General features: G+C 39.6%; 52 protein-coding genes, 1 tRNA gene and 3 pseudogenes (2 of these 56 only partly in view). 22 read left to right on the forward strand and 34 right to left on the reverse strand.

The features are described 5' to 3' along the window. From HGO23_RS17265 to HGO23_RS19815, 3 genes and pseudogenes are all read left to right on the forward strand, one after another. Window positions 1–289, forward strand: the final stretch of a protein-coding gene (locus HGO23_RS17265; RefSeq protein WP_099135129.1) for a TRAP transporter substrate-binding protein. 704 nt of this gene lie to the left of the window's left edge; the window shows 289 of its 993 coding nt (coding positions 705–993); its start codon lies beyond the left edge, outside the window; the stop codon is at window positions 287–289. Between the two features lie 119 nt (window positions 290–408). Next, window positions 409–1158: an FCD domain-containing protein gene (locus HGO23_RS17270; RefSeq protein ID WP_099135130.1), complete on the forward strand. Its 750-nt coding sequence runs from the start codon at window positions 409–411 to the stop codon at window positions 1156–1158. Between the two features lie 89 nt (window positions 1159–1247). Further along, window positions 1248–1396: pseudogene (locus HGO23_RS19815) on the forward strand (IS256 family transposase); the annotation flags it as partial. A gap of 381 nt (window positions 1397–1777) precedes the next feature. Here the strand turns inward: HGO23_RS19815 and cuyB are convergent. Together cuyB and HGO23_RS17280 are read right to left on the reverse strand one after the other, a co-directional pair. Continuing rightward, the gene (gene cuyB, locus HGO23_RS17275) at window positions 1778–2455 is read right to left on the reverse strand and encodes a cysteate racemase (protein ID WP_099135131.1); all 678 of its coding nucleotides are present in this window, start codon (window positions 2453–2455) and stop codon (window positions 1778–1780) included. Window positions 2456–2756: 301 nt separating this feature from the next. Continuing rightward, window positions 2757–4010, reverse strand: coding sequence for a dicarboxylate/amino acid:cation symporter (locus HGO23_RS17280; protein WP_209027353.1), 1254 nt, complete (start codon window positions 4008–4010; stop codon window positions 2757–2759). Window positions 4011–4551: 541 nt separating this feature from the next. Between HGO23_RS17280 and HGO23_RS17285 the strand changes: the two genes are divergently transcribed. Beyond that, window positions 4552–4824 (forward strand): nucleoside phosphorylase-I family protein, encoded by a 273-nt coding sequence (locus HGO23_RS17285; RefSeq protein WP_244589857.1) that lies wholly within the window; start codon window positions 4552–4554, stop codon window positions 4822–4824. On the opposite strand, the gene HGO23_RS17290 is transcribed toward HGO23_RS17285, so the two are convergent. The 5 genes and pseudogenes from HGO23_RS17290 to HGO23_RS17310 form a co-directional block, all read right to left on the reverse strand. After that, on the reverse strand, window positions 4812–5420 hold the full coding sequence (locus tag HGO23_RS17290; protein WP_099135133.1) for a hypothetical protein: 609 nt from the start codon (window positions 5418–5420) through the stop codon (window positions 4812–4814). The two genes, HGO23_RS17285 and HGO23_RS17290, sit on opposite strands and share 13 nt — an antisense overlap. 897 nt (window positions 5421–6317) lie before the next feature. Beyond that, window positions 6318–7127 (reverse strand): annotated as a pseudogene (locus tag HGO23_RS17295) (DNA primase family protein); the annotation flags it as partial. A gap of 304 nt (window positions 7128–7431) precedes the next feature. Further along, window positions 7432–8457 carry an RES family NAD+ phosphorylase gene (locus HGO23_RS17300; protein ID WP_209027354.1) on the reverse strand — a complete coding sequence of 342 codons (1026 nt, stop codon included), beginning with the start codon at window positions 8455–8457 and terminating at the stop codon, window positions 7432–7434. A gap of 1 nt (window position 8458) precedes the next feature. After that, window positions 8459–9391 carry a sce7725 family protein gene (locus HGO23_RS17305; RefSeq protein ID WP_099135136.1) on the reverse strand — a complete coding sequence of 311 codons (933 nt, stop codon included), beginning with the start codon at window positions 9389–9391 and terminating at the stop codon, window positions 8459–8461. 6 nt (window positions 9392–9397) lie between these two features. Continuing rightward, a complete protein-coding gene (locus HGO23_RS17310; protein ID WP_244967837.1) occupies window positions 9398–10198 on the reverse strand; it encodes a sce7726 family protein in 801 nt (266 codons plus the stop codon). A gap of 560 nt (window positions 10199–10758) precedes the next feature. On the opposite strand from HGO23_RS17310, the gene HGO23_RS17315 reads away from it, so the two are divergent. The 6 genes and pseudogenes from HGO23_RS17315 to HGO23_RS17340 all read left to right on the forward strand — a co-directional run bounded on the left by HGO23_RS17315 (window position 10759) and on the right by HGO23_RS17340 (window position 15785). Then, window positions 10759–11085, forward strand: coding sequence for a DUF3223 domain-containing protein (locus HGO23_RS17315; RefSeq protein ID WP_145956607.1), 327 nt, complete (start codon window positions 10759–10761; stop codon window positions 11083–11085). 209 nt (window positions 11086–11294) lie between these two features. After that, window positions 11295–11957: an SIR2 family protein gene (locus HGO23_RS17320; protein ID WP_209027356.1), complete on the forward strand. Its 663-nt coding sequence runs from the start codon at window positions 11295–11297 to the stop codon at window positions 11955–11957. Window positions 11958–11989: 32 nt separating this feature from the next. Then, window positions 11990–12958 (forward strand): IS30 family transposase, encoded by a 969-nt coding sequence (locus HGO23_RS17325; protein ID WP_209027116.1) that lies wholly within the window; start codon window positions 11990–11992, stop codon window positions 12956–12958. Between the two features lie 22 nt (window positions 12959–12980). Beyond that, entirely contained in the window at window positions 12981–13880 is a 900-nt protein-coding gene (locus HGO23_RS17330) for an SIR2 family protein (protein ID WP_209027357.1), read from the forward strand. 661 nt (window positions 13881–14541) lie between these two features. Then, window positions 14542–14886, forward strand: a pseudogene (locus HGO23_RS17335) (relaxase/mobilization nuclease domain-containing protein); the annotation flags it as partial. A 308-nt stretch (window positions 14887–15194) separates the two neighbouring features. Continuing rightward, window positions 15195–15785, forward strand: a complete 591-nt coding sequence (locus HGO23_RS17340; RefSeq protein ID WP_099134359.1) for a hypothetical protein — start codon at window positions 15195–15197, stop codon at window positions 15783–15785. Window positions 15786–15892: 107 nt separating this feature from the next. Here HGO23_RS17340 and HGO23_RS17345 read toward each other — a convergent pair whose 3' ends face one another. From HGO23_RS17345 to HGO23_RS17365, 5 genes are all read right to left on the reverse strand, one after another. Then, complete coding sequence (locus HGO23_RS17345; RefSeq protein ID WP_099134358.1) at window positions 15893–16201, reverse strand: hypothetical protein; 309 nt, start codon at window positions 16199–16201, stop codon at window positions 15893–15895. 14 nt (window positions 16202–16215) lie between these two features. Then, window positions 16216–16419, reverse strand: a complete 204-nt coding sequence (locus HGO23_RS17350) for a helix-turn-helix transcriptional regulator (protein ID WP_099134604.1) — start codon at window positions 16417–16419, stop codon at window positions 16216–16218. Between the two features lie 120 nt (window positions 16420–16539). After that, a complete protein-coding gene (locus HGO23_RS17355; RefSeq protein WP_209027358.1) occupies window positions 16540–17409 on the reverse strand; it encodes a DUF6387 family protein in 870 nt (289 codons plus the stop codon). A 111-nt stretch (window positions 17410–17520) separates the two neighbouring features. Next, the gene (locus HGO23_RS17360; RefSeq protein WP_099134356.1) at window positions 17521–18768 is read right to left on the reverse strand and encodes a tyrosine-type recombinase/integrase; all 1248 of its coding nucleotides are present in this window, start codon (window positions 18766–18768) and stop codon (window positions 17521–17523) included. 189 nt (window positions 18769–18957) lie between these two features. After that, window positions 18958–19042: transfer RNA gene (locus HGO23_RS17365), tRNA-Leu, on the reverse strand. 386 nt (window positions 19043–19428) lie between these two features. On the opposite strand from HGO23_RS17365, the gene ampH reads away from it, so the two are divergent. Further along, window positions 19429–20679, forward strand: a complete 1251-nt coding sequence (gene ampH / locus HGO23_RS17370) for a D-alanyl-D-alanine-carboxypeptidase/endopeptidase AmpH (protein ID WP_209027359.1) — start codon at window positions 19429–19431, stop codon at window positions 20677–20679. A gap of 63 nt (window positions 20680–20742) precedes the next feature. Here the strand turns inward: ampH and HGO23_RS17375 are convergent, their stop codons facing one another. The 3 genes from HGO23_RS17375 to lptF form a co-directional block, all read right to left on the reverse strand. Beyond that, window positions 20743–21414: a hypothetical protein gene (locus HGO23_RS17375; RefSeq protein WP_099134354.1), complete on the reverse strand. Its 672-nt coding sequence runs from the start codon at window positions 21412–21414 to the stop codon at window positions 20743–20745. Window positions 21415–21759: 345 nt separating this feature from the next. Further along, on the reverse strand, window positions 21760–22836 hold the full coding sequence (gene lptG / locus HGO23_RS17380; RefSeq protein WP_099134353.1) for an LPS export ABC transporter permease LptG: 1077 nt from the start codon (window positions 22834–22836) through the stop codon (window positions 21760–21762). Next, complete coding sequence (gene lptF / locus HGO23_RS17385) at window positions 22836–23936, reverse strand: LPS export ABC transporter permease LptF (RefSeq protein ID WP_099134352.1); 1101 nt, start codon at window positions 23934–23936, stop codon at window positions 22836–22838. The genes lptG and lptF overlap by 1 nt, the downstream gene beginning before the upstream one ends. A 280-nt stretch (window positions 23937–24216) precedes the next feature. Here lptF and pepA point away from each other — a divergent pair, with 280 nt between their 5' ends. The 8 genes from pepA (at window position 24217) to HGO23_RS17425 (ending at window position 34816) form a co-directional block, all read left to right on the forward strand. Beyond that, window positions 24217–25725 (forward strand): leucyl aminopeptidase, encoded by a 1509-nt coding sequence (pepA, locus tag HGO23_RS17390; protein ID WP_099134351.1) that lies wholly within the window; start codon window positions 24217–24219, stop codon window positions 25723–25725. Window positions 25726–25890: 165 nt separating this feature from the next. Beyond that, window positions 25891–26370 (forward strand): DNA polymerase III subunit chi, encoded by a 480-nt coding sequence (locus HGO23_RS17395; RefSeq protein ID WP_099134350.1) that lies wholly within the window; start codon window positions 25891–25893, stop codon window positions 26368–26370. A gap of 13 nt (window positions 26371–26383) precedes the next feature. After that, window positions 26384–29281 (forward strand): valine--tRNA ligase, encoded by a 2898-nt coding sequence (locus tag HGO23_RS17400; protein WP_209027360.1) that lies wholly within the window; start codon window positions 26384–26386, stop codon window positions 29279–29281. A gap of 420 nt (window positions 29282–29701) precedes the next feature. Further along, a complete protein-coding gene (locus HGO23_RS17405; protein WP_209027361.1) occupies window positions 29702–30475 on the forward strand; it encodes an amino acid ABC transporter substrate-binding protein in 774 nt (257 codons plus the stop codon). Between the two features lie 1042 nt (window positions 30476–31517). Further along, the gene (locus HGO23_RS17410) at window positions 31518–32225 is read left to right on the forward strand and encodes an amino acid ABC transporter permease (RefSeq protein ID WP_099134346.1); all 708 of its coding nucleotides are present in this window, start codon (window positions 31518–31520) and stop codon (window positions 32223–32225) included. Then, a complete protein-coding gene (locus HGO23_RS17415; RefSeq protein WP_209027362.1) occupies window positions 32209–32973 on the forward strand; it encodes an amino acid ABC transporter ATP-binding protein in 765 nt (254 codons plus the stop codon). The genes HGO23_RS17410 and HGO23_RS17415 overlap by 17 nt, the downstream gene beginning before the upstream one ends. Before the next feature lie 79 nt (window positions 32974–33052). After that, window positions 33053–33826, forward strand: a complete 774-nt coding sequence (locus HGO23_RS17420) for an amino acid ABC transporter substrate-binding protein (protein ID WP_209027363.1) — start codon at window positions 33053–33055, stop codon at window positions 33824–33826. Between the two features lie 486 nt (window positions 33827–34312). Continuing rightward, window positions 34313–34816 carry a GNAT family N-acetyltransferase gene (locus HGO23_RS17425; RefSeq protein WP_209027364.1) on the forward strand — a complete coding sequence of 168 codons (504 nt, stop codon included), beginning with the start codon at window positions 34313–34315 and terminating at the stop codon, window positions 34814–34816. Window positions 34817–34900: 84 nt separating this feature from the next. Here the strand turns inward: HGO23_RS17425 and rraB are convergent, their stop codons facing one another. Further along, window positions 34901–35323, reverse strand: a complete 423-nt coding sequence (gene rraB, locus HGO23_RS17430; RefSeq protein ID WP_209027365.1) for a ribonuclease E inhibitor RraB — start codon at window positions 35321–35323, stop codon at window positions 34901–34903. 231 nt (window positions 35324–35554) lie between these two features. On the opposite strand from rraB, the gene argF reads away from it, so the two are divergent. Next, window positions 35555–36574, forward strand: a complete 1020-nt coding sequence (gene argF, locus HGO23_RS17435; protein WP_209027366.1) for an ornithine carbamoyltransferase — start codon at window positions 35555–35557, stop codon at window positions 36572–36574. Between the two features lie 281 nt (window positions 36575–36855). On the opposite strand, the gene HGO23_RS17440 is transcribed toward argF, so the two are convergent. The 3 genes from HGO23_RS17440 to HGO23_RS17450 form a co-directional block, all read right to left on the reverse strand. Further along, entirely contained in the window at window positions 36856–37476 is a 621-nt protein-coding gene (locus HGO23_RS17440) for a LysE family translocator (RefSeq protein ID WP_099134340.1), read from the reverse strand. 506 nt (window positions 37477–37982) lie between these two features. Beyond that, window positions 37983–38741 (reverse strand): nucleotidyltransferase domain-containing protein, encoded by a 759-nt coding sequence (locus HGO23_RS17445; RefSeq protein ID WP_099134339.1) that lies wholly within the window; start codon window positions 38739–38741, stop codon window positions 37983–37985. 71 nt (window positions 38742–38812) lie between these two features. Next, a complete protein-coding gene (locus HGO23_RS17450) occupies window positions 38813–39373 on the reverse strand; it encodes an RtcB family protein (protein ID WP_425330524.1) in 561 nt (186 codons plus the stop codon). A gap of 415 nt (window positions 39374–39788) precedes the next feature. Between HGO23_RS17450 and rnz the strand changes: the two genes are divergently transcribed. Continuing rightward, window positions 39789–40706, forward strand: a complete 918-nt coding sequence (rnz, locus tag HGO23_RS17455) for a ribonuclease Z (RefSeq protein ID WP_209027368.1) — start codon at window positions 39789–39791, stop codon at window positions 40704–40706. Here the strand turns inward: rnz and HGO23_RS17460 are convergent. Both HGO23_RS17460 and HGO23_RS17465 read right to left on the reverse strand, forming a co-directional pair. Next, window positions 40686–41441 (reverse strand): hypothetical protein, encoded by a 756-nt coding sequence (locus tag HGO23_RS17460; RefSeq protein WP_209027369.1) that lies wholly within the window; start codon window positions 41439–41441, stop codon window positions 40686–40688. The genes rnz and HGO23_RS17460 overlap by 21 nt on opposite strands. A 299-nt stretch (window positions 41442–41740) precedes the next feature. Next, on the reverse strand, window positions 41741–41980 hold the full coding sequence (locus HGO23_RS17465; RefSeq protein WP_169923006.1) for a hypothetical protein: 240 nt from the start codon (window positions 41978–41980) through the stop codon (window positions 41741–41743). 78 nt (window positions 41981–42058) lie between these two features. On the opposite strand from HGO23_RS17465, the gene pyrB reads away from it, so the two are divergent. Continuing rightward, window positions 42059–42997 (forward strand): aspartate carbamoyltransferase, encoded by a 939-nt coding sequence (gene pyrB, locus HGO23_RS17470; RefSeq protein WP_209027370.1) that lies wholly within the window; start codon window positions 42059–42061, stop codon window positions 42995–42997. Window positions 42998–43214: 217 nt separating this feature from the next. Here the strand turns inward: pyrB and HGO23_RS17475 are convergent, their stop codons facing one another. The 13 genes from HGO23_RS17475 to HGO23_RS17535 all read right to left on the reverse strand — a co-directional run. Beyond that, entirely contained in the window at window positions 43215–43664 is a 450-nt protein-coding gene (locus tag HGO23_RS17475; RefSeq protein ID WP_209027371.1) for a DUF4354 family protein, read from the reverse strand. A 192-nt stretch (window positions 43665–43856) separates the two neighbouring features. After that, complete coding sequence (locus tag HGO23_RS17480) at window positions 43857–44351, reverse strand: IS630 family transposase (protein ID WP_244967959.1); 495 nt, start codon at window positions 44349–44351, stop codon at window positions 43857–43859. 22 nt (window positions 44352–44373) lie between these two features. Next, the gene (locus HGO23_RS17485; RefSeq protein WP_099137150.1) at window positions 44374–44697 is read right to left on the reverse strand and encodes an IS630 transposase-related protein; all 324 of its coding nucleotides are present in this window, start codon (window positions 44695–44697) and stop codon (window positions 44374–44376) included. 563 nt (window positions 44698–45260) lie between these two features. Next, window positions 45261–45581, reverse strand: coding sequence for a hypothetical protein (locus HGO23_RS17490; protein ID WP_209027372.1), 321 nt, complete (start codon window positions 45579–45581; stop codon window positions 45261–45263). 159 nt (window positions 45582–45740) lie between these two features. Then, window positions 45741–46589 (reverse strand): YwqJ-related putative deaminase, encoded by an 849-nt coding sequence (locus tag HGO23_RS17495; RefSeq protein ID WP_209027373.1) that lies wholly within the window; start codon window positions 46587–46589, stop codon window positions 45741–45743. A gap of 196 nt (window positions 46590–46785) precedes the next feature. Beyond that, complete coding sequence (locus tag HGO23_RS17500) at window positions 46786–47094, reverse strand: helix-turn-helix domain-containing protein (protein WP_209027374.1); 309 nt, start codon at window positions 47092–47094, stop codon at window positions 46786–46788. A gap of 357 nt (window positions 47095–47451) precedes the next feature. Next, the gene (locus tag HGO23_RS17505) at window positions 47452–48309 is read right to left on the reverse strand and encodes a hypothetical protein (protein WP_209027375.1); all 858 of its coding nucleotides are present in this window, start codon (window positions 48307–48309) and stop codon (window positions 47452–47454) included. An 80-nt stretch (window positions 48310–48389) separates the two neighbouring features. Next, window positions 48390–48995: a Pvc16 family protein gene (locus tag HGO23_RS17510; RefSeq protein ID WP_342355492.1), complete on the reverse strand. Its 606-nt coding sequence runs from the start codon at window positions 48993–48995 to the stop codon at window positions 48390–48392. A gap of 75 nt (window positions 48996–49070) precedes the next feature. Then, window positions 49071–51167 (reverse strand): ATP-binding protein, encoded by a 2097-nt coding sequence (locus HGO23_RS17515; protein ID WP_209027376.1) that lies wholly within the window; start codon window positions 51165–51167, stop codon window positions 49071–49073. Between the two features lie 36 nt (window positions 51168–51203). Then, complete coding sequence (locus HGO23_RS17520; RefSeq protein ID WP_209027377.1) at window positions 51204–52793, reverse strand: contractile injection system tape measure protein; 1590 nt, start codon at window positions 52791–52793, stop codon at window positions 51204–51206. A 99-nt stretch (window positions 52794–52892) separates the two neighbouring features. After that, complete coding sequence (locus HGO23_RS17525) at window positions 52893–54116, reverse strand: tail fiber protein (RefSeq protein WP_099134326.1); 1224 nt, start codon at window positions 54114–54116, stop codon at window positions 52893–52895. Window positions 54117–54172: 56 nt separating this feature from the next. Next, entirely contained in the window at window positions 54173–57043 is a 2871-nt protein-coding gene (locus HGO23_RS17530) for a hypothetical protein (protein ID WP_209027378.1), read from the reverse strand. Between the two features lie 2 nt (window positions 57044–57045). Then, a protein-coding gene (locus tag HGO23_RS17535; protein WP_209027379.1) for a baseplate J/gp47 family protein crosses the window boundary here: on the reverse strand, window positions 57046–57671 show its 3' portion. Its footprint extends 1552 nt past the window's final position; the window shows 626 of its 2178 coding nt (coding positions 1553–2178); its start codon lies off the right edge, out of view — the gene reads right to left on this strand; the stop codon is at window positions 57046–57048.

The following is a 57671-nucleotide window of genomic DNA, read 5'->3' on the forward strand; positions in this document are numbered from 1 at the left end:
TACGATGATCCCTGATGTCCTGTTAATATCAAACAAATCATTGAATAAATTAACCACTGCACAGCAAGAGATTGTGAAGAAAGCGGCACTGAACTCCTCAAAATACATGATGCAACTTTGGGAAAAATCAGAACAGGAACAGCGTACAAAAGCAGAAAAACAAGGTGTTGAGTTTATTGTCGTGGATAAGACTCTCTTTCAAAACGCGGTTAACCCTATGTATGACGATATTGCCAGAACTCAACCGGAATTATTCGAAATGGTAAATCGAGTGCGTAAAGTAGAATAATTTTCTTTCAAAACCACCTGTTGCAACAAGAATAGGTGGTTATATTTCTGGCATTGATGTCTTAGAATAACATCATTTTTAGTCGTTCCACTTAAGTATATTACCTTACGGCGGCATTAATGATGAACTTTGCAGACTCCAAACGTCCCTATCATGAAGTAGCCCAATCATTACGTCAGATGATTATAGAGATGGATTATTCTCCCGGTGATCGTCTACCTACAGAACGTGAAATTGCAGAAAAGTTCAGCGTTTCTCGTACTCTTATTCGTGAAGCGTTAATTGTATTGGAATTGGAAAACCTCATTGAAGTACGCAAAAGCTCAGGTATTTATCTCATCCAACTGCCATGCTCTTATTCAAGCGATACGACTATCAATGCCGCTGGGCCTTTTGAGTTATTACAAGCGCGTCAATTATTGGAAAGTAATATCGCTGAGTTTGCAGCGCTTCAGGTTACTCCGAACGATATTGCTAATATGCGTAACGCATTGGAAAAAGAGAAAAAAGATCTGCTTTCTGGATCAAGTGAATCCGGTGATAGGGAGTTTCATTTAGCCATCGCGCAGGCAACACATAACAGTATGTTAGTTGAATTACTTAAACAATCCTGGGCGTGGCGTGAGAATAATCCTATGTGGATGAAACTACACAGCCGAATTACCAATACTGACTATCGTAAAGCGTGGTTGAATGATCATCAGGCAATTTTGGCGGCTATGATCAAAAAAGATCCCGCAGCAGCGAAGCAAACGATGTGGCAACATTTAGAAAATGTGAAACAAAGTTTGCTTGAATTATCTGATGTGGATGACCCTAATTTTGATGGATATTTGTTTGAGTCTTATCCGGTTGGTATTGGAAAGTGAATTTGAGGTATTGAGGGAAACTAACTCTATATAATTTTATGTAATTACCTGTTTTTATGTTTGATTTATCAACTAAAGCAGGTGAAAAAATAGACGAAAAACAGTTACAACCCTTAGCGACTAAGTTGGCTCAAAATCTCAAGACCCCGGAAGTTCTGAGCCAGCTTTCTATTGTCTTAAAAAACTCACCGTTGATACCATCCTTAGGGCTGAACTAGCGGCACAACATAAATCTCATCCTACCACGATCGTTGATGGCGGATATCATGTTGAGTGACAAGCGTTTCGCACTCACATCAATAACACGCATTTTTCCATAATGCAGCGGCCATATCGAATTAAACAAACGTTAAACGATGTAAATGGCTTAAATCAACATTCTTGCTAGCCGAGTCAATAATAGTAAGTCGGTTCCTTATTCGGTTAACTAACTTTTGTTCTAATCCACTACTATCATTCTTCAAGAAGAATTCCTTCAGTACCAGTCCAGTACTTCAATTGGTAAAGATTCCCTCTAAATTAAAATAGTAAATTTAGCCACATATATTATATTTTTTCTTATTAACACAAAAAATAGTGAATATATTTAATAACAACTCTATTTCACTTCAATAAAAATCTAGCACCAAGCAATCGCCCTTCTAACCAACTCCTCGGTAGCATCAATATATTCCCCATTATTATCATTCCCTCTAAGAATAATCGGTATCTCACTACATCCCAGAATAAAATTTTCAACACCAATATCTTTAAGCTGAGAAATAATCGACTTCAATAACTGATATGCTCTTTCTCCATTTCCACTTTTATATACCAAAATACTTTCCATAATAATTACCTGTTGAATGTCATCAGGAATAACAAAATTTATATTCTCTTTTTTCAGCTTATCTTGATAAAGCCCTACCTTTATCGTCCCGGTTGTTGCCAGAATAGCAACGTTATTCATTCCTTCACTCACAATTTTATTACAAGTAATATCAATCATATTCAGGAAATGAACTTTGGTTGCTGCTTTTAACTCCTCATACCAATAATGGGCAGTATTACAGGGCATGATAATACACTGAGCACCTGCATCTTCTAATATTCTTAATGCAGCTATCATTTTTTTTAGCGGTGACTTTCCCCCAGAGAGAATATTTTCTGTCCTGTCAGGTATATCAGGAAAAGAAATGGCAATAACAGGAATATGTTCCTGATCGCAAGTTGCTGGTGTATTTTTAATTATCTTTTCCATTGTATCTACCGTTGCAGCGGGGCCCATTCCACCGAGTATTCCAATAATTTTTTTCATAGATCACCTCAGCAAATAATCATTATGATGACACAGCTATTACAGTTAGTAATTGCAATATTTCTATTCGCTATGTTGAATTTACATAAGGCTTTTCATTTATTGAAATCAACAAGAATGACTTTATAGGGCAGGTTTTATATTTAATAGTATTGAGCTGAAATGGTTATATGATGCTGTAACGCTGGAAGAGTTAAGAAGTTTGACACTTGCCACAGAAAAAAAGTATATCCCAATCATCTTTCAGCAAGGGAATACAGCAAGCCCTGATTCAAACTTCTTTCCTGACAACTTCTTTTTCTTATGCTCCCGACTTAGAACTGTTCTGTTTTTCCTCCATTTTAGCAATCACTGCTGTAGAAATACTGTTACCGACCACATTGGTTGCTGTACGCCCCATATCAAGGAGCTGATCGATGGCAAGGATCAGCAAAATACCCGCTTCAGGCAACTTGAACATGGGAAGGGTTGCAGCAACGACCACGACAGAAGCACGCGCTACACCAGCCATACCTTTACTGGTGACCATAAGCGTCAACATAATCAGGATTTGTTGTGTGATACTCAGGTCAATATTGTAAGCCTGTGCAATAAATAAAATAGCAAATGATTGATACATCATTGAGCCATCAAGGTTAAAGGAATAACCCAGAGGCAATACGAAGCTGGAGATTTTTTTCGGTACACCAAAGCTATTCAGTGCATTTATCGTTTTTGGGTAAGCGGATTCGCTGCTCGCGGTAGCAAAGGCCAGTGTCACAGGTTCCCTGATCAACCGCAGTAGTGAAAATATGTTCTTGCCGAGGAAAAGAAATCCAACAATAAATAAAACGACCCAGAGTAAAAATAACCCAAGGTAAAAGAGACCAATAAGCTTGCCATAATCATAAAGCAAACCTAATCCCTGTACTGTAATAGCCGAAGCAATAGCAGCAAAGACCGCAATCGGCGCTAATGACATAACGTAATCTGTAATGCGGAACATAACACGCGCCAAATCTTCAATCAGGGTTACAAGAGGGCTTTTTTCCTGGCTGTTCTGGCAAATATATGACAGTGCCAAGCCAAAAAAAAGAGAAAAAATCAGGATCTGCAAGATCTCATTATTCGCCATAGCCGCGGCAAAACTGCTGGGGAATATATGGCTAATAAAGTTTTTCAGGGAAAATCCGCTGGTATTGAAGCCCGTATCGATATTTGACTGTTGAGGAATAGTGATATTCAACCCAATACCCGGCTGAAACAGGTTAACTATTAGCATACCAATGCCAATCGAAACTAAGCCAGCGATAATAAACCATATCATCGCTTTGATGGTAATCCGCCCTACGGATGATGAACCGCCTATTGACATTAATCCAGTAACAATCGTAGCAAATATAAGTGGGGCAATAATCATTTTTATCAGACGAAGGAATACATCAATAATGATGTTGATATAGGAGGCAATTTCTTTTGTCTGACTGGCATCAAGGTATTGATGAAAACCCCAACCCGTTATCACTCCAAGCAGAATCGCGATAATGAGCTGCTGCATAAGTTTTTGCTTGTTCATGCTGACTCCTTATTCTCTGTAAATATTAAAGCCAGTTATTCTGTTTCTCTGCTCCCTGCTTTATCACCCCAACAAATGTTTAAGTTTTCTAACTTTTAATGAAATGCAAATGAGGGTTGAGATATGCAAGATACGCATTCATGTTGAAGATTGACATATCAATTTAAATGATTATTCAATATTTCCTTTAAACACATATTGAACAAGATTTAAATAAATTGAACAGTGGTTTCTAAAATAGTCAGATCGGGATATTAGTGTCGACCATTTTATATTTTCCGTATACGAAAAATTGGCAGGAGCTACACATATGATACACACCCTTAGATAACCATCATGACATCACATAATTTATTGAGATTACAATCCCAATTATCAATTACTCCTTTCTGTTTTCAGAATCACTCTCTTTATTAATTCAGTCCAAAACTTTATCCTTAGACATAACATTAAAATCATTTAACACAAATGAAGTCATAGAACAAAACAGCGATACCTAATATCACACCGTATTACAGGATAGTTTTCAGGAGAAAACGATATGCATAAGACAGCGGATATTTTAGAAAGTAAAAGCTATGTTGAATCAATGACAAATATAAAACCAACCATTGGCATTATTTTAGGTTCAGGTTTGGGGCCGTTCGCAGATACTCTCAGAGATGCAGTACATATCCCTTATAGCAACATTCCCCACTTTGCGAAATCAGAATCGGTTGGACATTCGAATGAACTAGTTATTGGTTCCATTGGTGGAAAAACTTATTATCACGAATGCATGTGGTGCAGTGAATACGGATTTTATCCCCGGTGATTTAATGCTTGGTCATGTATTAAATAGTTAGTTGTTGTGATATGCTTCCCGCCTTTTAAAGGTAAAGCATGACCAAAGTTGACGTCTATTGCCGTTATTGTCACTGCGAAATTAAGAGCCTTAACGGAGTGAGTTGTACAATTAACTCCAGTTACATCATAAATATCAATGATTTTCCCAAATTTTTTGGTGGACTCAGGCGCGTAAACACCGCCTATATTTTTACCTGTGTACCATAGGCCTTTAAAATACCTCATTATTGCAAAAATATCGGCGTCTCTAATGTTATAAACTTGAGCTTCCATTCTATAAAGTTCGGTTGACATATATTCAATTGCTTCATTATTCTGTAACCAAATTAAAACACCATCTCCAGTTAGCCCTAATGGCCCGGTATCAGCATAACGTCCATAAGTAAATACACTTATTCCACTTTCGGCATGAACAGAAATAAATGTATGGCCTGTACCCTTTGTTTCTACCCATAAAAAAATACCCTTAGATAGCCATCGACAAGTCGTGTCATACATATTTAATGTATGAGAGTCGAGTTTGTCTAAAATCCTTGATTGTCTGATTATATCCCTATTATTCATTTGTTTTTTATCCTTGCAAGAATATAAATAATAACCATTGATACCGAAAATGAAAATAATATCAAATGCATATCATGATTTTTAATAAATTTAAAAAAATTCGGAAAATTTAAGACGTAAATAAACGTAGATATATTATTTATTAGGGCAATTAAGAAGACAGAAAAAATCATTCTCAAACTGTACTTTAATTTATTTCGGAAAAAGAATATTGTGGCACATAAAACAAACAGAAAATTGTTAGCCAGCATTGCATAATCTGTGATCTGAATAAAAAAAGACAATTCAGATGGGGTGTATTCCTTGTTTGTCCACAGAATTATTACTTCTTTTATAGTTAAATCAATAGAAATAAATCCTACATTACTAAAAATAAATAAAATTGTTATTATCAGTATATTGAGTAATGACTTAATCCTCATTTAACGCTCCCTATCATTTTTGTCAGTTCGAAAACTAGCTCCAATTAGAAAATTTTTTATGTTACCCATAGTAATTGCACACTTGTGATACATTGCAGGACAGGATATACCAGAATTATTTATATATTCTAGTATGAGTAACAGTAAAGAGAGAAAATCGTGATTAATATTGCATATTAAACAAATAGATATAGTTACCTATGTTACATTTTGTTTAAGACAATATATTTAAAAATCACACTGACGCGCTGCGCTTGTCTTCTCCAAATTACCGGGCTAATGAATTAACCGAGTAATTTGGAGAGCTGAAAGATCACCTGCCAGAAAAACCATGTTTATCTACCCTCCCTGTTAAAGAATTAGGGATAAAACTGTTCACCCTATAATTAGTTGATATATTTAGTTTAAATTATAGGGTGAACAGTGGTGAATACTTTTTTATATTTCTTTAAAAAATTGCTGCAATAATAGAGAATTACTCTTCTGGCAGGTTATCCCTTGCCAGTTTCAGCATCCATTCGATAGCAGCGTCAAGATTCAGGCTCAGATTACTACGAATACCTTGTTTGCTTTTCTTGTGCAGGTAATGCTGACCGTACTCAGCCAGTGCGCCCGGCATATCCATGCCAAAACGAGTTACAGAAACAGGTTTATTCAGGTTATTGCCTTTCATATAAGCAAGGTAGGAGTGATAAAGGTATTTACGGGGATTGAACGGCACAATCTCCGCATTGCCGATTAACAATCCATCAGGTTCATGAGAAGCAATGAGATAACCGCAGAAATCAACCATTGAATCTGTACCACGTTTAATATCCAGAGCTTCTGCTGATTTCTGTTGCTCTGCTAGTAAACGCCTTGCAGATTGTGGATCAGCAAACCTATGAAGCAGATGCCGGATAATAACAGGCAATTCTGCTGCGATTTTATCTCGCAGGAGTGGATCACGTTCATTTTCCAGCACAACTTCGGAAAAATTAAAAATTACCCGACGCCGCAATACCCCACCACTGCGATCACTGAAACTCATGGCGTTATTGTTCACCGCCAATACCACAGCAGGAATACGGGTTGAATAGGGCTGTTTGTGCTTCGGATCAATGGCAACTTCATCACCTCCGGTGATTGCCTTGATGCCGGAGCCATCGCCCACATAGCGGGTCTGATCTGGCAGAATAATCAGAGAATAGCCGACAATCAGCGCCCGTTCCCGTGGGTTTTCCAGTGCCGCCATATTTGCCGAAACAGTATTTCCTTTGCCTGCCAGCATTGAACAAATTTCGGCAAAGTTTCATTTCTGGGGCACATTCAAAATCGAAGTGTAGGTGCCCCAAATTATGCCCTTTGGTGCATATTGATTGCAACAGACTGGAGTAGACGTCAAAATAACGAAGTATCTTGATTTAGTGGGGTTTTTAGGGAGTTTGTAGACTTGGGTAGACGTTAGTAAACTAACGAATGGTGCGAAGGCCAAACTCGAACATCGCAACTATCCTTATGATCTTAGGTTAATAAAGTAAACTGCATTAGGGATGATACCATCATAGATACCAACAGTCCCAATTGGTGATAATCGAACAAAGAGTATATTAACCTTGTTTGCTTACACTTACTTCGACTTTATCTATATCATAAATACTTACATTGCCTCCAGTGGCATTTACCGGATCAAAAAGAGCAAGATTGATTCCATCGCTCACAGAACTGTTATAAAGCACTCCATGAAAGCCAGTTTTCTTTATAAATTCACATATATACTGGCTTGGGATATAATCAAGGGCTGCACTCTTTGGTAATACGGGTCTTGTGAGTTCGTAACCAAGTCGTTCAAGAAAAGGTATATCTGCAAGCATTTTTCCCATTTCACTTGGATCAGTTAATAAAAATGGGGAAACGGTTTCACGAGGATTTCTTAGGTCTATTAGAGTTAAGTTATCTTTTAAATTAAAATCTGCGACGCAAGCTCTATCACCTGTATGAGGACGAATCTCAGACAAAGCTGTTTCTGGTTTAGAGCCAAGATATAAATATGGTATACCTGTAGGGTTTGCTCTCCCATGACTAACTGTTCTCTTGGGAGGAGCCCCCATTTTGTCTACAGTGAAGACAGTATCATCTGTAAAAATACGGGCACGATACCAAGTTTGAGAAAAATCCTCTAAAGCAAGAAAACTTAATAACTCACCAAGTCTATCAGTATCAAGCGATTTATTGAGAAAATATCTGTTTTCATACATTAGCTCCTGACAAAGATTATCCCATAATGCAAGAGATTCACTTTTATAACTATCAGAAAGCACAAAGGATTTTCTTACAATATTCCCATCATCAAGTATATCACCTAATAGCTCTTTAGCATGAGCCTCATCTAAAAGAGGATGTGAAAATAGCTTCCAATCCTCTTTCAAATGTGCAACCACACTTTTACCATCCGGATGTTGTTCATAAATGTTTATTAATGAACTAAAATGATCAAATAAAGCATAAGGCTCAATAACCTCAATGTCTTTTGTACCACAATACGAACAATCACCAAAACTAGGGGAAAGTGAGGGTATGATATTTTTCTTTAACCCTTTATCCCCAAAACAATTCGCACAGCAGTACTTGATCATATTATTTATCATCCATGAAATCAGCCAAGGTTTCTATGTGGTGAATCATTGACAGTTTTTTTACTGTTCCTAAACCTGGGAAGTGGCTCGGATTATGCAATCGCCTAAACTCTTTAATGGCCGATGTTTCAAGCAACATAGATTCACCAGAGTTTAAAGCAATCATTAATTTTTCAAGTGATTGTGCGAACTTACCTGCTGGATCTGTTGGTGTATCATGTGTTGTCGAAACAAAATGATAGATGTACATTTCATCTTCATGCTTCGTATTAATATAAGTAAGATGAATAGCAACTGCATATGCAGGTCCACCTGACTCACTAAATTCATCTCCAACAATTAAAAAATCACCAAAACCATTCATACCCTCTTCTTCATAATTCAGATGAAGATCTGAAAAGAACTCAGAATCAGGATGGTCAGCATTTCGTCGTTTTTCGAAGCCATCTTTAATTAAAATTCTTTCTGAATCCGAAAAGTGCTTTCGATAGGCTTTAGAACAATGATTAGAAATGAATACATGCTTATATCCATCTCCAAATCTTTCATGTAATGCTTTGGGCTCATCAAATCCAGCATGAATAAAAGTGACTTCATGAGAGAGTTTTGAGTGAAGGAAGCTATCAACCTTAGCAATAGTCATACTCTTATCAAGAAGTATCCCTACAGAAATTTTCTCATACTTACTAAATTCTTTTTTTAATAATTGAGCTATACTTTGCCCATCAGTAGAGTGATCACCACATGCTGGGTTAATGATGACAATTGCATTACCATCATTTTCCTGGATTGTTTTCAGTGTTCGCTCAAGACCATTTAGGGCCTCTCTCACAGGCTCTATGATTGGAGTAAAACCTGCATCAGCCATTACATTAGCAGTATCTCTAATAGCCAACAGTTCAAATTGTTTCCCACGGAAATAAGGATAATACATAGTTTGTTACTCCCATAACAATGCCTCATTAAGAGGAACTTGCATAGTATTAATTAATCGCTCATGATCCTTAAAGCGAAGCTGAATAGAAAGTGCTGCTGGTTGCAAAGACTTTGGTAAGTTGAGAATAAGCTCTCTTAAAGAAAGTAGACTTCTGCTTTCCTTTAAAGTTTTAAGCATTAAATTGTATACAGAAAGAGGGGGTAAACCGCTAAATACTTCTTTCAGGAAACCATGCATTTGAGTATTAGGTAAGTCGGGAATTTTTATACCTAAATCAGAAGCAATAATTTTCGCCTCATTAATCCTTAATGACTCAAAGATTGTTACAGGGCATATAAAGTCTAAGACTTCTACAGCTTCTCTTATAGTAGATATTCTATTCCATCGGGTTAAACTCAATACCCCAATAGTAGATTCTGTTGTTTTCAGCACATCATCTATATGTTCTGAACCAGCTATCACATAGATTTTCCCAAATGCTTTACGGTAGTTTGTTATTTGGTTTTGTAGACGGCTTAAGGAATCTCTTTCGGATTTTATTTCGTAAACAGTTCCAGTTCCGTTCAGTATGATGAGATCAGCTTTGCAAGGACCGATTCTGAATTCATTAAGCATACAGGCAGTTCTTAATGAATGCTTTCCGAGCAAAAGATTGTGTGTGAGGGCAGAACGATAAACATACTCATTCCGCAAGCCAGTTTGTCTAAGTAAGGCAAATGCCTCATTGAAGGCCTCACCAACGGTAATCCCAAGTGTATCTTCATGGTCAAAAAGCTCGGTCTCTCGGAGAGAACGAGCAAACATAGGAGACTGCCCTCTTTTCGCTATCTCGTTGAAGACGGAAGCGGAAAAAAGTCTACTTAAAGCAGTCAATTGAAAAGAGTTAAGTTCGTTACTTCTCATCATGGTGAATCACATAGTCCATCGTTCAGGATCTTGCTTGGTTACTGCCAAAATCCTTAGCACAACCCACATAAAAGTCGTTCATCAGTGTAGGAAAGCTATGAAAAAATCTTCACCTTAGGTTACCAAACCAGCAGTGTCCTGCATAGAAAACTCTAAGCAATTGGAATGTAATCCTTCACTAAGATTCATTATAGATATCTACAAGCTTTGAAGTTGTGAGATATAGCACAAACTATTGAATTTACAGTGGCTTAAATGCATTTAGCCCCCTTGGCAATATTTAAAAAACTATATATATCACAACTAATAATCAATTACGAAAACAATTTAAACAATTGATTTTAATGAAAAAAATCACTAGTGTAATTTTAAAGAAGCAAAAAATTTAATACTAAGTCATTTTTAATTTGTAAATTTAGTTTTCATGGTGTACTAAACATGATGGAGAATACTTAACTTTGTTACTTGAATGGAGAAGAGGAATATCTATGCCTTATTTAATCAACAAGGAAATCTACAAAAAGAAGTCTGATATCATAACCAAAGCCCAAAATATAATTTTGGTCACAAATGTCGACGATGAAATTAATGGTGAAAATTATGATTTTATCTTAGACCTGCTCAAAAACCATGACGAATGGGAACATAAAACTTCAAATGGTTTCCTGGGCATTACAGTCGGTAAATCAATACACGGTACAACATGTTTCTATATCAAAACAAATAATGGGATTGAAGATATATCCTTGCATTACGCAGTTAAATGCTTAAAGAAGACCCAATAATTTTTTATATATAGCGGATTGCAAACCCAAACTATTTTTTATTTCAGGTCATACATAATATTATTAATATAGTTACCTCCCACCTTAGAAAGATGATGTTTAATTTGCAAGCATCCATACTGGACAACAGCAATACTTAGGAGCCATAATAATTGGTAACTCACTTACAAAAATCCAAAGAAAAATCAATGTGATAAGGCAAAGGAAAGATGGAAATTCAAGAATTCATAGCAAAGTATCGAAATCATCCAGTGCTCTTCATTGGAACTGGGTTTAGCTTGCGATACCTGTCAAACTCCTTTGATTGGAATGGTTTACTCTCACATATATGTTTCGAACTCACTAATGATAAAGAAACATATCTTGATATTAAATCAAAATGTCAAATCAATGGTGAATATAAATATGATAAAATTGCCAGTGATATAGAAAGAAAATTCAATGAAACTTTATCTAAAGACAGAAACGGAAAGTTTAAAGAAATAAACGATATTTTCTACAGTGAAATGGACAAAGGAATCAACTTAAGTAGATTTAAAATATATATTACTCAGCTATTATCAACTGTAGAATTAAAAGAAGAGAAAAGCGAAGAGATAGCCGAACTCATTAAGATGAGAAAAAATATCGGGTCAATCATCACAACGAACTATGATTCATTAATTGAACAACTCTTCGAATTTGACCCACTAATAGGTAATAGCATACTTTTAAGTAATCCTTATGGTTCTGTCTATAAAATACATGGTTGTGTGTCAGCCCCTTCTGAACTAACGATTACAGAAGAAGATTATGACTATTTCGATAACAAATATGAACCTTGGATTCGACTAATAAGTGCAATTTCTGAGAAAGGCGGTCAGTTGCTATAGTAGGCATCTTTCTCGCCAAAGGAAAATGCACTATGGCCTATACACAACTGACCGAAATAGAAAGATATCAGATTTTCAGTTTAAAAGAAGCCGGTTTTACACAACGCTTTATTGCCACGTCGCTCAATCGAGCCCCATCAACGATTAGCCGGGAATTGAGACGAAACCGGGAAGCACAGAAATACTGTCCTAAACAGGCTCAGCTTAAAGCCTCAGAGCGCCGCTATGCTGCTGTAAAAGCAGTCAAAGTTACACCAGAGATCACAAAGTTGATTAAACAGCTAATTTGGCAAGATTTAAGCCCTGAACAAACAGTCGGTTATCTCAAAAGGGAAAATATAATATCTTTGCATCATGAAACAGTTTATAGATTGATTTATAAGGATAAGCTTAATGGTGGTGATTTATGGCAGCATTTCAGGATTGCTAAAAAACCGTATCGTAAACGCTATGGAAGTTATGAACGAAGAGGAAAAATCAAAAACAGAGTCAGCATTGAAAAGCGCCCAAAATGGGTTGATAAAAAGCAGCGTATTGGTGATTGGGAAGGAGATACTCTCGTTGGCAAAGATCATAAAAGTGCATTATTGACCTTAGTTGAACGAAAATCGTTATTTACTATCATCATTAAACTTGAAGATAAAACAGCAGAAGGTGTCGCAAAAGCGGTAACAAGATACTTATCATTGATAAAACATAAAGTTAAAACAATTACTTTTGATAACGGCCTCGAATTTGCCGAACACGAATTTATCAGTAAAAATTTAGAGACAAAAATTTATTTTGCTCACCCGTATTCCCCTTGGGAAAGAGGGATAAATGAGAATACGAATGGATTAATCAGAAATTACTTTCCCAAAGGAACCGATTTTAATAAGGTATCAGAGCGAGAGGTTAACCTTGTGGCAAACCGATTAAATAATCGCCCTCGTAAAACACGAGATTACAAAACACCAAATGAGTTATTTAAAGGAATACCCACTCATTTACTTCGTTTGTAACGATGTTGCACTTATTATGTGAATGCAAGAACTAATTAGAGCACAATTACTCTCACTATTCATTCATAACCCTGTTATCTTTATTGGGTACAGCATAAGTGACAGAAACATACAGCAAATTTTAAAGACTATTTTTTCCTATGTACCTACTAACTCAGATATAGCCAATAAAATTAGAAGTAATTTTTTACTTGTGGAATATGAAAAAGATTCACGATCTACTACCATATCTGAACATGATATATACATAGGGAATGCTACCACTATAAGAATAAATAAAATCAAGACTGACGATTACGCTTCGATATATAAAAGTTTATCAGATTTAATCTTACCAGTTTCAGCAATGGATATTAGAAAAGTTCAAAAAGTCTGGAATGAAATAAAAAGCGGAGGGGAAATAGAAGTAAAAATCACAGAAGATTTGGACCAGTTAAAAAATGGACAAATGGTATTAGCCGTAGGATCTCATAAACGAGTCAAGTATGAGTTCCAAACCAAGCCTGAGATGATGCAAGATTATTTCAAGATTGTAGAGGAAGCAAATAAGCAATTAATTATATTGTTAAATAAACAGAAAATACAAAGTTCCCAGTTCTTTCCAATCTTCGCATTCAGCGAAATCTGTCCTGAACTCGATAATGTAGAAATTTATAAGAAGCAACAAATAAGCAAACTGGAAGATCATTTCGCAAGAACAAAATCCAGTAACTGCAAAAATGAGCATGACACAATAACAAATATATTATGCGATCATAATATCTCAACATCCAGAAAAGATGATTGTATATTTAATAGCTACTACGAAAACCGCATAAATTCGGATGAAATGAAAACATATTTAATTAGTTATTGCGATAAAAACAACACCTTTTACAGAAGGCTCTTATGCTTATATGATTACCGAAATTACTCGCTGTAAATAAAATTAAATAGATCTTAATATGCTATAAGGATTAAATAATGTTAAAAAAACACTCAGTTGGTAATTTTTTATTTTCGATATCAATTATGACTATTTTCTGCCTCCTATACTTTTCTGGCTCTTATTACAAGTGGGCATTAAACTTATTAGTTTTCATTCTCCCTGTAACGGCAGGACTAATAACATTTTTTTATCTTCACAAACGTTATCACGAGGTATTAAAAAAGTTTTTCGAATCACTAATTGCTTTTTTTTCTCTTTGTGGCTACGGATATTATCTCTATATGATAACAAATGTAGATTCAAAATTAACTTTTACCCAAGTTTTTTCAAGTCTTCTTGGATATTTGTTCCTGACATTAATCACCTCGTCAGGAGTGATAAAGTGTTCAATAAGCATTAAAGAATTCTTTCAAGAAAAGCACAAATTACATGGTGAAAACAATAATACTCAAAATGATCTCACATCCAAAATCAGCATAAATGATAACAACACTTTTATATCCATAAGGGCTTCTAATAGCAATGACATCTATGCTTCGGTACAAAAGGAAAATAAAATTGTGGTATCTCTGAAAAACAAATAAATTATTTTTTATAGTGGCCTTTGTTTATATGACAAATATCAGGTAATATCCAATAAAACAATGGTAAGAAGAAAGCATCTGTCAGTGAAGCGCCTTGTATGGCCATAACTACAGATGCTCCTGAAATCACAACAAAAGAAGCTAACACCCCCATAGAAGCGCTTATCCAGGATAACCGTGCTGGTCAGGACGAATACACTAATGTTTCTGTAAACCAGCTTCACTTAGAAGCTGGTGCTGGTGCTAAAGAAGCGTATACAACCGAAGCGTTAAAAGAAGCACCCGACCGAAGCTACGTTACGACTGCGTTTAGATGGTTGGAAACCATCCCCTACCTCAATGCCATCATTACCATGTTGAAAAACCTAAAAATCCCAACCCTGAAACGTCCTCAAAAACACAAAACCATCACCAACAATGTAAGGCTGGCAAGCCTTTTTTGATAGATACATCTCAATAAACTGATCGTTTATACCGATCGATAAACTAGTGTTGATAGCTGTAATCTATTGTTATTTCTTAATCGATCGGTACAAGTGATTTGCGTTTCCGGCAAAGCCAGTCAAAATATACTTCGACTACACTCTCTATAACAGACTGATTTATCTAGTCTATTCAATTATTCCTTCAATGCAGGCTTTGATATGAGCGAACCCATCCTGTTTGTAACTCCTGATTTCTTCATACGTCGAATATGACCTTCATCTTTAAAAAAGGAATCTGTATGAGCATTTTCACTATGAGGCTGTTTTGGCTTGCGGTATCTCTTCCTGCTCTTATCGCCCTGTTCGCTGGAAAAAGTGGATTAATCCTTACTGGCGTAGTCTGGTTTCCAGTCAGTGCCCTACTTCTTATCTGGGCATTTTTAACCTACAGACGCGATAATAAAGAAAAATCTGAACTGGCAAAAAACAGTTATCTTAGCCCTCAGAAAAAAGAAATCACTACGCCTAAATTTGAGTTCCAGAGTAAAACCTATACTTTCAAAGAAACTTTTTCAGGCACCGTTATCGATGTTTGTGATGGTCATATCTGGGTCAAAAATGCCGATGGAGTAGAAAAACGTTTTAAGATCCGCGATGTACATTTCAGAAAAGGTCATCACATCAGAAGGTACGCACTTGTTCAGTATATTAAGGATGGTGCATATCGAACAATTAATAACGCCCTTATCATTAATGACAGTACCAACAATCGAGAAATTTCTGATTTTTCGGAGGATGTGTTCACACCATCTTATTTTACACCTGTTAACATTATTCGAACATTGTATACACCTGATAGTAATTCTTTCCCCTCTAACCATTCTAAATAAAACACATTAACATCATTTGTAAAGACTTTAGTAAAAAATAAGTATATTATTTAGGTGAATATTTACTTTTTTCAAAAAGCACTAAAGCCTTTTACCTTATATTTATATCAAACAGGCATCCCTGTCTTATGATAGATAATAGTTCTTGCCAGAGCTTCTACTTCATCTCTTGACTGAATGATCTTGAACCAAAAATCAAAAACAGAAATCTGTTCAAGCATATCCATCTCATTAATTTCATCCAACACATCTTGCATTTCGGCAACAAAGAAATAACTTAACCATTCAATATATTTCTTTTTCTCTTCCGTTAGTTCAATTTCTTCAACATAGTCCATATTGAAGACATCCTCAAAAATACCATCAGTAATGATACCTTCATAATTTTCAAATTCTGCAAAGTCATTAATATTCATTTTATCTCTCCCATTCAGGCAACATTTTTTCTTGTCGTTTCAATAACAGACTGAATCCAGTCCTCAACTTCACTCTCCACAAAGGCGACAGCACGGAGTCCAATCTTCACTGGCTGAGGAAAACGCCCATCACTGATGAGACGATAGATCCACGCTTTACAAAAACCAGTTTTCTTCATGACTTCAGGTAAACGAATAAGACGAGTTTGATGTTCCATATGTATACCCTCTGTTATTTCAATAGGGTCACAATACACATGATTTTCAAATGAATGAAGCGGGATTCCGATCAGCAGAGCCATCCTTGGCTCAAAATTATGAGTCTATGGAGATTCATATCACTCAGAGTCTGAGAGTTTCATAACGTCTGAAACTCTCATTTCTTTAACATGCTGATTTTTATTGATAAAAAAGTTAAATTGCCTTAGGAAATCAATTTCTACAGTTTTCATTGCGAAAGGTCGATCCGCATCTCTAATATGAGATCCTTGGCGAATCGCCTTATCATCATCTTCATCCGTGTATAGCAGTCGAGATAATCTATCGTCTGACAGAAGTACTTTTTTTCTTTCTGACCATGCAAGCAAATCAAGCATGGGGATAATTCGATAGCCAATTAATTTCTTTATTGCCCCATAACCAAATCTGACTGCATCAAGTGGTGCAGGTTTAACGCCCTTTACTTTTCGCCATTGTGGTAATGATACTCGCAGGGCCTCTGCTATCTCATCATCGCTTCCACCCGCAAGATCGATTTCTAACATAATCGTAGTAGGAAACTGTTCAGGAATTTTTTCGGATATGTATTCATTCTCAATAGCGGAATCAATTTTATATTGTTCTGTATTTGCTCTTATGAATAAAGCCTTTTTCATACAAGCAAAACTGATATTTGCTATTCGATCTACGGTAGTAATAAAAAAGTATGGCGGTTGATATAATTGATTTTCTGCGTCCATATAATTTAAGTCTTTCTCTTTGATAAGAAAAGGATCACCATCCAATACCTGCATGTAATTTTTCAATACCGTTTTCTGCATTCCTTCTTCTACTACTGGTTTGAAGAAATATGTTCTTGCCCATATTTCATGGTAAAGCATATTAATAGAAATGTTTTCAAACTCTCGATATCTGTCCAAATCAAACCACGTTTTCACTGCTTTGGTGTCTTCTGATATCCAACTATTCATCTTTACCCAAGATTTCATTAATGCCACTCCGTTGTAAAAAGTTTTACTTCGTAATAGCACATAAATCGCAAATAAAAAAATGGCGTCTCAATTTGTTATTGAATACGCCATTATATTAATAAAAATCAGTTAGTTATCAAAATCAAAAGGTGAAATTCTTCTCTCAGTTGTTTCATCCAGATAATCAGCCCACCATTGCAACATCAATCTACGCTCGTCCAAATGCTCAGCTTTATGAATGTATGCGGCACGAACCGAGTTTCGCTCCTGATGACTCATCTGCCTCTCAACAGCATCTCTCGACCACTTCCCCGACTCGATTAAAGCACTACATGCCATCGCACGAAAACCATGTCCACATACTTCAACTTTAGTGTCATAACCCATCGACCTTAAAGCCTTATTTACCGTGTTTTCGCTCATAGGCTTTCTAAAATCATGATCGCCAATAAACACGAGTTCATGGTCACCGCTGATCTCTTTAATTTCAGTCAACACAGCCAATGCCTGACAACTCAAAGGAACAAGATGTGGAGTTCGCATTTTCGAACCACGGTGCGAATGCTTCACTCCGGGTAATGGTTCTCGTTCTGCTGGAATAGTCCACATGGCATTCTCGAAATCGATCTCTGACCAACGAGCAAACCTGAGTTCACTGGAACGGATAAAAATGAGCAATGTCAGCTTCACAGCTAACTTAGTAAGTTTCCTACCTTTGAAGCTCTCGATGCGCTCTAAAAGCTCTGAGAACCTATCAAATGGTAAGGCTGGTCTATGCACCCGCTTTGCTGTCGCAATACCTCCTGCCATTTCTTGGGCGGGGTTGTAATCTATCAGCCCATTCTGGACAGCATAACGCATCACCGCCGTTGTTCTTTGCTGTAGGCGGGAAGCAACCTCTAATCGCCCAGAAGCTGCAACAGCCTTGATAGGAACAAGAAGTTCTCTTGTAGTAAGCTCGGATATTTTCCTTTTACCAATCGCAGTAAAGAGACCATCTTCCATGCTTTTTAGAACTCTCTCGCTATGGGAATCTGACCATTTCCTTTTACAGGCAGTATGCCAGTCCCTTGCAACAGCTTCGAATGTCAGGGCTTCGCTTTGCTCGATCTTGTCTGCTTTTTTCTTCTCAGAAGGGTCGATACCATTAGATACCAACTTTTTGGCCTCATCTCGCTTCCTGCGGGCTTCACCAAGAGAGACCATTGGATAAACACCCAATGCTAAAACTTTCTGTTTGCCCCCGAAACGGTATTGGAATCGCCAATATTTTGAACCATTGGGATTGATCAGCAGGTGCATACCCTGCCCATCTGTGAGTTTGAAGGGTTTGTCGGAGGGCTTGGTAGTCCTAACTTTGATATCGGTGAGAGCCATCAGTTGATACCTCCTGTGTTGGTACCAAAATCAATCGAACCGGGAATACCATCAGTTATACCATCATCGGTTGGTATATGTTCAAGGAATTGAGTAGACGTGAACAGACTAAGCTGAGTCAGAAACCAACTTAACTTACTGTTTTTATGGACTAAAGTAGACGTTAGTAGACTTGAAAAAAGCTTTGTATGGTGCCGAAGGCCGGACTCGAACCGGCACACCCGAAGGCGGTTGATTTTGAATCAACTGCGTCTACCGATTTCGCCACTTCGGCACTGAAGGGTTCGGAAAACGAGAGTCATTATACTTGTCAGAAGACCATGCGCAACACTTATCCTTCCAATTTTGTTCAAGTGCCGAAAAAAAAAGCAGATCTACCTGTTTTTCCACAAAAAAGCTCAAATCTCAGCATTCATTCATTCTATCTAACATCAATCAACCCGTTATAACGCCTTATCACCAATAGACAACCCATAAACACCTTATATAATTCAAAGCAAAACACTGTCTTGAGGTAAATAACTATGACTCTTATCAATTGGATCTTCGCTGGCATTCTGTTGGGTTTCATTATCGGTGCCGTTATTGCGATATTTAAGAAGAACAAATAACGGTTTTGTCCCCCCACTTAATTACGTTCCCTGATTGGTTAATCCAAAAATGAACAAACGGCTCTATAAACTTTGTATAGTTTCCGCTCTTTCATTGGCGCTTTCAGCTTGCGCTACCTCTGGTCATTCACATCAGAGCAAAACTCAGCGCTCAAGTATACAGCCCACAAGATGGGAAGTGTTTGACGGCAATGCCTCCAGCCGAAAACTAACTTCAGCGCTGGTTGAACAGTATGCCCAGTCAATCTTTAATGAAGGTAATCCGTTAGGTATGGCAATGGTGGTCATCGATAATAATCAGGTCATGCATCGCAGTTTTGGAGAAACTTACCCAGGGAGTGGTATTAAGCCAAGTCAGAATTCTTTAATTCGTATCGCTTCTATCACCAAATTGATGACTAGTGAGGTGATGATCAAGCTGGCAGAGAAAAAACGGATTAGGATCACCGACCCATTGCAGAAATATTCTTATTATGGCGTGCATGTACCACACTTTAGCGCAAATCAACCAATTCGGCTGTATCATCTGGCAAGTCATACCAGCGGGCTACCACGAGAACAACCCGGTGGAAAGTGGGGACGCCCGGTGTTTATCTGGCCGACACAATCCAATCGTTGGACTTGGCTGAAATCCGCTGAGATAAATGCCGTTCCTGGTACAACAGCTTCTTATTCCAATCTGGCCTACGATTTATTGGCAGATGCGCTTTCCAAGGCGACAGGAGAGCCTTACCCCCGTCTTCTGCGAGAAGAAATCACCCATCCTTATAAGATGAAAGATACAACCCTGACGCCTACCCAAACTCAATGTGCCCGGTTGATGGAAGGGATCAAATCCAGTCCCTGTATCAGTACTATTGCCGCAGCAGGTAGTGGAGGAGTTTATTCTACCCCCGCCGATATGCAGCGTTGGATGCAGCAGTTTTTATCTTCTCACAATCAGTTGAGGAAGCAGACAGCCAGCCGTGAACAGGGTATCTACTTTAAACGCGCCGATCTGATATCAATCAAAGGAATGGATGTGGCAGGCCAAGCTGATGGTATCGGGCTTGGTTGGGTTTATATAAATAGCAAAAAAGATATTCCGGGTATCTATCAGAAAACTGGCGGCGGCGGCGGGTTCAATACTTATATGGCGATGATCCCTGAACAGAATATCGGGGTATTTGTGGTAATGACTCGCAAAGAACACAGTAAGTTCCATCGTGTTACTAAGGGCGTGAATGAGCTGGTCACTGTGCTGGCACAGAATCATAATCAGAATTCAGACGCAAAGTTGTTAGAGTTGGTAAAAAAATAATTAATAAAAAAAACAACAGTCTGAGTTTTACTGTTCAAAAACTCAGGCTGTATCTGACAGAGATTAACGGAAATCATTTATATTTCTGCTGGATTTTCCATTGCAAAAAAATATCCGAGAAGCAAGGATGTCCTTCAATTCAACGGGATCACAGGTCTCAAATGTGTATTCAAATTCATTCACTGAGTTCCAAAAAGCGGTCTTTAAACGAGTTGTTTCACTATATGCGCTTTTAGACCCAAATAGAAACTCGTACATATCGTCAATATCATAATCAGATGCTAATACCCTTTTTGGTTCTCCATCCCTGTTGTTAGACATAGAAGCATTCCAGTCTAATCGTGATATGTCTTCGAAAGCCCGGATTCTTTTATCATAATCAGTGACCATTACCTCAATCTCTCCCTCATAAGCCTCCACGATAATCCGGTCAGGGTTAGGTAGTAATCGGGAAAACCTACCTGCAAAAGAGTCACTATACCAACCCCTATTATCTGCCGAATAGCAGAATAATAAACGGATATGACGATATCTAAAAATATCATTTTCAAGGTATCTATTTAAAATTAATATTAATTTTTCTGGTTCAATAAAATTTAAAGATCTATCTAGCGTTCTAAGTCCTTCCCTTAATGTGCCATGGCCCGATATAGTCAAGCGCCGCTCATTAGGTGCGTTATAAGGTACATCTTCAAAAAGATGGAATCCTTCCGGGAAAAATTTAAGGTATTTCATGAAAAAAACCTCACATTAGCGACTCAACAACAATCAAGAACTGTTTTTTCAGAAAGATACAGTGAGTATTTGCATGTTAATGACACTCACCAGATTCCAAGTTTCAGTGAGTCAGGATAGATAAAACAAAATAGAAACAGACAATGATTAGATGGTAAATAAATTAAAGGCATGAATACCATCATCAGAAAGTAGCTATGTTTTATAATAAACAAATAGTAACTCAAGTAAACTAAATTTTACCCAAAATATGTATTTCCATCGTACAAAAGCTCAAAACAAATCGCCTCTACCGTTGAAAGCAGAGGCGATAAGAGAATTCATTTGTATATAAGATAGTTGCTGTTATTTTCGGTACAGAAGTAAATAAATACTCACTGCAAAGAATAGCAAACTTGGCAATAGTGCTCCCAATACTGGTGGCATGCTATAAACCAGACTGAGTGGGCCGAATATCTCATTGAGAACATAAAAGATAAAGCCAGTGCTTATCCCCACTACAACTCTTAATCCCATAGGAACACTACGCAATGGGCCAAAGATAAAGGAGAGTGCCATCAGCATCATGACCGCAACGGATAACGGAGCAAAGATCTTTTTCCACATATTGAGTTCGTAGCGCCCGGCATCCTGCTGACCCTGTTTCAGGTAGGTAATATATTGATGCAGACCACGAATAGAGAGTGCAGCAGGCTCAAGAGCAACAACCCCCAGTTTTTCTGGTGTCAGCCAACTTTTCCAATCAGCAGAGATACGCTGCGAACCAGTGATCCGACCGAACTGACTTAAATCAGACTCTTCAACTTGAGACAGCTTCCACTGCTTGTTGTCCTGATCATACACAGCAGAAGCCGCATATCTCACTGATAACAGTTTTCTTTTTTCATCAACATGATAGATACTGATACCATTCAGGGAATTATCTTTACCCACATTCTGAATATAGATAAAGTCCTGACCATCTTTTGTCCAAATCCCTTTAGCAGTGGATACTAAAGAACCATCATACATCTTGTGGGAACGGAAGTTACGGGCAATTTGTTCACCTTGTGGAGCCACCCATTCACCGATAACCATCGTCAGTAGAACCAATGGGATCGCGGTTTTCATTACCGAACCAGCCACTTGCAAGCGGGTAAAACCAGAAGCCTGCATAACCACCAGCTCACTGCGGGTTGCCAGTGCTCCCAACCCCAGAAGTGCGCCCAGCAATGCTGCCATCGGGAAGAAAGTCTGGATATCTTTGGGAACACTCAGCAGCGTATAAAGGCCGGCAGAAAGAGCGGTATATTCTCCCTGACCGACTTTACGAAGCTGCTCAACAAATTTGATGATGCCGGACAATGACACCAGAGTAAACAGTGTCATCAGAATGGTTTGCAGGATAGTCCGCCCGATATATCTATCTAATACACCAAACATCAGGCTGCTCCTTGGATCTTAAAGCGTGAACGTAGCTTACGCACCGGGATGGTATCCCATACGTTGAGCACCAGTGCCAAAGCAAAATACACGCCGTTTACCAGCCACATCCAAAACAGGGGGTTAAGTTTGCCCTTGCCACCATTAGAATGGAGGGAACTTTGCAACAGGAAGAAAATCAGATAGAGCAACATGGCCGGCAACATACTGAGCACTCGTCCCTGGCGCGGATTGACTGCACTGAGCGGAACAACCATCAGCGCCATAATCAAGACAGAAACAATCAGGGTTAAACGCCAGTGGAATTCTGAGCGAGAATCCAGATCGTTGCCATGCCACAGCTCATCCATTGATTTTTGTTCAACTTTGCCGCTGTCAATTTCCGGGCTTTGGTGCCCTATGACTGCCCGATAGTTTTGAAATTCTGTGATACGGAAATCACGCAACAATGCAGTACCTTCGTAACGGGTTCCTTCATGAAGTACCGCTACCTGATTGCCATTCGGTAACTCTTCCATATGCCCACCATCAGCGATAACCACAGAAGGCCGCTGGTTATGCACCGGTCTCAGTTGAGTAAGGAATACATTCTCAAAATTATTTCCTTTGACGTTACCGATATACAACACCATGTTGCCATCTCTGGAAGGTTTGAACTGCCCTTCCATTATCGCTGCAAGGCTTGGGTTTGCTTTCGCATCTGCCACCACCTGTGCCTGATATTTGGATGACCATGGTGTGAACCAGATAACATTGGCCGCTGCCAGCATTGTAGTAAGCAGAGCCAGAATGAGAGCAGATTTCACCAACACACCTTTACCTAAACCACAGGCATGCATGACAGTGATTTCGCTTTCCGTATAGAGTTTGCTAAATGTCATTAATACCCCAAGAAATAAACTCAGGGGTAAAATTAGCTGCGCCATCTCCGGCACACCTAAGCCTAACAAAGATAAAACTAAATTTGCGGGAATATTACCTTCTACTGCCGCACCTAATACCTCAACTAATTTCTGACAGAAAAAGATCAGTAATAAGATGAAAAGTATCGCGATTTGACTTTTCAGGGTTTCCCGTACCAGATATCTAATGATGATCACGCTTATTACGCCTGTGAAAACTTGTCTTTTTGCAGGAAAGTCGCTAACTTCGTCGTATATCTACCATTTATATGAATCAGTTTGGCTTCCCCATTGCTAAAATGATACCAAAGCATTCCATATATTCGTTCTCAATTAGAGCACAGTTATCGTTAGCTAAGTATCTAAAATTAATATGCTCAGCTTAACATAATAGAGAACTTTATTTGGGATGATTTAACGCGGAACGTGGTATTTTAGCGATTGTATCTGTCTTTGTCTTTAAGATTCAGGAGAACGCATGGAGTTTAGTGTAAAAAGCGGTAGCCCGGAAAAACAACGCAGTGCGTGTATTATTGTCGGCGTATTTGAACCTCGCCGTCTGTCCCCTATCGCAGAGCAACTTGACAAAATAAGTAACGGTTATATTAGTGCCTTACTGCGCCGCGGTGAACTTGAAGGCAAAGTGGGCCAAACCCTATTACTGCATCACGTTCCTAACGTGCTGTCTGAACGAATTCTGTTGGTTGGATGCGGAAAAGAACGTGATCTGGACGAGCGCCAGTATAAGCAAATTATCCAGAAAACGATCAGCACCCTTAATGAAACAGGGTCAATGGAAGCGGTCTGTTTCTTGACAGAATTACACGTCAAAGGGCGCAATAACTATTGGAAAGTACGTCAGGCTGTCGAAACAGCAAAAGAATCTCTGTATGTTTTCGATCAGCTTAAAAGCAGCAAAAATGAACTGCGTCGCCCTTTACGCAAGATGGTCTTCAATGTGCCGACCCGCCGTGAATTAACCAGCGGTGAACGCGCTATTCAGCACGGTCTTGCTATTGTATCCGGTATTAAGGCGACAAAAGATCTGGTCAATATGCCACCCAATATCTGTAATGCTGCGTACCTTGCATCACAGGCACGCCAGCTTGCTGACAGTGCTGACAATCTGATCACCAAAGTAATTGGTGAAGAACAGATGAAAGAGTTAGGCATGAATGCCTATCTGGCCGTGGGGCAAGGTTCACAGAACGAATCTCTGATGTCAGTGATCGAATATAAAGGCAGCAAAGATCCCAATGCGAAACCTATTGTGTTAGTGGGTAAAGGGCTGACTTTTGATTCCGGCGGTATTTCTCTCAAACCCGCCGAAGGCATGGAAGAGATGAAATTCGACATGGGAGGTGCCGCTTCTGTTTATGGTGCCATGCGCGTTGTCGCAGAGCTACAATTACCTATTAACGTTATCGGGGTATTGGCAGGGTGCGAAAACATGCCCGGTGGTCATGCTTATCGTCCCAGTGATATTTTGACCACTATGTCCGGCCAGACTGTTGAAGTGACAAATACGGATGCGGAAGGTCGTCTGGTGTTGTGTGATGTGCTGACATATGTTGAACGTTTCGAGCCAGAACTGGTTATTGATGTTGCCACTCTGACAGGCGCTTGCATGGTTGCGCTGGGAAGCCACTACACGGGCTTGATGTCCAACCATAATCCGCTTGCACATGAGCTACTGAACGCATCAGAACAAGCGGGAGATCGTGCATGGCGTCTGCCACTGGGTGACGAATATTCTGAGCAATTGGAATCCAATTTTGCGGATATGGTCAACTCGTGCGGACGTCTTGGCGGCGCAATCACTGCCGGTGCTTTCCTGTCCCGGTTTACAGCTAAATACAACTGGGCACATCTGGATATCGCCGGTACAGCATGGCGTTCAGGCAAGGCAAAAGGGGCAACGGGTCGCCCGGTTGCACTGTTGTCACAATTCCTGTTAAATCGTGCAGGTCTGAATGCAGATGATTAATACCCGGACTAGCCATTTTTTGCTTAAAGGCTAACGTAAAAGGTATTGAAAAAGTCAACGGGATTGAGGGTATTGCAATAGCAATACCCTTTTCCGTCACTTTGTCCATCATTTTTTCTGTAACTCGTTTTCTATAATCATGAGACATTGTCAGTAAAAGAATTTATGAAAAACGCCACTTTCTATTTATTGGAAAAGCTGTTGTTGGAAAAACCGTTACAGGAAGAATCATCGTCTTTTGATGAATTGCAGCCGCATGAATGGCTGGCATGTCAGTTGGCTGCCGATCAATGGCGTGCAGGGAAGCGGGTTCTGATTGCTTGTGAAAGCCAGCAACAGGCCGAAAAACTGGATGAAGCACTATGGCAACGAAAGCCAGGTCAATTTGTGCCACATAACCTTGCAGGAGAAGGCCCTCGTTATGGTGCCCCTGTGGAACTGTGCTGGCCGCAAAAAAGAGGCAACGCTCCCCGTGATATTCTGGTAACACTGCTTCCTCATTTTGTAGACTTTGCCACGGCTTTCCATGAAGTGATAGACTTCGTCCCTATTGATGAAAATCTGAAACAGTTAGCGCGCGAACGATATAAATCCTATCGTAGCGTCGGCTTTAATTTGACCATGGCAACCCCGCCAACTTATTAAATATCAAGATACAATGGAAAAGACACCCGCTACTAAAACGCAATCTGAGCCATCTCTCGATAAAACATACAATCCGACAGAGATAGAGCAACCTCTTTATAACCACTGGGAAAAGAGCGGTTATTTCAAGCCGAATGGCGATACCAGCCGTGAAAGTTTCTGCATCGTCATTCCGCCACCAAATGTGACCGGAAGTCTGCATATGGGGCACGCATTTCAGCAGACGATCATGGATACTATGGTGCGCTATCAACGCATGCAGGGTAAAAACACGCTATGGCAAGTCGGTACTGACCACGCAGGCATCGCAACGCAAATGGTTGTCGAGCGCAAGATCGCGGCAGAAGAAAACAAAACTCGCCACGATTACGGCCGCGATGCCTTTATTGACAAGATTTGGCAGTGGAAAGCGGAATCAGGTGGTACTATCACCAATCAGATGCGCCGCCTGGGTAACTCTGTGGATTGGGAGCGTGAACGCTTCACTATGGATGAGGGTTTGTCAAAAGCCGTTAAAGAAGCCTTTGTTCGCCTGTATCAAGAAGATCTGATTTACCGTGGCAAACGTCTGGTTAACTGGGATCCTAAACTGCGTACCGCGATTTCTGATCTGGAAGTCGAAAACCGCGAAGTTAAAGGCTCTATGTGGCATCTGCGTTATCCATTGGCTGACGGTGCCAAAACTGCCGAAGGCAAAGATTACCTGATTGTTGCCACTACCCGCCCGGAAACCATGCTAGGGGATACCGGCGTTGCTGTTAACCCGGAAGATCCTCGTTATAAAGATCTGATTGGAAAAGAGATCATTCTGCCACTGGTCAACCGTCGTATTCCTATCGTGGGAGATGAACATGCAGATATGGAAAAAGGCACTGGCTGTGTGAAAATCACTCCGGCTCACGATTTCAATGACTATGAAGTCGGTAAACGCCACAACCTGCCAATGATCAACATTCTGACCTTCGATGGCGATATCCGCGAAGCCGCAGAAGTTTTCAACACTAATGGTGAAGTTTCTGATAGTTACTCGACCGAAATCCCTATTAAATACCGTGGCATGGAACGCTTTGCTGCCCGTAAGGCGATTGTCGCTGAATTTGAAAAACTGGGCCTGCTGGTAGAAATCAAACCTCATGATCTGACCGTACCTTACGGTGACCGTGGCGGTGTGGTTATCGAGCCAATGCTAACTGACCAATGGTATGTCCGCACAGCGCCACTGGCAAAAGTGGCGATTGAAGCGGTTGAAAACGGTGATATCCAGTTCGTACCAAAACAGTACGAAAACATGTACTACTCCTGGATGAGTGATATTCAAGATTGGTGTATTTCCCGTCAATTGTGGTGGGGTCACCGTATTCCGGCATGGTATGACGCACAAGGCAATGTTTATGTTGGACGCGATGAAGAAGAAGTTCGCTGCGAAAACAATCTGGGTGCAGATATTGCACTGACTCAGGACGAAGACGTACTGGATACCTGGTTCTCCTCTGGCCTGTGGACATTCTCTACCCTCGGCTGGCCTGAGCAAACTGAAGCCCTGAAAACCTTCCATCCAACGAATGTGCTGGTCAGTGGTTTTGACATCATCTTCTTCTGGATTGCCCGCATGATCATGATGACTATGCACTTCATCAAAGATGAAAACGGCAAACCACAAGTACCATTCAAAACTGTCTATATGACCGGTCTGATCCGCGATGAAGAAGGCCAAAAGATGTCAAAATCCAAAGGGAATGTTATCGACCCATTGGATATGATTGACGGTATCTCGCTGGAAACTCTGCTGGAAAAACGTACCGGCAATATGATGCAGCCACAAATGGCAGAGAAAATCCGCAAGCGTACCGAAAAACAGTTCCCGGAAGGCATTGAAACCCACGGCACTGACGCTCTGCGTTTCACTCTGGCAGCACTGGCTTCTACTGGTCGTGATATCAACTGGGATATGAAACGCCTGCAAGGTTATCGCAATTTCTGTAACAAGCTATGGAACGCCAGCCGTTTCGTACTGATGAACACCGAAGGACAGGATTGCGGCCAGAACGGTGGTGAAATGTCATTGTCACTGGCAGACCGTTGGATTTTGGCAGAGTTCAACCAGACAGTAAAAGCCTATCGCGAAGCATTGGATACTTACCGTTTCGATATCGCCGCCAATATTCTTTACGAATTCACATGGAACCAATTCTGTGACTGGTATCTGGAATTGTCAAAACCAGCTATCAACAAAGGCGCTGAAACAGAAGTTCGCGCTGCACGTCATACTCTGACCGAAGTATTGGAAGGTTTGCTGCGTCTGGCACATCCAATCATTCCATTCATCACCGAAACTATCTGGCAACGTGTGAAAGTGGTTAAAGGTATTGATGCGGATACCATCATGCTGCAACCTTTCCCTGAATTTGATCAAGCGAAAGTCAATGAACTGGCACTGAACGATCTGGAGTGGATCAAGGAAGCGATCATTGCAGTACGTAACATTCGTGCAGAAATGTACATCGCACCAAGCAGGCCGCTGGAAGTTCTGCTGCGTGATGCAAATGCTGATGCGCAACGTCGTGTAGCTGAAAACCTTAACTTTATTCAGGCAATGGGCCGTCTCTCTTCTGTTACCGTATTGGCGGCAGGAGAAGAAGCGCCTGTTTCTGTAACCAAACTGATCAACGGTGCAGAAATACTGATCCCAATGGCGGGTTTGATAGATAAAGACGCAGAACTGGCTCGTCTGGATAAAGAAATCGAGAAGCTGGATAAAGAAATCAACAGCATCGAAGTCAAACTGGCTAACGAAGGTTTTGTCAGCCGAGCACCAGAAGCCGTTGTTGCCAAAGAGCGTGAGCGTCTGGCAACGAACAATGCTGCTAAAGAAAAATTATTGGCGCAAAAAGAGACTATTGCTGCCCTGTAATATTTTTCACTTATATTAAGATTAAGCCACCGCATTTTTTGCGGTGGCTTTTATTTTTAACTTACAATAAATAACTTATTATTTGTTTGTAAAAGTTCACACTTAAGCCTTCTATAATAAATAGACATTCATGATATCATCCTATGTTCTTGCCCTGATATGCGGAATAACAGTTTTATCTTTGTATCTTAAAATATAAACTATTTTAATTTGTGATATCTTCTTATAAAAGAAGAATCATTTGATCTATATTTTAAATGGTTAATAAAATAAAAGGGTTTAATAAACGGGAATTAAAACAGCATTCAAGGGAGTTAAAATTAAAACACATCATATAACTTCATATTATATAGACTATTTGGACATAAAAGCTGATCATGTATTATATTTGATAATAAATTTCATTATCAGGAAGGCACAATGAAAATTGTAAGTAAAGTATTATTAGCAAGTATTCTCCAATTAAGCGTTACCCATTTAGCCTATGCAAAATCTACCTTTGATAATATTCAATCCACAGGTGTATTCAGAATCGCAACGGAAGGGGCTTATGCTCCGTTCAGTTATCATGATGCTTCTGGAAAACTAACTGGATTTGATGTGGAAATCGGTCATGAAATTGCTCAGCGTATGCAAGTTAAACCTGAATTTATTGAAGGTAAATGGGATGGACTAATCGCTGGCCTTGATGCTGGACGCTCAGATGCAGTTATGAACCAAATTGCGATTACACCTGAACGCGAGAAAAAATATATATTCTCTCTGCCTTATGTCATTTCTGAAGCCGTGCTAATTACCCGGACAGATAACAACACAATTAAAACATTCAGTGACTTGAAAGATCGGACTTCTGCCCATACTCTGACCAATAACTTCGCCCAAATTGCCCGCAAACATGGCGCCGAAATTATCGGTACAAATGGTTTCAATCAAGAGGTGGAACTTGTCAGTACAGGTCGTGCTGATGCCACCATCAATGACAAACTTTCCTATCTCGACTACAAAAAACATCGACCAGAAGCACCAGTAAAAATAGTGGCAGCCGATACCAACGCAGCGCAAACCGCCGTACTCCTGCGCAAGAACGACACTGCATTAAAAGCCGCAGTTGATAAAGCCATTACTGAGATCAATGCTGACGGTACTTATCAACGTATTTGGGACAAATATTTTGGTGAGGAAATAACAAAATAAATCAAAGCCGCTTCTCAAGGGCTGTCTGTCTTCACCAAAACTAACATCCAATTGCCAGTGGAGTTTCGTTTCAATGTGCCAATGGCTGCGTATTGCACAAGCGATAAACTCTGCCGCCCGACGTGGATCACTGAGGATGGATGACGATATCGCTAACCAGCCACAACTGACGCAGCTCTATACGTCCATGATCGCCGTCCACACTTCGATAATTGGTATGGGAAACATCTGTAAAAACGTTCGCCAACTGGGTATCCCAAAACAATTTAATATGGAGCCTTCAATATCCAGCATTGCCAACAGTTTTGGGAGCACAGTAATCTCGTTCGATCGGAGTTTATCACTCCACCGATTCAAAGGTGGAGTGAAGTTAAACACTATTATAAAAAACTGGCATTTAAAAAAGCGGTTATCGATAAGCCATCATGGCATTGCCTCCATTATAAGTATCGCTACCCCAATCATACAGAAACTCCTGAACCCCACGAATTTGTGCAACAGCAATACCTCTGATTGCCACATATTCTTCCTGATCTTCATAAACATTAATTAGTCTCAGATAATTTGTATTACCTGTCTGAGCATAAAGGTTCCGTAATGATAAAATCACATTATAAAAATTATAGGTTGGCCTTATGTCATAAAGACGGCAAGGGAGCGAATCCCCAGGAGCATAGATAACTATGTGACTGGGGTGAGCGAGTGGAGCCAACAAAGATACAACTTGAAAGACGAAGGGTATAAGATATAACTATATTTTATATAACTATGATCTCTTATTGCCATATCATCAATAAAACAATCACATAAAAAATAAATACTTTTTGAAGTTAGGCTATATACCCAATGGATTACAAATTGCGTCTCGGCGGCAAGGGAATGACAAATTCGTCGGGAACGAATTTGTCCAGCCAAAGGCTGGCCTCTCATTAATCCCCGGAAGCATAGCTAACGATGTGACCGGGGGTGTAGTTGTAAAGAGTAGCACAGCCAACAAAAAGACAACTTGAAAGACGAAAGGTATAAAATATAGGAACAATATATGACTCCATCCTGGTTCAGCTTAGCGCTGGATTCCCTTTGGCCAATGCTTTACGCAGGCCTGACATTCACTATTCCCCTCACCCTGATTACATTTGCTCTTGGGCTTACACTAGGGTTTATTGTTGCCCTGATCAGGCTTTACGGGCCTAAGCCACTGGTTGCAGTCGTACGTTTTTATGTTTGGTTGATCCGTGGAACACCCTTACTGGTTCAGCTATTCCTGATATTTTACGCCCTGCCCAGCATCGGCATTACATTGGAAGCATTCACCTCTGCCGTGATTGGTTTTACTCTGAATGTTGGTGCCTATACCTCGGAAGTGATCCGCGCAGCTCTGAATTCCGTTCCCAAAGGACAATGGGAAGCTTCCCACTCCATCGGCATGAGTTGGTGGCAATCCTTACGTCGGATCGTGCTGCCACAAGCGGCAAGAGTTTCGATACCTCCACTGTCCAATACCTTTATTTCACTGGTAAAAGATACCTCATTAGCTTCTGTCATCACCGTGCCAGAGATGTTCCTGGCTGCACAACGCATCGCTGCCGTAACATACCAACCAATGATCCTGTACACCGAAGCAGCTATCCTTTATCTGATCCTGAGTTCGTTGCTATCGGTACTGCAAGTTCGTCTGGAAAAGAAATTCTCCCAGCAATACTCTCAAAATAGCAATAATAAGGAAGTCAAAGATGATTCAGCTCTCTAACATTGAAAAAAGTTTCGACGGACAAAAGGTGCTGAAAAACATTAATCTGACTATTCAGGAAGGGAGTCTGACGGCGCTTATCGGACCTTCCGGCAGTGGGAAAAGTACTCTGTTGCGTTGCATTAATCTATTAGAAATTCCGCAAGCGGGTCAACTGATGATCGGCAAGGAAAAAATCACATTTACAGGTAAAGAGCGACTGCCTCACAAAGAAATTCAGCGCTTTAGCCTGCAAACTGGCATGGTATTCCAGAATTTCCAGCTTTTTCCTCATCTCACTGTGATTGAAAACATCATGGAAGGACTGATTTGGGTACAAAAATGGCCACGTGAACGCGCCAGAAAACGAGCATTCGAATTACTGGAAAAAGTGGATATGTCCCATAAGGCTGATGCCTGGCCAACCACATTATCAGGAGGTCAGCAGCAGCGTGTTGCCATTGCCAGAGCGATGGCCCCATCCCCCAAAGTATTATTATGTGATGAACCCACTTCAGCCCTTGATCCTGAGTTATCGAAAGAAGTTGTCTCAGTATTGAAACAACTGGCGGACGAAGGAACAACCATGTTAATGGCAACACACGATCTGCGTCTGGCAGCTAATCTTGCCCATGATGTTGTCTTTTTGGAGTTCGGTGAAATTATTGAATCAGGAAGCGCAAAACACATGTTTACCCGCCCAAATCAACAACGTACTGTCGAATTTATTTCAACCCTGACAGAAACCTTACCGGATTGGGAAATATAGAGCACTGTGCCACCGTTAGCCTGAAAAAAACTTAGCTTGAAAAACTTGATTTGAAGAAAAATTGCTTCGGAGAAAAACAATGAAAGTATTCTTGAAATTATTACTAATTGGTGCCGCTGCCCTTGCTATTTCTGCTCCCAGCTATGCTGGTAAAGATTTTGATACCATAAAATCTTCTGGCGTATTTAAGATTGGGACAGAAGGCACATATCCTCCTTTTACCTACCATGATGCCACTAACAAGCTCACCGGTTTTGATGTGGATATTGCCAAAGAAATTGCGCATCGCCTGAATGTCAAACCAGAGTTTATGGAAGTGAAATGGGATGGACTGATTGCGGGACTGGATGCCAAACGTTTTGATGCCGTTATCAACCAAGTGGGTGTCACCCCAGAGCGGAAAGCCAAATACAGTTTCTCGACCCCTTACTCAACATCTCAGGTTGCCTTGATCACCAAGGATAACAACAACAATATTAAATCATTCGCTGATCTCAAAGGAAAACGCTCGGCTCAGTCTCTGACCAGTAACTACGGTCAGTTAGCAACTTCCTATGGGGCAAATTTGGTCAGTACGGATGGTTTTAACCAATCGATTGATTTAGTTGTCACCGGACGTGCAGATGCAACCTTAAATGATCGTCTGTCATTTTTAGATTTCAAAAAACATCGCCCTAACGCACCAGTTAACATTGTTGCCCAACAGACTGATGCAAGTAAATCTGCCGTTTTGCTGCGCAAAGGTGACCCGGAATTGGTAGAAGCTATCAATAAAGCACTGCAAGACATGAAAAATGACGGAACCTATGCCCACATTTCCAAGAAATACTTCGGCACTGATATTTCGAAATAATTAATTGATCAGGTTATATTCTTCAATTGCATTATCTTCTACAAAACGTTGGATATAACCTGATGTTTCTATAGCAGAGTTTGTAAATATTTTCCATCCCTCTTTTCACCTGCTTTAGTTGGTAAAATAAATAAAAACTATACATATTTAGACGCCACATTAATAAGTACTGGATAATTATGATAATAGAGAGCATCAACACAATGTTAATAATCAGCCATATCCACTTTCATTGGAATTAATTGATTTTTAATCCACCTCAGAACATTTGTAAACATTCAATTGCTATCTATTGATTCAGCAGGAATAAAATTGAATATCTCTAGCGTTGGATATAACCATTGCGGGTTAGTATTGAATCAAATCCTACCATTAATTACCATATATTTAATAAGTTATATCAAACTAACCCTTCGTTAGTTACAAAATACTCTTACCCTAAGCGCTTACCTAAGATTTTTACCCGAAATTCAGAAAGAGGAAAAAATGACCAAAAGCACAACACACGACTATATCATCCGTCCTATCACTCAACAGGACAATGCAGATATTGCTGCTGTTATCCGTGAGGTATCTGCCGAACATGGTTTAACCGCTGACAGAGGTTTTGCCGTCGCCGATCCTATTCTGGATACCCTGTACGAAGTTTACAGCCAGCCACGCAGCGCTTACTGGGTTGTTGAAATGGAGGGGAAAATCGTTGGAGGTGGAGGGGTTGCTCCACTGGCAGGCGGTGACAATGATACCTGTGAACTACAAAAAATGTATCTTTCATCAGTGCTGCGGGGAAAAGGCGTTGCTAAACAAATCGTAAAACAATCTCTGGAGTTCGGCACAGAACAAGGTTTTACACGCTGTTATTTAGAAACCACGGCATATCTGAAGGCAGCCATTACACTCTATGAAAAACTGGGCTTCAGCTATCTTGACGAACCACTGGGAAATACCGGGCATAGTGATTGCGAAGTCAGAATGATCAAAGCACTATAACAAGCTCTATACCTTATGGATTTCAATAAATAAGCCCCACAGTTTACGCGGGGCATATATCATTAACCGATTCTTGAAAAGAAGTTAGTGCAGTCTGGGTTCATCTTCATCCGGGAAGAGAGCACTGTCATCATCTTCATCATCCGGCGCATTCGGATCTTCAAAATATGTACCCCAACCATCGTAATTCACGCCGATCTTTTCAACCAGATCCATCAGTTGCTCAACCTGTACGTTGATCAGTTCAGCATCCAGACGGCTTTCATTGATCACATCACAACACATCAAAACAACGCGATCTTCTGTTTCCAACTCTTCTGCATCTGTCACTTCATAACCAAGTTTAAATGCTTCAACAGCAGCTTTTTCCAGAAGATCAAAATTCTCTGCCGAAAAATGATGTTCAATAATATAAAGCGCATCAGGGTCACTACCATCTTCCAATAATTCTTCGATGATCAAGCGAGTTTCTTCACGCTGTTCTTCTAATGCATGTGGGTCTGCCATGCCAATCCCCCTGTCAGTTGGCTATCCTGTTTCGCATTCTCCCATCTTTTCCCCACAAAGGATATAGCCATCCAATTTTGTTAAACAGAAAGTACAGGTCGTAAATGACTGAATCTCAATTATCTTAATGATCCTCAAATTACCAATTCATATTATAGGGGTTGTAATTAGATTTTTTATCGATATATAGTGAATATTAATTCAATGTTTCGCTCATGGAGAAAATGCTGTATGAATCCATTTTTCCAACATCATTTCCTGAGATTACTTGATTATAAGCCCTCAGAAATTGATACACTTTTAACACTGGCAGTTAAATTAAAAGCGAATAAAAAATCAGGTAAAGAATCTCCCTTACTGGCAGGAAAAAATATCGTCCTGATTTTTGAGAAAGATTCGACCCGTACACGCTGTGCGTTTGAAGTTGCAGCCCATGATCAGGGAGCAAATGTCACCTATTTAGGCCCCAGTGGCAACCAGATCGGCCACAAGGAATCTATCAAGGATACTGCAAGGGTACTTGGGCGCCTGTATGATGGCATTCAGTACCGCGGCTATGGACAGCATATTGTCGAAACATTAGCGACATATGCTGGTGTTCCTGTCTGGAATGGACTGACAAATGAATTTCATCCGACTCAACTACTGGCAGATCTCATGACCATGCAGGAACATAGCCAAAAACCACTCACCGAAATAAAACTGGCCTATCTGGGTGATGCACGTAATAACATGGGCAATACAATGTTAGAAGCAGCCGCATTGACAGGTTTGGATCTGCGTTTAGTCGCCCCGAAAGCCTGCTGGCCAGATCCTAAACTGGTGGCAGAATGCCAACAACAGGCCGAAAAAACGGCGGGTAAGATCACACTGACAGAAGATATTACAACGGGCGTTAAGGATGTGGATTTTCTCTATACCGATGTTTGGGTTTCAATGGGAGAACCTAAAAACGTCTGGCAGGAACGGATTGACGTATTAAAGCCTTATCAGGTCAATATGGATGTCGTGAAATTGACAGAGAATTCGAATGTAAAATTCCTGCATTGCCTGCCGGCTTTCCACGATGAAGAAACGATACTTGGTAAACAATTAGCAGAAGAGTTCAATCTGTATGGTGGGTTGGAAGTCACTAATGAAGTGTTTGAGTCAAAGCACAGCATTGTGTTTGATCAGACAGAAAACCGTATGCATACCATTAAGGCCGTAATGGTGGCAACGTTGGTGGAAGAGTTGAATTTTGATATCTAAAAATAAGAAACTATCCGAAAAATATGCCAATTAAACACTAGCCAAGGATAAGCTAAATTAGGAAAAACTTACGCCAGTTTGTTAATACTGGCGTCTATATTATACGAAATGAATGAATTATGAACATCAACAGGTATCTACTTAATTCATAATATATAATGTGTCTTAAAGCCCTTGGAAGCTTTCACTAATAACCTGAAAATACATCTAAATTGAAGAATAATTTAAATTTATTAACATTTAAATCAGTGATATTGTCACTATACTTGCTAAAATCAATATTACCGCCGACTCAACGCCAAATTAAACGCGAAAAATAAAAACAATCCACCTGTCGCGCGATTCATCCATTTAATAACGTTCCCACGACGTAAGATGTGGGAAAGAGGCCGGGTGGCATAAATCAGGATCAATGACCATAGCGTGCCGAGCATAACGTGAATTGCCACTAATCCAAATGTCCAGATAATTGGTGAATACCCCTGGGGAATAAACTGTGGTAAAAAGGAGACGTAAAATACGCCAACTTTTGGATTCAACACATTTCCCAACATTCCTTTGATAAACCAATTCGATATTTTCGCAGAAGAAGAGTTTTCCCCACCAAGATCTGAGTTAGGTCGCCATATCATCTGGATCCCCAACCAGCATAAATACAGTACACCGCACCATTTCAGAATGTTAAATGCCAGTTCAGATATGGCAATTAACGCCCCTAAACCAAATGCCACCATCGCTCCCCATATCAAACATCCGGTATCAATCCCAAGTACAGCCTGAAAAGCTTTTTTCCCGCCTTCTGCCGCGGCTGTTCTTAAAATCAAAGCGGTATCCAAACCGGGGGTTAGAGTTAACAGTGTAGCCGCAACTGTAAAGGTAAATAAGGAATCCAGAACTGTCATTTTTATCTCCGAAAATAAGAGTACGTAAGAATGCTTAATTATGATGTTATTTCATACCCATATATTCGACAGGAACAGTTTTTGTCAACCAAACTCCGTTGCGAACCGGAAGCTGACACTTTTGACATCCTCCCCCGCCCTAAAGCTGCCTCTTGATCACATTTATACTCAATGGATTCCAAGTATTCTGCTTAAATATGGTAAGGGACGGAGAATATATCAGAACGTGTTTATCTTACAGGCACATTAATTCCAAATAGAATTGAAATTCGTCTCCCACTGCCGTTACAAGTTTTCAAACCCAACGCGGCACTAAATCAGGATTAATACCCGTGAATTAGGCAACCATAAACGCCAGTAGGGAGTCCATAACTATTATTTTTTATCCTTAAGGATAAGGGATAAAACAATGTTTACTAATGAAGTTAAATCACACTCATATATCGATTTGATCCATATTTCCCCTCAGTAATCGGAATTCTTTTATTTATTTTTTTGTTTTAGCATCATCTCATTACCCAACATTTCAAATAGTTATCAAGTAATTCCTGATTATGTTCACAGTTATCACTAAGCTCACAACGCGCCAATGTTTCATCAAGTTCAGATTCAATAAATGAGTGGACTTTCGTCTTACGCAAACCATATTCTGCCTCACTTGCAGATCGTTTAATTTGTAACAGATCGGCAATTTCTGCTTTTACTTGAGGATCATGTACTGTTCCTTCCACCAACGTCTCAAAATCTATCGGCGGTACACCTTTGCCCATTTCAATCCAGTGGGCAGCCAATAACGGGCGCAATACGTAGAAATATTTTTTTAACCGGACTTCTTCACCTTGCAGATAACCTCGGAAATTTTTCTTCGCCATTGAGAGATAGTGGTAACGCGCTTTAATGTCCGAAAAGAAATGTGGCACCAGCGTTTTCAATCCATTGGTTGCTGCCGCATTTGCCTGGTAGATGATGGGGGAATCCAACCATTCCATCAATGTTGGATTTGCCTGTTTCAGTAATTTTAAAGCTTTGCGTAACTCCCAACCACTGATATCCAACTTATCATTAATTGACTGTTCAATAACATCCCGTCCTGCTTCCACTCTCAGATACCAATCCATAGGATGAACATAAATAAACCGCACATCGTAATCACTATCGGGTGAAGCAAAACCCCACCCACGGCTACCCGATTCACAGGCGTACAATATGTGCACGTCATATTTTTTCTCTATCTTATCCAGTTCCCTCTTGATACGCTTTTTCATCACTAGACTGACTATTTCCCTTTCCATTTTTTCTTACCTATTTCTATTTACTATCCTTTTACACAAACGACCTAACGCAAAGTATGTACAACTTTCACCAGCGAAGACTGGGCTGCCATTACTGCATCAATATCTTTGTACGCCATCGGGATCTCATCAATCACATCGCTATCTTTACGACACTCTACATGAGCAGTAGCTCGTTTCTGATCACTCACGGTAAAGCGTTTTTTCATTTCCGGCGCGTCATGCCATGACCCTTTATCTCGTCCTCCACGGTTTATATTACGTCCATGTGGCACAGCGACTTCGATGGCATGACGAATATTCAACAAATTATCCGGTAAATCTGATGCCACCAGCGAAGTACGGACTGCAATCATTCCACAGCCGATATCCACCCCAACCTCTGCCGGGATAATGGCACCACCAGTCGGGATCACACTACCGATGGTAGAACCTTTACCAAAATGAACATCCGGCATTACCGCCATATGTTTAAATACAAAAAGCATCTTGGCGGTATTCTGCAATTGAGTAATGGCTTTTGGATCAACAGGGACTCCATTCGCCCACATTTTTACCGGAGCACCATTCTCTTGCGTCAATAAGTTATAACCGTTGGTTTTTATTTCAGTTGTTTTCATTTTTGCTCTCCTTTAATTGCTTAGAACTCCATACGACTTCATCAGTGCGTTAACACTTATAGTTATTGCCAATCTTGTTATTACTAATCCTGTGCCAACTTTGGAAAAACATAAAAACATTTTTTATTATTTTGAAAAATAACCGTTTTTATTTTTACCTATTTTCGACAATTGTTTTTGCTATTTGATTTTCTTATCTTTTTGTATCGTTATTTATAAATTAAGATAATCTAATGATAGGGAAAGGGATGAAACGCAGAGTTGCTATTGGAGTTTTGGGCACAACATTAGACCGACACAGACCAAATTGAGCATGTCGCCCTGCATTCTTCCGCACCGATTTTATTAACAGGGCCAACGGAAGCCAACTCGCAAGATAAAGCGTATAGGAGAAAATGACATGGAATTGAGATTTCTGGGCACAAGCGCAGGCATTCCCACTAAAGAGCGTAATGTCACCAGCCTTATTCTGGATTTACAGGCGATCCGCAGTGCACTGTGGATGTTTGACTGTGGAGAAGGAACACAGCATCAAATCCTTAATTCTCCAATTAAGATCCGCAAACTGGAAAAGATTTTTATCACCCATTTGCACGGCGATCATATCTTTGGTTTGCCGGGCTTACTGTGCAGCCGATCAATGGCAGGCTCGACCGCTCCCTTAACATTATATGGCCCAAAAGGAATACACCAGTTTGTAAAAACCACATTACAACTAAGTGGCTCCTTCCTGACCTATCCATTAGAAATTACCGAAGTGCAACCAGGATTACTGTTTGATGATGATACAATGAAAGTCACGGCTTACGCTCTGAATCATCGCGTGGAATGTTACGGCTATCGGATTGAAGAACATGATAAACCCGGGGTACTTGATGCCCAAAAACTGAATCAGGACAGTGTTCCCCGTGGCCCGTGGATGCAAGCGTTGAAGCAAGGAAAATCGGTAACATTGGAAGATGGAAGAACGATTTGTGGCAAAGACTATCTGGGAGAACCGATACGTGGCAAATCACTGGCTATTTTCGGGGATACAGAACCCACACCGGAAGCCCTGAAACTAGCCACTAATGTTGATGTGATGGTACATGAAATCACACTGGAAGATGCATTTGCAGAAAAAGCCAATGAACGCGGACACTCTACGACTAAACAAGCTGCAACATTGGCACGCGATGCTAAGGTAAGACATTTTATTGCAACACATATCAGCGGACGCTATAGCAAAGAAGATTGTCCACGATTATTGGCAGAATGCCGGGAAATATTTCCCGATACTGATTTAGCTGAAGATTTTTCAGTATTTGTGGTTAAATAATCTAGAAAATTCCCCAGATAGATCGTGATTAAGTATACTGCACCGATAATAATTCTCCCATAATGTTTCATCTGAAACCCAAGGTGGAAAAATAGGTTTTTGATTCAACCAAAATTGTATTTTGCTAGCAACTTTTCTATTATTTCTGTGTCTGTAAATCCACCTCAATTCTTTTGCAGTTATAGAATCCCTTGTTTTATCTACGACTTCTTTTATATTTATTTCATCAAGGATGAAGTGTATATGCATATCCTCAGTAAGTTGGCAATTATTCATAGTTACCCATGATAACCCTCCTTTACATTTTCTCCCTATAGTTACATTATCCTTACTTATATTTTCATCAAGCACAGTATAATATTTATTGTGTTTTCTAAGATGAGAATAGAAACTTTCTTTATATTCTCTGTATGCTTCAAAAGCAACAACATTAAGATAACGCTTGTATTCATTTGCCCTATTAATCAGACATTGAGTGGGGACTCTTTGCCTATTTCCCATTGAACGCTTAAAATTATCTAAAAACGATACCATTTCTCTCTCTTCAACCGGAATTAAATAATAATTAATCATTGCCAGTTTAGAGAATTCTTGTCCAGAAGTAGATTTAGTAAGTTTATGTTTAACGATTTTAAATTTATCAACACAACTGATATAATGTTCTCTTTCATCAGTTAAACCATATATCAGATCACCCTCAAAAAACTCATTTCTAAAAGGAGGAGAAAATGGCATATACCACCCTCTTATTTGACGAAAAAATAAAAAGTAACACATTATAATTCCGATTATTAAAATAAACGTCATGTTTTATATAGTTATCAAAATCACTAAAATCGCAAATATATTTTATTCGCAGATTCAAGATGAAATTATTTTCATATAAAATATTCAATATATTTATATAATTGATAAAATTATAATATATTATCAATCAGGATTATTATGGTAAGTCAATGAATATTATTTCACCAAAATAATAAACAAAATGGCAATCAGTTTGAGTGACAAAAACGACTAATACCCAATGGATTTCAAGTTACCTCTTTGTTGGCTACACTCACCCCGGTCACATAGTTATCTATGCTGATGTGAAATAAAAATTTCTTCCACAAACCTTGCGGTGAATACAATCGTGAGTATAATGCGCGACGATTTGCCGGGAGAAAACATGAAATACTGCGCCACAGATAACGTTGCAAAATATCAATCCAACAAAGCACTGCCAGCTGGCAGCCTGGGCGTATTGTTTTTACCATTGCTAAACCGATCATTTAAAAAGCCCCTCAATTGAGGGGCTTTTTTTTGTCTGCCCAGTCAAAGGCTAAAAGTCATAAAAGAGGAATGTAAACATGGCTAACCCGTTATATCGCAAGCATATCATTTCAATTAATGATTTGAGCCGCACAGATCTTGAATTGGTATTGCAGACAGCAGCAGCACTGAAAGCCAATCCACAGACTGACTTACTGAAACATAAGGTTATCGCTAGCTGCTTTTTTGAGGCCTCTACGCGCACCCGTCTCTCTTTTGAAACAGCTATTCAGCGGCTTGGTGCGTCTGTAGTCGGCTTCGCGGACAGCAGCAATACGTCATTAGGCAAAAAAGGAGAAACACTGGCCGATACTATTTCTATTATCAGCCAGTATGTTGATGCGATTGTGATGCGTCACCCACAAGAAGGGGCCGCTCGCCTTGCTTCTGAATTTTCCGGTCATATACCGGTCATTAACGCCGGTGATGGTGCAAATCAGCACCCAACCCAAACTTTGCTCGACCTATTTACCATTCAGGAAACCCAAAACAAACTGGATAACCTGAAAATCGCTATGGTGGGTGATTTGAAATACGGGCGTACCGTACATTCGTTGACACAGGCACTGGCAAAATTTGAAGGTAACCATTTCTGCTTTATCGCACCGGATGCCCTTTCCATGCCTAACTACATCCTGCATATGCTGGATGAAAAACAAGTGAATTACAGCATTCACAACAATTTTGAAGATGTGTTGCCAGAGCTGGATATTCTATATATGACCCGTGTACAGAAAGAGCGTCTTGATCCTTCTGAATACGCCAATATCAAAGCCCAGTTTGTACTGCGCGCAGCGGATTTGGTCAATGTCAAAGATAACCTGAAAGTATTGCATCCACTACCACGTATTGATGAAATTACTGTTGATGTGGATAAAACTCCTTATGCCTACTATTTCCAACAGGCAGGCAATGGTATTTACGCCCGTCAGGCACTGCTGTCACTGGTATTGAATGAGAATACCGTTATCGCGTAATAATGAAATAGCTTATTAACAAAAATAAGCGTCCGTTAATATTATGACCAAGTGAGTTATGCTTTGGTCATAATGTTATTTTTTGAAAAATGTTTTTCTGTCATTATTTCAATACACTGTTATTTTTTAATAAAGTCATTGGGTATTATCTAAACATTCGCCAATATCAAAAAATAAGCGTCACGACCGATTAGTTTAACAATACTCTTATAGTAGCTTAATGCGAAAGTATTTTATTTTTTCTCTTCATATATGAGCAATCAGTAGACCATACGATAAACTTTGTTTTCAGAACAGAATGATCCTTCGATGAAAAAATAATATAACCATAATTTTCGCCTTTGGGGGATAAGGGATTAAGTAGTACAGGGTCTACAATTTTCTGTGAGATGGAAATTACACCATCATAATCTTCAGCTTTAAAACACCCAATGCCTGTGGCAAAAGACAAATTTTTATCTGATGAGTTGAAAACCTCTACAAAAAATTTCTTGGAATAATGTTTTACTCCATTCTCTGTTGTTGATGTAACTAAAATACTATCGCTGACTGTAATAAAAATATCTTTTTCAGAAGGGATATTATTCACAGTTTTCGAATTTACATCCGCAGCATTAACTATTAATGGCAAAAACAACAGTGATCCTAAAACAACTAACTTACTCATATAATTCCTGAATTATGAAATGGAAAAAATCGCACGCGGGTTTCCGGCTGCGAGTTGTTCAGACTTTTTACGGAAAATTGCTTTCCGTAAAAAATTGTTGTCCGTCAAAAACGGATACGGATAGTGCCATTGATGCATGTGATTGCATTACCACCGACCAGAATTTTCTCGTCAGTGGCAGTTATAGCAGAATCAACATAACCTGACATATTCAATATGCTCCGTAAACAACTCATCAACTGAACATCTTTTTTGCCTCCTTATCGCTTTTGCTCCGCCCCATTTGTGTTCTATAGGGTTCAAATCCGGACTATAAGCGGGAAGCCATTCCAGTTGACATCTGCTGTCTGCTATCGCTTGTGTCGTGTCATTCCGTTTATGGAAAGGCGCATTATCCATCACTATCACTGCTCCGTGTGGAAGCTTTGGCAGCAAATCTTGCGTCATCCACGCATAAAAAACATCGGCATTAATATTCTCGGTAAATAAGCTTAAGGTGACGAAGGTATTTTCGAGAATGGCGCCAATGACGTTGATACGGCCTTTTGCGTGCCAGTCATGCGTACCAAAACAGCGTAACCCTTTTTCCGAATATCCATGTTTACGTGGCATCGATTGAGCAAAACCACTTTCATCCAAATAAACAATGGGTCTGCCAGTCTGTTCATAATCGCTGATGCGCGCGATAAATGCCTGACGAGCTTGAGGATCAGCGCGAGGGTGTTGGAGCGTTTTTTTTCTGGGTGATCCGAAGTCGTTTCAAGGCGTAATGAATAGCCGATTGCGAGACACCTAAACGTTTTGCTCTTTCCCATTGATAGTCATCAGGAAAATTTTGGACATCCGCAATGAGTACCTCATCAGGGATTTTCGTGGCGGGTTTATCGCGGGTCATGCAAGGTTCTATTTTATTGCACCACCGGAACAAGGTACGCATGGAGATTTCAAAATGGGCACTCGTTTGTTCGAAAGTCAACGAATGCTTGTCTTTGTATGCCAGTACTCGCTTTCGAAAATCTAAGCTGTAGCCCATCTCATTTTATGCCTTGTCATCTTAGATTTAGATATTATGTCATATTAATATGATTTAGCTATATGACCTTCATTTACGTCATCTGAAGCGGCTGTATAATAATCAGATCGACAGTGTAAGGGACTGTATAGCAAGGTATTTCCCCGCAGGGACTCGAGTCAGTCGCCCCCAATGTGGATTTATTCTCTGGCTGGAGCTTCCGAAAGGCTTAGATACGTTACTTCTCTTTCATTCGGCATTGGATGAAAAGATATTGTGTATGCCTGGATTACTTTGTTCGGGAAATCAATCTTTTAATAATTGCCTACGTTTAGCAGTCTGCTTCGAACTTGATGAAAGTCATCTTGACGGCATAGCGAGATTGGGAAGGCTTGCCTGCAAACAGCTAGAACAATAACCTGCACAGAACAATAGAATTCCGATTCGCGCACAAACTTTATTAATTCCCCCCTGAGCGACGAGACACATTTAAAAAATCTGGTATACATCATAATAATTTATACCAGATTAGTTAGATGATTATCACCACTATGCTAATTCATTAAGACCAGACCATTTCATGTTTAAAACAACAATTCACAGTGGTTGCATGAATACTTTGGCGTCTCGTCCCCGTTCATCATAGCATGTTGAGTGATGCATGTTTTCTTTTTCATTTCAATAATATGCTCAGAAGAAGTGATTTTATATATATTATTGATATAAAACCCTGCATTATTTGCAAGTTCCTCATATTCAGATTGATAGCGTCCCCTAAAAAGAATAACCATAAATAAATGAAAAGAAATATCCTCCACATTATTTTCTTCTTTAATTGTATCAATAATATAGAGTACTGAATCATCACGCATAACTTGATGGATATTCTTAAGAATATCGGTCATGTAGACCACTGTGTTGAAAAGAGCCAGTAACGCCATCAAACACGGTGTGGCGAAATCGCAAAATCATACTCTCTGGAAAGGCGGTGGAAGAAAGAACACTTGATGAAAAGTGATCATTTTTAGGTAATAAAAAATTATCCAGATTCACAAAAGGAATATTTAATTACTTAATGACTGGGAACGATGACGTTTTGCGACCTGATTAGAAAAATTGCTACCAGCACTGCCAACCACTCCCGTAATCACATTAGCCGGTGATTGAATAATGCCCGAACAGTTATGACATGCCGGGAAATCTTGTCCAGCATTTGCTGTGGTTAACCGTTTGGTAAAAATTGATGATTGAAGCATTGCCTTGTCATAGCGTGCTGGATTGAGAGGTTCATTCTGATCTGCTGTAATAAATATCTGGTTCAACGCTTGTACTTCGGCATGCAGACCGGCAATACCTGCCATTGTGGGCAAAATGCCCCCGTTATGTGCAATATGATCTTCAACCAGGCGTTGAATCATCGGGTGTAGCGTTTGCCCATTTCTTTCATACATATCCTGTAATGCTTTAATAAAGGCAGGAGTATTTATTACACGATATTCATTTGCCATATTATTTCTAAATATATCTTCGATATCATAGGCAAGTTTATTTCTCCGTGGTCCTATCGGTCTGTTTATTTCGATCGTTTTTTGGGGAATTAATTCTACCCCCCTAAACAATTTTCCGGGGGCTAAGTTATGATTGTTGTCTTTAAAATTAACAAAACTATCTTGATAAGTGTTGTTATGCAAATAGCCAGCATGGGCAGCAAAGTTTTGTAATGCCTTTTTGCTCTTCTCTTTACGAAGCAAGTCCGTTTTATTCTGGAAACTAGACATATAAGACGATAGCAAGTGCTGATAGGCAGCAGAAACCCTTTCTGTATCTGGTTTATCGAGATGCAGACTTTCCAGAGTCGTATTTAATCCCGGCTTTTTTTTATAAATCATTTTATTGTCATAACTGTATGTCATTGTTGTTTCCTCTAATTATTGATTAAGGTTTATTGATTTTTAAAATAAATAAACCTACTATGAATTAATTATTCATTTCTATTTTATGATGAAAGTTTTAATGCTTGTCTATTAATGCTGTTAATCCTAATTTGTTTTTTGTTCTAACCAGTGTACATAAAGTTAATTAGAAGAGATTGTTTATATATCTGATGATTTATATTAAATCATTATTTTGGTTTCTATAAACATCATAATAAAATGATTTATGATCCTTATAATCATTTTCGATATTTTTAAGTTGTTCATAAATTGATAACACTTTATTGTATAGGCACTCTCCTTCTTCCGTTAAAACTAATCCCTGGGATTTTCTGACAAAGAGTTTTACACCTAATGAGAATTCCAGTTTTTTTAAGCTTCGGCTAATTGGCGACTGTGTAATAAAAAGCTCCTTTGTTGCCTTATTGATTGATTTATTTTTGGCTACAACAATAAAGTTTTCTAGTTCTTTTGAAATAAACACTGAAGTCCTTTTTTAAAAAAAATAGGGTTTAATTTTGGTATTATAAAATTATTATTGAATTTATTATATTGTCATTTTAAATAAATAATTTTATATGATAACTCATAATAATAAAAAACATTAATTATGCAATGATCATATATAGGCATTGGTATTTGTCAACACTTGAATATACAAATTATTGCATTCATTAATGTAACCTTAACATAAATAAAACTTATTGAAGAATGATGAAATGTTCATAATAAATGATAAATATTATTATTCATAAGCTTTATTTAAATATTGTCAGGGCAAGTTTGATTAATGGGAGATATCATTACGTTATAAATAAAAAAATTTCTCTTGATTGACTAATCACCTTTTATACGATTTTAAGCAGCTCATTGGAATAGTCGTTAAAAATGACATTTCAGCATCATTAACTGGTCCATGATTTAAGGCAATAATTGTTGCGTCTTCCAGATTTTTCGTATCAAGAAGAATAGAAGGTTTCATATTTCCCGTTCTTCCATTTGGCAATGGAACCAATTTTCCTTTATCTACCCTAAATTCATAGAGCTCCATTGATATTTCATAAAGTGGCGCTCCTGAGCTTTGTCCACCGGCCTCAGTATTGACTGCGGTAGAAACCCAAACAGTTGAGCGATCTTTGGTATATTTTATGAATGTGGAAAGATCACTCAACTTAGGTGTTCCCCCTTTCTTCCATTTATTAATTTCATCGATAATATGTTTAGGTAAATTTTCTACATTGTCATTACCCAAAAACACGCTGGCAAATTTTCTCGCTTTTTCACTATCAAGATGTACCCAAGCCTTAAATCCCTCTGGGCTATTTTTTTGTAACTCATCAAAATTCCGGTTATCTGCACGATATAGTGTAAATGATTTTTTTACACCGTTTGTTAGTGCCGGGGTTGATGTTGGTGTCGCTTTCGGGTTTCGTATATCACTGACAGATGTTTTGATAGACGTGCTGGCAGAAGCCATAGGTGCTTTTGTAGCCTGTTGAAATGGTCTTGTCTTTAAAAGTGAATACAATGGACGAGGGGCAACACATGGGCGCACGGTTTGAGTTTGCGAATCAGGCTGCTGAAAGTTTTTCCTCAATTCCGCTATTCTTGATGTTATTACATTCTCACTATTGACAGTGTTTTGGGTAGGACGGGAGGATGGATTTTTCTTTTCTTCTTTCTGTTTTAAACAATACATAATAATACTCCGATTTAAATAAACTGTTATTTAAAGATTTAGCAAAATAAAAATAAATTCCGAAATTTTATTAATATCTGTCAGATATTTCTGTTTGATAATATCTGAGTTTGTGTCACTTGTTCCACTGTAGAAGAAATATCGTTCACTTGAGTCACATTATCTTGATCATCGGTGAGGCTAATCGGTATTGTCACTGAATAATTCAGGGAAAGCCGCGGGCGATTTCCCAGTGACTGCCAAAAATTGCCTAAACTGTTTAAACTTTCTTTCGGCGGTACAACCTGAGTGTAAGCGCCAGGAATGCCCGCCAATTGGCGGTTATTAATCAAGGCATTCAAGACTTGTGACATAACTTGTATTGCCTGATTATCAGGTTGGCTATCTGGGCTGCCGGGATCTATTGCGGGTTTGTTCGATTCCCAATAGGTAATCAGATAATTACATTTAATATTGACCCAACCCGGCAATAACCTCCCTGAAGCAGCATTAAACGCCCTGGATTCTGTTGAACGAAGTTGTAGATCCTCATGGATATCATAGAGAAAGACACTCACCATCGCATCAGATTGCACGGTATCCAGCTCAGGCAGATCAAAACGGATCGCAACTTTTTTATCCAGATATTTTTCCAGAATCGCCTTCATTGCCTTATTGACATCAATAATGGTTTGCGTTTTTGACATAGGAAAATCCTCTTAATTTATTATTGTGATAACTATTCAGTTATTAGTGTATTTAATTTTTAGGTATTTTTATTTCTATGAATTTTGGAAATTCAGTCGCCCCACTTTGGCTAATTCACGTGATAATGCTATTTCAATATTTTTATTACTGACTTCGTTATGGTTATTCTCTGCGGCAAAAAGTGAAGACAATAAAGCAATATTACGAATATTCGCGCCTGTTACGCTTGTTTTTAGCGCTAATTTATCGAAATCTACATCTTGGGCGACTTTTATATTTTCAGGCCAGATTGTCTGCCACATTTTCTTACGGATTTTTTCATCCGGGTAAGTAAAGCGGGTAATAAAGGTAAAACGTCGATTAAAAGCATTATCCAAATGATTGCGGTTATTCGTCGACAAAATCACTAAGCCCGGAAAATTCTCCATGCGTTGCAGTAAATAAGAGACTTCAATATTGGCATGTCGGTCTTGCGCATCTTTGGTTTCACTGCGCTTACCAAATAAGGCATCTGCCTCATCAAAAAATAAAATACCGGCATCATGTTCTGCTAAATCGAAAATGCGTGACAAATTTTTCTCTGTTTCACCGATGTATTTATTTACGACGGTAGATAAATCTACTTTGATTAAGTCAACACCAATGTAATTGGCAATCACTTCTGCCGCCATCGTTTTCCCTGTACCGGAATCACCATAAAACAGGGCACTGATACCGGTGCCATAACCAATCTTATCTTTAAAACCGCCCGCCAGAACTTTTTCCCGATGCTTAATTGCTGTCAGTATTTCTTGTATCTGTTGAGCAATTTCGTCGGAGACTAACAAGTCTTTTAATGAACGTTTAGGGATAATTCGCTGTGCTAATTGGCCGAAATTTTGCTGAGCGCGTAAATTAAGAGCTTTGCGAATATCACATTGCTGCAAGATACCTGAAGGATCTCGCTGTTGTTGGTAAAGTTTCGCCTCTTGTAAAATTAATGGCAGGGTTGCGGGATTAAATGCGTAACGTTGGCTTAAAGTTATTGCATCAATATCATTCGCACAGTTATTGGGCAAGTGAGCCGTCAATAACCTCGCTTTTTCCACCGAAGTGAAAGCGGGCATTTCAATCAGTAATGTCGATATCTTTTTCAGCCATACTAACGGTGAATACGGTTCGACCAGGCAGATCACCCTTAATTCAGGCTGGTTTAATAAGCCTGACAGGGAATCTAGCAAGTGTTTATTCTGTTCTGCAAATAAGCAAAAGTTTCGCAACAATAAACAGGCACCACGCATACGAATTTCTCGCAAAATGGCTTTTATATGGCAAAACAGGGAGTTGTCATCGTTATCAGTCAATCTGGCGATATCCACAAGCAGCGTTTGCCGCTGTTCCGATGCCATCATATTGGCAACGGCATGGGATCTTGCACTATCGGCCATCCCTCTCAGCAAGATAACGGGCCGGATATCATCGCACTCAGATAACAAAATGTTACCCAATGCTTGTTTTAAGCCTGCTGGATAATTGCCGATTTCTGTGGGCGTTATCCACTCAACACAATGTTCCAGAGCAGGTGCAATATAATGATGCCCAAGTAAAAAATGATACACGCTGCTGTCTGTGATAAAGGGTGTATGGAGCCAGGACAACGTTTTTTGACGGTTATCAATGGATAACAGTTGGCAACCAATCAAGGGAGCCTGATGTAAAAAACTGGCCTGCTGTGCCTGTTTTTCCAGCATTGAGCGGCAAAACAGTTCCAAAGCCAACGCAAAAGAGGGCAGCCGGGATTGTGGTTCTCCCTGAACCAGAGCAAACAGGTGATAGTAGCGGTTATCGAAATGGGGCAGTAAACCTAATAGCAAAACATCCCTTTCAAAGTCAGTCAGTTCAAAACGTGTAATCAGGTCAGTTAATCGGGAGGCGACAGCGGTGATGGTTTGCGGTATTGTCAGGCAATCATCGGTGAGCCAATGAGGTTTACCCATTGGGTTATCCAGCCTGTTTATCACATCTTCTTCGCTTAACAGAAACTCATCAAGGAGGTCACCTTTCTGGCCTGATATGCAATGGAAATGGTATTGAAGAATGAGATCGATGCGCTCCAATTGGCTATATAAGAACGCTAAATGTGGATCATTATTTTGCTGAAATAAATCAGGGAAAACAGGCGCTGTATTCATAAATTTTTACTCAGACTAATTTACTGTGTTTGATGGTTATAACCACGTTATGGTGATAGGGTGGTTCAACCAGCTAAAGCTCGCTATATTCATTGGCCACGGCCATTCGCTTATTAGTGCATCATAAACTTCGGGTTTAATATGGACGTTTAATTCACTTAATTCCCCGCAACGTTGCAGAAATAAGTGCCGCACATCGTTCGCGCCCATTTTTTTCCAAGCCGGAAGTTGCACGATGGTTTTTTCCAGCCATTGGTTGATGGCAATTTGCTGTTCTAGCTCTGGTACACACCATAGCGCGTTATCATGAATGGGTAATCCACAAAGCACTTTATTGAGTGTCAACCGCCATGCGGGTATTTCCTCTTCGGCCCAAATCAGCCAATCAAGTAAACAAACGGCCTCTCTTTGCGCTTCAAGGCTGATAAATTGATTCTTTTCCAGTAAATCAAAAGCGCGGAAAAATGTTGGCAGTAACGGCCATAAAATCATGCAGCCGGCGTTGCTGATGGGTAAGACTGACTGTGCCGATGGCGTTTGAATTCTATTACTCGGTTGCGTGGATGGTACTTGCGCTGATAAAACCGATTTTAGTGATTCCCTGTGTTGCTCTCTATTTTGCAAAGTTGCAGGGTTTTGTTCTACAGCCCCCTTTGTCAGACCATAATGCTGTTGTGTAGCCGTTGGCTGATGGTGTGCTTGCATGGGCTGGAGTGCAAACGGCGGTATTGCATCCATCTGTATATCGGGTTTATTGTGAGTCTGTTTTAATAGACTATTATCATTCTGAGTGATATTTACCGTTGGCGTTTGCTTATTTTGAATTTGCAATGTAATTGCTTGTTGTAAGTCATGTGCATATTTCATCTGATGTTGCAGATAATATTCAGCCACCAAACTTAATTTTTCTGGTGTCACTTTTTTATCTATGCTTGCTTGTGTTTTCGGATTAACAAATTCAGATGTTGTTGTTTCAGTAAATAACTGACAAAGCATAGCAAGAACGTCTGGCTGGCAGATTTGAATTAAGCGACTTAGACCCACAGATTGTAAACAGTGTTTAGCTAACATAGGTAACCACTGTTGTGGTTGGTGGTTGATCTTTTGCCATAATTCATTATCAATACGCACAATATTTGTGACGTGATGTTTGCTGTTATCAGATAACCAGTATCCCTTACATAAGTAATGATCTACTTTTTCTATCAATAAATTCTCAGTAGATATTTGGTAGGAAATATTATTTCCTGATCTATCTATATATTTACCCACGGGTTTATGCATTGATAATAGGCAAGATCTTTTCTCTTCCCTCGGAGTATATTCGCAAGGATAATAATACTTTTGCAGAGTTTTTCTTAATTCAGACTTTAATTTTATGGGGAGTTCTGTTTCAAATGCATTAATATCAATATTACCTAAATCCACGAATATCCTTTCTAAGGAAAATTTTTTATTCCTGTTTGACTCTAATGCTTTGATGTTTTCTTTTATAATGAAGTATAGCTTATCATTAAATAATGACGAGCATTTATCCATTACCTTTTCACCATAATAATCTACTGACTCAATGGAGATGATAGTTCTGTGGATAATGCTATTCTTTTCTTTTTCCAATAAAGACATCAGCTAACTTAACTCCACTCACCAATATAATAAGTTATGCAAATTAGCAATGAGTATTTACTAACACCCATTGCTACTAATATAAATTAAAAAATTTCATTAGAGCTTCATAATAAAAGCCAAGATATAATACGGTACAGTGACGTTGTTATTATGGCTATGTTTACTACTGGTCAGGTCGATATAATGAGAATGTGCTTTTCCTTTACCACTTTCAAATGTATATGGCCTGTACCTAGTTATACTTGGATCCCGACCAGAGCTTCCACCGTTAACCCAATCACGCATACTGTTATCATTTGTGGAATCATTGTGACACATAGTTGACAAATTTAGGACTTCACCTTGTTCATGTTTGTGTGGACCATTTTCATCAGCGGTTAATCCATGCCCATCTGTTCTTCCTGATATACGAACACTTTGGCTTTCTGATGTGAACGTAAATTCCTTATTGTTCTCATTGCCGGAAAACGTATTTGAAGATTTACCATGTGTATTTTGTATTGTACCTCCCATAATAAATCTATCGATAAGATTAGGTGTTCCCTTAGAACCATCACACAATGCCCATCCTACTGGAATATCTTTTCCAGAAAACATCACAATCATGCCTTTTGGCAATACAGTGTTAGGATCGATAGCAACGCGATCAGCATCTATCTTAATACCATTACCAGGTTTAACATAAATTCCTGAAGAACCATTACCAATACCACCATCCGTGCGGATATTTACATCCAAACCTTCACCACCAACTTTAACTCCCCAACCGATAGCAACTTTTATTCCTGAGCCATCAACTTTAATAGTTGAATCAGCCGAATTTACTGTTAATGCACCATCTGAACTAAACTTCATCCCATTGCCAGGTTTTATGGCGATACCATTACTATCAACAACCAAACCTTTATTAGCAGCCAGTTTCACTGCAACATCGTTAGCATTAACTGTAATACCATTTCCATGACCAACACATATTCCATTAGTTTTATTAATCAAACCACTGCCTAGATCGATAGATAAAATATCTTTCTCTAATATTAATGGGGAAAAATCCTGGCTATCAATAGTGCCCATTTTTAAATTAAGCGTACCGTCATCGCCCAGCTTTAACCCTACTCCCGGGCCATTTTGTTCTGGTGCCTGACCACAAGCTTTACGCCCAACATCGGCAATATCAATTAATTGATTGAAATCGGTTTGTAAGGGAATACTGCCTTCTTTAAACTTATCTTTTAATTTATCAATATCAGGTCCAACACCTTTTGAGTCAGACAATGTTTGTTGCTCTTGTATTTTTGCAGAATAACGAATTTCTTTCATGGTTAACTCCATAAAATATTTTTAATTTAAAGTTTTGGTTAGTAGCTAATTGTTTTTTATTCTTTCTCTTGCGGAATATAGAATAATTCGTTCTGTTTTATTCTATTGGTATTCCATTGATCACCATTCTTACCGATAACTTCCTCTCTCTGATGTGGTGTGGCAACACGCATTGTCCCTATTCCTTTAAAAGCAGAAGGTAATTTACCCAGTGTCAAACTTTCCAGAATCGAATAGGCAGCATCCCCTAATGGCGTGCCATTATTTTGCCAACGTTGGTAAGTATTGCCGAAGTTTAAAAATGGTTCCCAATCCATCCAGTGAATAATCATGGAAATGTGGGCAGGGAATTCGGTAAGAATGGTTTCCTTAACCCATTCTTCTAATTGATATGGATCAACTTTGTGCTCACGTGATTTAATTAAATCACTATTTACCACAACACTAATCACAAATGAGAAACGATCCGTATTTTCATATTCTTTACCCGAAAAATGCCAACTGTACCACCAGGCTTCTTCTGGGGCAGGGAATGCTAATGTAGAATGTTTCTGACGCTCAATAACCAAGGTTCCCTTGATACGATCAAAGCTGACAACTTTTGCATATAATTTTTCTGATTCATTAGAAGATTCTTGCTCCAAACCAACTCCCCCCAACTCTTTTGTCAAGGTAATTTCATTACCTACAGCAATCATAGCCGGAAATGGAGTTTGTGCTGTGCGGGTCAGGCGCCGCTGGTTTTCAGGCAAGGATTGATCACTATCATAGGCCAGGCGGTAGTTCATATCTTCCATCCATACCGGGCTATTTTGCCAGACGAGCTTTTTCCCTTTGGCGGCGGTCATTACCCGTTCCAGATTGTATTCCAGTTGAGTACTGTTGCCCACGTCCAGCCAAAACTGATCCCCTTCGGTTTTGGTGATCATTTGACTACGCACAGTAAATCGGTTTTCGTTCTGTTCGCCTTCATAGAGAATTAAATCAATCACCTGTCCCTGTATCAGTTTTCCATCAATACCGATTTGCTTAATCACCAAATAATGTTGATCAGTTTGATTTTCCCTTTCTGCTGTCACTGAATCTGGCTTCTGCTCTTCATCAAACTGGCTGTTGGGTTTGACTGGCAGCAATGCCCGGTGCTCCACCAGATAAAAAGGCAGTTTGCTCAGGTCAGGCTTTGGCTTAAATAATTCCCCGCCTAACCCCATGCGGGCAGCAATGCGCTTTTGTAGCGACGAAACTTGATCAATCCGAATATTGGCACGGTGATAAGTTAATGTCGGTTGTTGAGCCAGATAGCCTTGTTGCACAGCGCGAAAATCACTGATGTTGGTGGTAAAGGTACGTGGTGCTCGCTGAGTGCCAAAGTATCCGAGCAGATAATTGACGATATCCAATTCGTGATCGCTATCGTGCGCAATCTCTTTTAGTAATTCCTTTAATTTGTGAGCGTAATTTTGGTGGACATCATCACTGACAGAGCCTAGCTTAAACGGCCATTGATCGCCCCAAACTTCGCATCCTTCACGCTTAAAAGCCAATAATTTGGGCAGCATGGCAATTTGCTGACAGCCGCAAGCCAGCAATTGTTCAAATGGCAGCATAAATTGATGAAGTGACAACAGGCGTTGGGTATGTTCACTTTCAGATAAGGGTTGCTGTAACTCATAGCAGGCAGGCAACGTATCGCTGACGGGATAATAGTGCTCCACATCGCGATGCTTACCATAAGGTAATACCACGGGTTTATTATGAATCAAGGAGGGATTGGATAAACTGTCCCGAATTTGTTGTTCACTCACCGTGACGCTGATGCCGCCTTTGGCGATCACCTTTAGTGGACCATCATGTTGCGCCAATTGATGGATTGGATCTTTACCCCACAAGCGAGGGTAGCCGCCTTCTTTAATTGACCATGACCAGCTATCCCCTTTAATCGGCTCAATCAGAGTCTTATCAAAACTTTCATCCAGTCGAAGGCGATTTACATTCTGAATACCCTTAATCTCAAGCAGTTTATTGACCAGCCGGCTAAGATTGAGGATGAGCCGTTTGGTATAGTCACGGGATACCGGCAATTCAGGGATCCAGCCATGTTTTAATTTTGGCCCCTCAAAGATTTCATCATTGTGCATCCCGTCATTTTGTAGTGTTTCGGTGCTGAAACGCTGTGCCTCAGGCATCAGATACTGTTCTGCTGTGCTATAAACGGCAGCAAAAATACCAGCGACATCTTGCACATCGTCATCCAGTTCAATCTCCAGTAATAGCGGAAAATCAACCGGATTTGTCCAGATAATCTGACTGACCGATTCACCAATATTGCGGTTCTTGGTCAAAAAATCGGTTAACTGTTGGATGGCAGTAGCCAAATTTTCCTGACTATAGCGGGTCGGTTCCAGATAAAGACAATAATTCCCCCGCAACGTAAACTTTTTCGCCTCTTTACGCTCGACAAAGCTATATTCCCTTTTGGTGGCATCATACCAATAGGTATAGCGTTGCGTTGCCGGTTCACGGACTAATTGCACGTTACGGAACAGAAAATCCCCTTTATTCTGTTCTGATTTTGTCCAGTCACTGCTATGCAGATCCAGTAATGCTTTGCGGTAATCATCAGTGGTGATTGGTCCACAAGTCAGTATATTGTGGGGGCCAAATTCAGCGGGAAAAATTCCGTCTTGCTGTTTCTGCCCATTGGGGGCAGGGGTCAATAAGTCTGTTAAGGGAAGAGTATGGCGGTAAGACAAATCTGACACACCGTAGCTGAGTCCTTCCAGAAAAGTAACGCCGGGATCGTGTTCCGCCGTATCACTCCACAGTTTTCCGGCCTGTTGCTCAACCATTTGATGAGCCTGTTCCAGCAAGGTATCAAAGTGAATATCGTTTTTCACTTTGCGAAACAGTACATCTTTATCACTCATAGTTAATTTCCTCGGTATTGCAGCTTGTCTTCTGCTTCCCAGACTAAAATCAGCACTTCATTATCTTTGGCTTCCACTGATACGGTGATATCACTGTCTTTAGCCGCATCTGACCGACGCAGTGTTAGACAAGTAACTCGCGCAACCAGCGGCTGTTGCTGAATGATCGCCAGTAACTGGTAATAATTAATGCTGTTATTCAACATAACAGGGCGTCGCTCATCGACGCTCCAGGGCATATATGTCTCACTAAGTTGCTGTCGTAGCTGGCGATAACCAAAATCTTCGTTAACGTCTGGCTTAAAAATCACCTGGTAATTGATTATTACCTTAACGTATTGAGGATTGCTGATCTCAATCTCAGCCCAGGGAGAGCCTTTTTGCTGTAACCACTCTGCCATTTCTTGCAGGCGTGCCGAGTTTAGCACCGGACGCAAAGGGTCATCACTGTCGTTGTATCGATTGGCGGGAATGATCGTCAGTTGCTGTTTCTCCAGTGCGGGTACTCGCGTGAGCTCATCATTGCTGGGGTACTTAACATCAAAGATACTGACATAACGCTCTTTTAACAGTGTCGCCATATTGCCCCAAGTTAAGGCCCGGTTACGGTGGGACAGATGTTGGGCTC

The organism is Xenorhabdus budapestensis (genome assembly GCF_017743015.1).
Classification (GTDB): domain Bacteria; phylum Pseudomonadota; class Gammaproteobacteria; order Enterobacterales; family Enterobacteriaceae; genus Xenorhabdus; species Xenorhabdus budapestensis.

Excerpts from the sequence above, each read along its gene's own strand:
- HGO23_RS17325 (WP_209027116.1), top strand. The coding sequence starts at position 11,990 with ATGGCCTATACACAACTGACCGAAATAGAAAGATATCAGATTTTCAGT.
- pepA (WP_099134351.1), top strand. The coding sequence starts at position 24,217 with ATGGAGTTTAGTGTAAAAAGCGGTAGCCCGGAAAAACAACGCAGTGCG.
- pyrB (WP_209027370.1), top strand. The coding sequence starts at position 42,059 with ATGGCTAACCCGTTATATCGCAAGCATATCATTTCAATTAATGATTTG.
- HGO23_RS17410 (WP_099134346.1), top strand. The coding sequence starts at position 31,518 with ATGACTCCATCCTGGTTCAGCTTAGCGCTGGATTCCCTTTGGCCAATG.
- HGO23_RS17510 (WP_342355492.1), bottom strand. The coding sequence starts at position 48,995 with ATGTCAAAAACGCAAACCATTATTGATGTCAATAAGGCAATGAAGGCG.
- HGO23_RS17345 (WP_099134358.1), bottom strand. The coding sequence starts at position 16,201 with ATGAATATTAATGACTTTGCAGAATTTGAAAATTATGAAGGTATCATT.
- HGO23_RS17515 (WP_209027376.1), bottom strand. The coding sequence starts at position 51,167 with ATGAATACAGCGCCTGTTTTCCCTGATTTATTTCAGCAAAATAATGAT.
- HGO23_RS17460 (WP_209027369.1), bottom strand. The coding sequence starts at position 41,441 with ATGCCATTTTCTCCTCCTTTTAGAAATGAGTTTTTTGAGGGTGATCTG.
- HGO23_RS17440 (WP_099134340.1), bottom strand. The coding sequence starts at position 37,476 with ATGACAGTTCTGGATTCCTTATTTACCTTTACAGTTGCGGCTACACTG.
- HGO23_RS17530 (WP_209027378.1), bottom strand. The coding sequence starts at position 57,043 with ATGAGTGATAAAGATGTACTGTTTCGCAAAGTGAAAAACGATATTCAC.
- HGO23_RS17340 (WP_099134359.1), top strand. The coding sequence starts at position 15,195 with ATGAGCATTTTCACTATGAGGCTGTTTTGGCTTGCGGTATCTCTTCCT.
- HGO23_RS17305 (WP_099135136.1), bottom strand. The coding sequence starts at position 9,391 with ATGTATTATCCTTATTTCCGTGGGAAACAATTTGAACTGTTGGCTATT.
- HGO23_RS17285 (WP_244589857.1), top strand. The coding sequence starts at position 4,552 with ATGCATAAGACAGCGGATATTTTAGAAAGTAAAAGCTATGTTGAATCA.
- ampH (WP_209027359.1), top strand. The coding sequence starts at position 19,429 with ATGAACAAACGGCTCTATAAACTTTGTATAGTTTCCGCTCTTTCATTG.
- HGO23_RS17330 (WP_209027357.1), top strand. The coding sequence starts at position 12,981 with ATGCAAGAACTAATTAGAGCACAATTACTCTCACTATTCATTCATAAC.
- lptG (WP_099134353.1), bottom strand. The coding sequence starts at position 22,836 with ATGTTTGGTGTATTAGATAGATATATCGGGCGGACTATCCTGCAAACC.
- HGO23_RS17475 (WP_209027371.1), bottom strand. The coding sequence starts at position 43,664 with ATGAGTAAGTTAGTTGTTTTAGGATCACTGTTGTTTTTGCCATTAATA.
- HGO23_RS17270 (WP_099135130.1), top strand. The coding sequence starts at position 409 with ATGATGAACTTTGCAGACTCCAAACGTCCCTATCATGAAGTAGCCCAA.
- HGO23_RS17465 (WP_169923006.1), bottom strand. The coding sequence starts at position 41,980 with ATGATCGGTTTAGCAATGGTAAAAACAATACGCCCAGGCTGCCAGCTG.
- HGO23_RS17525 (WP_099134326.1), bottom strand. The coding sequence starts at position 54,116 with ATGAAAGAAATTCGTTATTCTGCAAAAATACAAGAGCAACAAACATTG.
- HGO23_RS17310 (WP_244967837.1), bottom strand. The coding sequence starts at position 10,198 with ATGTTTGCTCGTTCTCTCCGAGAGACCGAGCTTTTTGACCATGAAGAT.
- HGO23_RS17420 (WP_209027363.1), top strand. The coding sequence starts at position 33,053 with ATGAAAGTATTCTTGAAATTATTACTAATTGGTGCCGCTGCCCTTGCT.
- HGO23_RS17520 (WP_209027377.1), bottom strand. The coding sequence starts at position 52,793 with ATGTCTTTATTGGAAAAAGAAAAGAATAGCATTATCCACAGAACTATC.
- rnz (WP_209027368.1), top strand. The coding sequence starts at position 39,789 with ATGGAATTGAGATTTCTGGGCACAAGCGCAGGCATTCCCACTAAAGAG.
- HGO23_RS17505 (WP_209027375.1), bottom strand. The coding sequence starts at position 48,309 with ATGTATTGTTTAAAACAGAAAGAAGAAAAGAAAAATCCATCCTCCCGT.
- HGO23_RS17495 (WP_209027373.1), bottom strand. The coding sequence starts at position 46,589 with ATGACATACAGTTATGACAATAAAATGATTTATAAAAAAAAGCCGGGA.
- HGO23_RS17395 (WP_099134350.1), top strand. The coding sequence starts at position 25,891 with ATGAAAAACGCCACTTTCTATTTATTGGAAAAGCTGTTGTTGGAAAAA.
- HGO23_RS17490 (WP_209027372.1), bottom strand. The coding sequence starts at position 45,581 with ATGACCGATATTCTTAAGAATATCCATCAAGTTATGCGTGATGATTCA.
- HGO23_RS17350 (WP_099134604.1), bottom strand. The coding sequence starts at position 16,419 with ATGGAACATCAAACTCGTCTTATTCGTTTACCTGAAGTCATGAAGAAA.
- HGO23_RS17445 (WP_099134339.1), bottom strand. The coding sequence starts at position 38,741 with ATGAAAAAGCGTATCAAGAGGGAACTGGATAAGATAGAGAAAAAATAT.
- HGO23_RS17485 (WP_099137150.1), bottom strand. The coding sequence starts at position 44,697 with ATGGGCTACAGCTTAGATTTTCGAAAGCGAGTACTGGCATACAAAGAC.
- cuyB (WP_099135131.1), bottom strand. The coding sequence starts at position 2,455 with ATGAAAAAAATTATTGGAATACTCGGTGGAATGGGCCCCGCTGCAACG.
- HGO23_RS17360 (WP_099134356.1), bottom strand. The coding sequence starts at position 18,768 with ATGGCTCTCACCGATATCAAAGTTAGGACTACCAAGCCCTCCGACAAA.
- HGO23_RS17405 (WP_209027361.1), top strand. The coding sequence starts at position 29,702 with ATGAAAATTGTAAGTAAAGTATTATTAGCAAGTATTCTCCAATTAAGC.
- HGO23_RS17300 (WP_209027354.1), bottom strand. The coding sequence starts at position 8,457 with ATGATCAAGTACTGCTGTGCGAATTGTTTTGGGGATAAAGGGTTAAAG.
- rraB (WP_209027365.1), bottom strand. The coding sequence starts at position 35,323 with ATGGCAGACCCACATGCATTAGAAGAACAGCGTGAAGAAACTCGCTTG.
- HGO23_RS17375 (WP_099134354.1), bottom strand. The coding sequence starts at position 21,414 with ATGAAATACCTTAAATTTTTCCCGGAAGGATTCCATCTTTTTGAAGAT.
- HGO23_RS17290 (WP_099135133.1), bottom strand. The coding sequence starts at position 5,420 with ATGAATAATAGGGATATAATCAGACAATCAAGGATTTTAGACAAACTC.
- HGO23_RS17280 (WP_209027353.1), bottom strand. The coding sequence starts at position 4,010 with ATGAACAAGCAAAAACTTATGCAGCAGCTCATTATCGCGATTCTGCTT.
- HGO23_RS17425 (WP_209027364.1), top strand. The coding sequence starts at position 34,313 with ATGACCAAAAGCACAACACACGACTATATCATCCGTCCTATCACTCAA.
- HGO23_RS17415 (WP_209027362.1), top strand. The coding sequence starts at position 32,209 with ATGATTCAGCTCTCTAACATTGAAAAAAGTTTCGACGGACAAAAGGTG.
- HGO23_RS17320 (WP_209027356.1), top strand. The coding sequence starts at position 11,295 with ATGGAAATTCAAGAATTCATAGCAAAGTATCGAAATCATCCAGTGCTC.
- HGO23_RS17355 (WP_209027358.1), bottom strand. The coding sequence starts at position 17,409 with ATGAAATCTTGGGTAAAGATGAATAGTTGGATATCAGAAGACACCAAA.
- HGO23_RS17400 (WP_209027360.1), top strand. The coding sequence starts at position 26,384 with ATGGAAAAGACACCCGCTACTAAAACGCAATCTGAGCCATCTCTCGAT.
- argF (WP_209027366.1), top strand. The coding sequence starts at position 35,555 with ATGAATCCATTTTTCCAACATCATTTCCTGAGATTACTTGATTATAAG.